Source organism: Curtobacterium sp. 260, from assembly GCF_030803485.1.
In the GTDB taxonomy this organism is placed as follows: Bacteria; Actinomycetota; Actinomycetes; order Actinomycetales; family Microbacteriaceae; genus Curtobacterium.
On sequence record NZ_JAURUY010000004.1, the window covers coordinates 113,332 to 171,002 of the forward strand.

Genomic DNA, 57,671 nt, shown 5'->3' on the forward strand with positions numbered 1-57,671 from the left:
GCACCATCAGCAGCGCACCGACCGTCATGAGCAGGACCGCCCAGACCGTCCGCGCCCGGCCCGACCGGACGTCGGCGTGGCTCGGCTCGACGGTCGAGGACAGCGCCTGCAGCGGCGTGACCGTCAGCACCCGGCGAGACCCGGCCGCGAACGCGCCCCAGGTCGCCAGGACCACGGCGACGAGCGGCAGCACGAGTTCCCACGGGACGAGCGTGTAGCTGGTCTCCGGGAGGAAGCCGGTGCTCCGCAGGACCGCGACGAAGCACGCGGACAGCCCGGTGCCGACGACGATGCCCACCGCGCCGCCCACGGCACCGACGACGAGGCCGGTGCGGGTCGTCCGGGCACGCAGGGTGGCGCCCGTCGCCCCGATCAACCGCTGGAGGGCGATCGTGCGGGTCTGCCCCGCGATGATCGTGGCGCAGGTGTTCGCCGTCACGATCGCACCGACGTAGAGGGCGATGCCGAGGAAGAGCCACCCGACGACGGACAGGATCGCCCGGACGGGTGCGAGGTCGTCGAGACCCGCGGCCGCCATCGCCTGGGTCACGATGCCGGGGGCGATCACGAGGGCGGACCCGAACGTCGTGCCGAGGGCTGCGACGAGGACCGTCGGGGCGAACGTGCGCAGGCCGGTCACGCGGCTGCCTCCATCCCGAGCATCGCCGCCGAGATCTCGGCGGCGGTCATCGACGGGCGGTCGTCCACGATCCGCCCGTCGGCCAGGAAGAGGATGCGGTCCGCGTTCGCGGCGGCCGTCGGGTCGTGCGTGACCATGACGACGCTCTGCCCCCACTCCTGCACGGCGCCGCGGAGGATCGCGAGGACGTCACGCCCGGTGCGCGAGTCGAGGGCGCCCGTCGGCTCGTCCGCGACCACCACGGCGGGACGCGACGCGAGCGCACGCGCGATCGCGACGCGCTGCTGCTGTCCGCCGGAGAGTTGGTGCGGCCGGTGGGTCAGACGGTCACCCAGGCCGAGCAGGTCGACGAGCCGGTCGATCCACGCCGACTCGTCCTGGCTCGGCTGGTGCCCACCGAGCAGGAACGGCAGCCGGATGTTCTCCCGCACGTCGAGCGTCGGGACGAGGTTGAAGGACTGGAACACGAAACCGAGCCGGCGACGGCGCAGTTCGGTGAGCTCGCGGTCCCCGAGGCGGGTGATGTCGACCCCGTCGATCGTGATCCGCCCGGTGCTCACCGCGTCGAGCCCCGCGGCGACGTGCATGAGCGTCGACTTGCCGGAGCCCGACGGCCCCATCACGGCGGTGAACTCCCCCGCCCCGATGTCGACGCTGACGTCGTCGAGCGCGGTGACGCGGCGGGCGGCGTCGCCGTGGTGCTTGGACACGTGGTCGAGCCGGATGATCGGGGTCTGGTTGGTGGTCATGCTCCGAGCCTGGCGGCCGGGAGGCACGTCCCGCGTCCGTCGCGCGGCTCCTGTGGATGGTCCGCTCGGCTCGACGTGCCGTGGAGGGGTCATCCTGTCGGATGACGGCGGGTCGCTCCGCCGGTCGACGCCGGGGTCAGTCGGCCCTGGGCACCAGCCCGTGCTCGTGCGCGAACACGACGAGCCGGACGCGGTCCCGCAGGTCGAGCTTGCTGAGCACGCGCGAGATGTGCGTCTTCACCGTCGCCTCGCTGACGTACTCGTGCTGGGCGATCTCGCTGTTGCTGTACCCGCGCGCCGCGAGGTCGAAGATCTCCCGCTCCCGGGGCGTCAGCTCGGCGAAGGCGGCGGGCACCGCGGCGGCCTGGGCCGCGCCGTCGTCGTACCGGCGGAGGAGTTCGCGGGTGGCCGAGGCGGCGAACACGGCGGTGCCGGCGTGCACGGTCCGGACCGCGGCGAGCAGGAACTCCGGGTCGGCGTCCTTGAGCACGAAGCCGCTCGCGCCCGCCCGGATCGCCTTCGCGGCGGCCTCGTCGAAGTCGAAGGTGGTGAGCACCAGCACCTTCGCGGCGTCTGCCCCGCCCTGCTCGACGATCCGTGCGGTCGCGGTGATCCCGTCCATCACGGGCATCCGGACGTCCATGAGCACCACGTCCGCCCCGGTGCGCCGCACGAGCTCGGCGCCCTCGGCCCCGTCGCCGGCCTCACCGACGAACTGCAGGTCGGGCTGTGAGTCGATGAGCATCCGGATCCCGGTGCGGAAGAGCGCCTGGTCGTCGACGAGGGCGACCCGGATCGGGCCACCGGTCGGCTGGGACGTGGTCATCTGGTGCGCTCCTGCTCCATCTGGGTGATGCGGCCGCGGGGGAACTGGCCGCTCGCGGGGACCGCGGGCATGCGCACGGCCACCACGAAGTCGTCACCGCGGTGCCCGGCCGTCATCGACCCCCCGGTCATCGTGACACGCTCGCGCATGCCGACCAGTCCGTGACCGGTGCCGGGGCCGCTGGAGCCGTCGTCGGCGCGGCGGTTCACCACGGTGATCTCGACGGTGTCGGGACGGTAGGTCAGCGCGGTGTGGACCGGTGTCCCGCTCTCCCCGTGCTTCCACGCGTTCGTCAGGCTCTCCTGGACGATCCGGTACACGGCGAGCTGGGTCGTCGTGGGCAGACCGGTCGGGTCGCCCTCCCGGTCGACACGGACGTCCAGGCCGACCGCGCGCATCTCGGCCACGAGCACCTCGAGGTCGGCTGCCTCGGGCGTCGGGGCGGTCCCCTGCTCGTGCCGCAGGGCGCCGAGCAGCTCGCGGACGTCACCGAGAGCACTGCGAGCGGTGCTCGAGATGGTCTCGAGCGCCTGGTCCGCGATCGCGGGGTCGGTCTTGGCGGCGTAGCGTGCCCCGTCCGCCTGGGCGATGACGACGGCCAGCGAGTGCGCGACGATGTCGTGCATGTCGCGGGCGATCCGCACCCGCTCCTGCTCGACCGCGACCGCGCGGTCGGCGCGTGCGGCATCCCGTTCGGCGACCAGCTGGGCCTCCCGGCTCATGCTCGCGGACCGGCGAGCGCGGCGGACGAGTCCGGCGAGCCACGGCAGCAGGAGCAGCAGCAGGACGCCGGCGAACGTCGCGAGCACGACCTGCAGGGTCTCGAGCGTGGGCGACGAGGCGGTCTCGATGCCGGAGCGGCGCTGGTGGTCGTACAGCCCGACGTACGCCGCCGCGACCGCGGATCCGCCGATGGCCGAGACCAGGCCGGCGATGCGGACGCGCTTGCTGCCGTAGGCGCTCGTGGTGAAGAGCACGCCGGCGAGCAGTGCGTTCGAGTAGTCCGGCACCTGCATGGTCACCATCTCGAAGACGGCGATCACCCACGACAGTGCGAGTGACAGCCCCGGCGACAGGCGACGGATCGCGAGGGCGATGCTCAGTCCGACCACCGTCACCACCCAGAGCGACGGCAGGTCGGCGGACGCACGCAGGAGCGTCAGCAGCCCGCCGAGCAGCACCGCGGTGGTGATGTCGGTGACGAGCTGCGCGCGCAGCAGGGGGCGGAACACCACCCCACGGTACGACCCGGCCGGAGGACGCGCGTCCGACCAGGGGATGACCCGGGTCAGAACCCGAGGCGGCCGAGCTGCTTCGGGTCGCGCTGCCACTCCTTGGCGACCTTGACGCGGATGTTCAGGTAGACGTGGCGACCGCCGAGCAGCGACTCGATCTCCGCGCGCGCACGCGAACCGACGTCCTTCAGCCGTTCCCCGCCGCGGCCGATGACGATCGCCTTCTGGCTGTCACGCTCGACGAACAGGTTCGCGAAGATCCGCAGCGGTCCGTCGGGGTCGTCCTCGTCGTCGGGCTCGACGACGTCCTCGATGACGACCGCGAGCGAGTGCGGGAGCTCGTCGCGCACACCCTCGAGCGCGGCCTCGCGGACGAGCTCGGCGATGCGGTCCTCGTCGGTCTCCTCGGTCACCGTGGACGCGTCGTAGAGCTGCGGCGACTCGGGCAGCAGCTTGGTGACCTCGCCGAGCAGGACCTCGAGCTGGATCCCCTTCGTCCCCGAGGTGGGTACGATGGCGTCCCAGTCGCGCAGCTGCGACACGGCGAGGAGCTGCTCCCCGACGCGGTCCTTCGGGGTGCCGTCGATCTTCGTGACGATCGCGATCTTCCGCGCCCGCGGGTACTGGTCGAGCGACTCGTTGATGAACCTGTCGCCCGGCCCGATCGGTTCGTCGGCCGGCACGCAGAACCCGATCACGTCGACGTCACCGAGCGTCGACTGCACGAGGTCGTTGAGCCGTTCGCCGAGCAGGGTGCGGGGGCGGTGCACGCCCGGGGTGTCGACGATGATGACCTGGCCGTCGGGGCGGTGCACGATGCCCCGGATGGCACGTCGCGTGGTCTGGGGCTTCGACGAGGTGATCGCCACCTTCTCGCCGACCAGGGCGTTCGTCAGCGTCGACTTGCCGACGTTCGGACGCCCGACGAAGGAGACGAAGCCGGCGCGGTACGGCTGGCCCGGTGTGTCGGTGCCCGTGGTCGCGTCGGTGTCGGTGTCCGTCTCGGTGCCGTGGTCGGGTTCGTGATCGGTCATGCGTTCGGGGTTCCCGTCGTGCTCGGAGTGGTCTCGTCGAGGGCGTCCTCGGCGTCCTGCAGGGCGGCGCTCCGCTCGGCCAGGACGGTGATCAGGTGGCGGCGCTTGCCCTCGACACGGTCGGCGGTCAGCGCGACCCCGGAGACGGTGACCTGCTCGCCGCGGACCGGCAGTCGGCCGAGCTCCTTCGTCAGCAGGCCACCGGCGGTGTCGACGTCGTCGTCCTCGAGCTCGACGCCGAAGAGGTCGCCGAGCTCGTCGATCGGCATGCGGGCGGAGATGCGCCAGACGCCCGGGCCGACCTCGGTGCGGTCGACCACGGTGCGGTCGTACTCGTCGGAGATGTCGCCGACGAGTTCCTCGATGAGGTCCTCCATCGTCACGAGCCCGGCGACGCCGCCGTACTCGTCGACCACGAGCACCAGGTGGTTCTTGGCGACCTGCATGTGCCGGAGGGTGTCGTCCGCGGGCTTCGACTCGGGGACGAACTCGGCCGGTCGCAGTAGCGCCGTCACCGGGTCCCGCTCGCTGCCGGGCTGCTCGTACAGGGCGCGGGAGACGTCGCGCAGGTAGAGCACGCCGAGCACGTCGTCGCTGTCCTTGCCGGTGACCGGCATGCGCGAGACGCCGGCGACCAGGAACCGTTCCATCCCCGCGGCCAGGGTGGCCTCGCCGTCGACCGTGAGCATGTCGGTCCGGGGCACCATGACCTCGCGCACCAGGGTGTCGCTGAACTCGAAGACCGAGTGGATGAGCTCGCGGTCGTCCTGTGCGAGCACGTTGCTCTCGGTCGCCTCGTCGACGAGCGAGAGCAGCTGCTCCTCGCTCGACACCGTCGATGCGCTGCGACCACGGCCGGGGGTCACCCGGTCCCCGATCGCGACGAGGAGCCCGGCGAGCGGACCGAGCACGATCCGGACGGCGCGCACGAGTCCTCCGGTCGCGCCGATGAGGCGCTCGGCGTGTGCGCGTCCGACGCTGCGCGGGCTCGACCCGACGAGCACGAACGACACGGCCGTCATGATCGCGGCGGACACGACCAGGGCCACCCACCAGGTGTCGAACACCGTGACGAGGGCGATCGTGACGAGCACCGCGGCGGCGGTCTCGGCGAGCACGCGGACGAAGTTCAGGGCGTTGACGTGCGCGCCGACGTCGTCGGCCACGGCCTCGATCGCACGACGGTTGCGGCTGCCCCGGGCGATCTCGTCGAGGTCGGCGCGGGACAGCACGGTGAGCGCGGCGTCGGACGCGGCGAGCAGACCACCGACGACGACCAGGACGAACGCCGCCGCGAACAGGACGGCGACGAGCACCATCAGGTCACCGCCCGCGTCGCTGTGCCGCGAAGGCCGAGAGGATCTCGCCCTGCAGCCCGAACATCTCGGCCTTCTCCTCCGGCTCGGCGTGGTCGAATCCGAGCAGGTGGAGGATGCCGTGGCACGTGAGCAGCAGCATCTCCTCGGTGGTGGTGTGCCCCGCGGTCTTCGCCTGCTCGGCGGCGACCTGCGGGCACACGACGATGTCGCCGAGCAGCCCGGCCGGTGTCGGCTCGTCCTCGGTCCCCGGGCGGAGCTCGTCCATCGGGAAGCTCAGGACGTCCGTCGGACCCGGCTCGTCCATCCACCGGACGTGCAGCTGCTCCATCGCGCCCTCGTCGACCAGGACGATCGCGAGCTCCGCGTCCGCGTGGACGTGCAGCGCGTCGAGCGCGAAGGCGGCGAGGCGCTGGACGGCCTGTTCGTCGACCTCGACACCCGACTCGTTGTTGAGCTCGATGCTCACCGGTTGCCTCCTCGGGCGTCGTTCTGGGGGTACGGGGACTGCTGGCGGTCCTGCGGCGGCCGCCCGCGACGCTCGGCGCGGTTCGCTCCGGCTGGGTTGCCCGTCGGCGCGGTCCCCCGGCCGGCGGGGCGGTGCCCGGCCTGTTCCGCCAGACGTTCCTCGTCGTACACGGTGTAGGCGTCGACGATCCGTCCGACCAGGGTGTGGCGGACGACGTCCTCGCTGCCGAGCCGGGCGAAGTGGATGTCGTCGACGTCGCCGAGGATCCGCGTGACGAGCCGGAGACCGGACAGGTTGCCGGGCAGGTCGACCTGCGTGATGTCACCGGTGACGACCATCTTCGAGCCGAAGCCGAGGCGCGTCAGGAACATCTTCATCTGCTCGGGCGTGGTGTTCTGCGCCTCGTCGAGGATCACGAACGAGTCGTTCAGCGTCCGCCCGCGCATGTACGCCAGCGGTGCGACCTCGACGGTGCCGGCCGCCAGCAGCTTCGGGACCAGCTCGGGGTCCATCATCTCGTTGAGGGCGTCGTACAGCGGGCGCAGGTACGGATCGATCTTGTCGGTCAGCGTGCCCGGCAGGAACCCGAGCCGCTCGCCCGCCTCGACCGCGGGACGGGTCAGGATGATGCGGGTGACCTCGCGCCGCTGCAGTGCCTGGACGGCCTTCGCCATCGCCAGGTAGGTCTTGCCGGTGCCCGCGGGGCCGATGCCGAAGGTGATGGTGTGCTGGTCGATGGCGTCGACGTAGGCGCGCTGCCCGTCGGTCTTCGGCCGCACCGACTTGCCGCGGCTCGCCACGATCGGGGTGCCGAACGTGTCCGAGGGCTTGCGGTCCTCGTCGAGGATCCGCGCCGACGTCGGGATGTCCGCGGGACCGATGTCCTGCCCGCGCTTCACCATGCCGACGAGCTCGTCGACGAGCGCGTGGGCACGGGCGACGTCGCGTTCGGCTCCGGTGAGGGAGACCTCGTTGCCGCGGACGAGCACCCGGACGCCCGGGTACTGCCGCTCGACCGTCTTGAGCAGGCGGTCCTGCGGGCCGAGGAGCTGGACCATCGCGATGCCGTCGACCCGGATGTCGACGACGACGTCGGACGGGTCGGACACGGGTCGGGTCGTGGGTCGGTCCGGTGCGGGCGCGTCGGACGCGGGGTGGACGGAGTCGTCAACCGGCAAGGAGATTCCCTTCGTGCAGATCACCTGCGAGGACGTGCGCGTGCACGTGGAACACGGTCTGACCGGCGGCTTCGCCGGTGTTGAAGACGAGACGGAACTGGCCGCCGGCCCGCTCGTCCGCGATGCGGCGGGCGGTCGCGACGACGTGCGCCAGCAGCTCGGGGTCACCGGCGGCGAGCTCGGTGACGTCGCGGTACTCCTCGGTCTTGGGCACCACGAGCACGTGGACGGGTGCCTTCGGAGCGATGTCCTCGAACGCGATCACCCGGTCGTCCTCGGCCACGATGGTCGCCGGGACCTCGCGCGCGACGATCCTCGAGAAGATGCTCGGCTCGCTGCTGCTCATGGAGACCATCGTAGGACCCGCCTCCGACGCCGCTACCAGCGCCCGAGCCTGGTCTGCAGGACGGCCAGGGCGGACGGTCCGGCGGTCGAGGTGCGGAGCACGGTGTCCCCGAGCCGCACGCGGACGGCGCCGGCGGCCTCGAGCCGGTCGAACTCGGGACCGTCGATCCCGCCCTCGGGTCCGACGACCAGGACGATCTCGTCGACGTCGGCCGGCGGCTCCCACGCCGAGAGCCGCACCGCGCCGACCGGGTCCAGCACGACCAGCGCACGCCGCGCCTCCCGGCCGACCGCGGCCAGCTGCGCCGTCGTCACCGGTGCGTCCACCGTCGGGACGCGCGACCGGACCGCCTGCTTCGCGGCCTCCTGCGCGATCGCGACCCACCGGGCGCGTCCCTTCTCGACCTTCGCGCCGTCCCACCGCGACACGCTGCGCGCTGCAGCCCAGGGGACGATGCGGTCGACGCCGATCTCGGTGGCTGCCTGCACCGCCATCTCGTCACGCCCGCCCTTCGCGAGCGCCTGCACGAGCACCAGCGCCGGACGCGGTTCCGCCTCGACGGCGACGTCGGCGACCGTCAGGGTCAGCGTGTCCTTGCCGGTCGACGCGACCGCGCCCGTGACGACCGTGCCCCGGCCGTCGGAGAGGCGCAGCGTCTCGCCGACGCGGACCCGCGCGACCGAGACGGCGTGTCGGCCCTCCGCGCCGTCGAGCGACACCGCGTCACCGGCGCCGAGGTCGTCGAGGGTCCCCGGACCGACGAGGTAGAGCGATGCCATCAGAAGTTGAAGAAGCGGTCGCGGAGCTTGCCGAACATGCCCTGCTGGAAGCGGGCGAGCTGCGGTCCCGGTGCCTTGTGCGTCTTCGCGAGCTGCTCGACGAACCCACGTTCCTTGTGCGAGAGCTTGGTCGGGGTCACGACCTGCACGCCGACGCGGAGGTCGCCCCGGCCGGTGCCGCGCAGCTTCGTCACGCCGCGGTCCTTGATGACCAGGACGTCGGCGCTCTGCACGCCCGGACGGATCTCGAGCTCGACCGGCCCGTCGAGCCCGTCGATCGTCGTGTGCGCGCCGAGGATCGCATCGGTCATCTGGACCTCGAGCGTCGCGAGCAGGTCGTCGCCGTCGCGGCTGTAGACGTCGTGGTGGCGCACCTTGACCTCGAGGTACAGGTCGCCGGACGGGCCGCCCGCGGGTCCGACCTCGCCCTGGCCCGGCATCTGCAGGCGCAGCCCGGTCTCGACGCCGGCGGGGACGTCGACGGGGATGGTCCGGCGGGCGCGGACGCGCCCCTGGCCCTGGCACGTCGGGCAGGGACTCGGGATGACGGTACCGTAGCCGCGGCACGTCCCGCAGGGCGCGCTGGTCACGACGTTGCCGAGGAGCGAGCGGACCTGGCGCTGGATGTGCCCGGAGCCACCGCAGATGTCGCAGGTGCGGGGGCTGGTCCCCGGCGCGCAGCACGAGCCGTGGCACGTGTCGCAGACGACGGCCGTGTCGACCTCGACGTCCTTGTGGGTGCCGAAGACGACCTCGTCGAGGTCGACCTCGATGCGCAGCAGGGCGTCCTGCCCGCGCTCGGCACGGCTGCGCGGACCGTTGCCGCGTCCGCCGCCGCCACCCCCGCCGAAGAAGGCGTCGAAGATGTCGCTGAAGCCACCGGCGGCACCGCCGCCGAAGGGGCTCTCCTGCGGGCCGGCGTCGTAGCGTCGGCGCTGCTCCGGGTCGCTCAACACGTCGTACGCGTGCGTCACGTCCTTGAAGCGCTCGGCCGCGTCCGGGCTCGGGTTGACGTCCGGGTGGAGCTCGCGCGCCAGCCGTCGGTAGGCCTTCTTGATGTCGGCATCGGAGGCGTCCGGCTGGACGCCGAGGACGTCGTAGTGGTCTGCCACGGTTCCCTCAGTCGGTTTCGGTTCGGTCGGTGGGTCGCGGCGGTCGCCGCGGTCCGGTCTGGAGGCGCGGAGCCGGTCCGCTGGACACCGCGCGTCGGGCGCAGGGTCCGGTCAATGTTCGCCCAGCAGCTTGGACAGGTACCGTGCGACCGCACGAACGGCGGCCATGTTCGTGCCGTAGTCCATGCGGGTGGGGCCGAGGACCCCGAGTCGGGCGACCGCTCCGCCGCCGGCGAGGTAGCCACCAGCGACGATGCTCGTCGCGTCGAGGCCGTACTCGGCGTTCTCGACGCCGATGCTCGCGGCCACGGCCACGTCGTCCACCTGCATCTCGCCGAACAGGCGGAGCAGGGTCACCTGTTCCTCGATCGCCTCGAGCACGGAGAACAGTCCGCCGGAGAAGTCGCGTTCGCTCTTCGCCAGGTTCGCCGCGCCGGCCATGACCAGGCGGTCCTGCCGGTTCGCCGCGACCTGCTCGATGAGCGTCGCGACGACGACGCCGCCGAGGGTCTGCGCGTCCGGACGGAGCTGCTGCGGCACCTCGCGCAGGGCACGCGGGACGTCCTGCAGCAGGAGCCCGACGCTCGCCCCGTTCACGACGGTGCGGAGCTCGGTGAGCGACCCCTCGTCGAGGGGGACGTCCGTCTCGACCACGCGCTGCTCGACCCGGGCGGTGTCGGTGATGAGCACGACCATCAGGCGGGTGTCACCGAGCCGGACGAGCTCGACGTGCTGCACGCGTGCGCGCACCATCGACGGGTACTGCACCAGCGCGACCTGGTTGGTGAGCTGGCTGAGCAGGCGGACCGTGCGACCGAGGACCTCGTCGAGGTCGTTCGGCGTGCCGAGGAAGGTCTCGATGGCGTGGCGCTGCGCGCTCGACAGCGGCCGGGCTGCGGCCAGGTGGTCGACGAAGAGTCGGTACCCCTTGTCGGTCGGCACCCGCCCCGACGAGGTGTGCGGCGCCACGATCAGCTGTTCGTCCTCGAGCTGCGCCATGTCGTTGCGGATCGTCGCGGCGCTGACCCCGAAGGCGTGGCGCTCGACGATCGTCTTCGAGCCGACGGGCTCGCGCGAGGCGACGTAGTCCCGCACGATCGCCTTGAGGACCTCGAGGGAGCGTTCGCTGACCATCCGGACCCCTTCCGTTCGATGCTGGCACTCGGACGTGTCGACTGCTGATCCTACGCCCGACCGCCGACCGACCGGGACCGCCGGGGCCCACGCCGGTACGCTCACGGCATGAGCTACGGACAGCAACCGGGCGGCCCGCAGGACGGCCGCTACGGCCAGCAGCAGGGCGGACCCCAGAACCCGCAGGGACCGCAGTACCCGGCCGGCTTCACGCCGCCCCAGCCGATGTCGCCGGAGGACCAGCGACTCTGGGCGACGCTGACGCACGTCGGCGGCATCTTCTTCAGCCTGGTCGTGCCGATCATCGCCTACCTGGTGCTGCGCGACCGCGGGCAGTTCGTGAAGGAGCACACCCGTCAGGCACTGAACTTCCACATCACGATGGCGATCGCCGGGTTCGTGTGCAGCCTGTTGGCGTTCGTCGTCATCGGACTCGTGCTGCTGCCGATCCTGTACGTGATCGTGATCGTCTTCGCGATCTTGGCCGCCCTCGCGGCGAACCGCGGTGACTTCTACCGCTACCCGCTCACCATCGAGTTCATCAAGCAGTAGCGCGCGAGCGACCGCCGGCGCGTCAGTCGAGCAGCTCGCGGACGACCGCGTCCGCGAGCAGCCGGCCCTGCAGGGTGAGCTCGATGCGTCCCCGCACCGCGGCCGTGCCGTCCACGAGGCCACGCGCGATGAGACCGGCGACCCGGCCACGTGCCTCCCGGCCGAGCTCCGCGGTGGTGAGCTCGCCGCGGACGCGCGCGGCGAGCAGCACCCGTTCGACGTACCGGGTGTCGGCGTCGAGCGTCTCGCGCCCCGCCGCGGGCGACTCGCCGGCCAGCACCCGGTTCGCGTACGCGGCCGGGTGCTTCACGTTCCACCAGCGGGTGCCGGCGACCGCGGAGTGCGCACCCGGGCCGACGCCCCACCAGTCGTGGCCCTTCCAGTAGGACAGGTTGTGTCGGCTCGCGTGGCGCTCCGGACCACCGGCCTCGTCGGTGCGCGCCCAGTTCGAGACCTCGTACCAGGAGTACCCGGCGTCGGCGAGGGTCCGGTCGGCGAGCTCGTACATGTCGGCGGCGAGGTCGTCGTCCGGGGCCGGCAGGTCGCCGCGGGCCACCATGCGCCCCATCGCCGTGCCGTCCTCGACGATGAGCGAGTACGCCGACACGTGGTCGGGCGCGCAGGCCAGCGCGGCCTCGAGCGAGGTGCGCCAGTCGTCGAGCGACTCCCCCGGGGTCGAGTAGATGAGGTCGAGGCTGACGTCGAGGCCCTGCTGCTTCGCGAGGTCCACCACGACCGGCACCCGCTCGGGGTCGTGGGTCCGGTCGAGCGTCGCGAGGACGTGCGGGACGGCCGACTGCATGCCGTAGCTCATCCGGGTGAACCCGCCGCGCTGCAGGGTCGCGATCGCGTCCGCGTCCACGGAGTCCGGGTTCGCCTCGGTGGTGACCTCCGCCCCCGGCAGGATGCCCCACGTGTCGTCGATCGCCCGGAGGATCATCACCAGGTCGTCCGCCGGCAGCATCGTCGGCGTGCCACCGCCGAAGAACACCGTCGAGACCGGGCGTCGCGGCACCCCGGAGCGGTCGAGGACCTCGGCCGCCCACCGGATCTCCTGCACCGCGTGGCCGGCGTAGTCGTCACGGCGCACCCCGCGCAGCTCGGACGCCGTGTAGGTGTTGAAGTCGCAGTAGCCGCACCGCACCCGGCAGAACGGCACGTGGACGTAGACGCCGAAGGGGACGTCGCCGGCGCCGGGGCCAGGGGTGAGCAGGCCGTCCGCGGGAGCGGGATCGGCGATCGGGAGCGCACTCGGCATGGACTCCATTCTCGGCCATGATGGAGCCATGGAGCACCACACCGTCCCCACCACGGTGCTGTGGGACATCGACGGCACCCTCGTGCTGAACGCGGCGTCGCCCGGCAACCTGTACCACCTGGCCGTCGAGCGCGCGGTCGGCCGCGACCTCGTGCTGAAGGTCGGGCACCAGCACGGCCGGACCGACGCCGGGCTCATCGCGGACCACGTCCGGGCACACGACCTCGACGACGCGCTCATCCCCACGGTCAGCCGGCACCTGCGCGACCTGACCGACGAGCGCTACGGCCGGGGCGAACGCCGCTCCCCCGCCCCGGGAGCCGCCGCGCTCGTCCGCCGGTTCGCCGGACTCGGCTGGCGGAACGGCCTGCTGACCGGCAACTCCGAGCACCGGGCCCGCGTGAAGCTGGGCGGGGCGGGTTTCGACCTCGGCGCCTTCGACTGGGAGCACTCCTACTTCGGGGACGCGGAGGTCGAGCGCACCGGCGTCACCGGACGCGCCGCCGCCGCCCTGTCCGGGGAGCGAGCCGTCATCGTCGGCGACACCCCGCGGGACGGCGAGGCGGCCGACGCGGTGGGGATCCCGTTCGTCGCGGTCGCGACCGGGGTCTACGAGGTCGACGCCCTGCGTGGGACGAGCGCGGTGTGCGTCGCGCGGGACTGCGTGCAGGACGCCCGACTGCTCGAGGAGGCGATCGCCGCGCTGCCGCCGCTGCGCTGAGCGGCGGCGGCGGCGGCGGCGGTGGCGGTCGGTCGGTGCGCCGTGCCGAGCAGGCGGTCGGACGCCTCGTGTCGACCGGTCAGTCGCCGCGCAGTGCGCTGAGGTACTTCGCTGCCATGACCCGCTGCTGTCGACGGAGCAGCGGCGCCACGAACGCCCACTTCCGGCTCGACGGCTGCGAGAACTGGCGGACCTGCAGCCACACCGAACCGTCGCTCGTGCGCTCGACCACGAAGGACTCCTCGCCGGACAGCGGGTGCCCCTCGAGCGTGCCGTAGGCGAAGCCCTTGCGGTCGGTCTCGTCGATGATCGACACGACGCGGACCGGCGCGTGCACGGTCTGCCCGAACGCGTGCATCTCGAGCGTCGCCGTCGTGCCCGCCGTCAGCAGCGGGGTGCCGTCGGCGGCGAACTTCTCCACCCGGGGCGTGCCGATCGAGGCCGGTGCGATCGGGACACCGTGCTCGTCGAACGTCACCGGGTTGTAGCGGACCTCGTCGTCGTCGGGATGGTCCTCGACCTGCACCCGGATGCCGCTGCGCTCCTGGATCTGCCAGGTCAACGCCTGCGTCACCGCGGTCTCGAACCGGGCGTCGCCGTGGCCGATGCGCGCCCGCGACTCCGCCGGGGTGAAGCCCTCCGGCGGGTAGGTCATGAGGTCCGCCGCCTGCGTGGCACCGACGGCACCGTAGGTCAGGGCGGTCCGGTAGCTGCCGCGGGAACTCATGGACCCATCGTACCGGGGCCGCTCGGCCCGACCTGTGTCAGCGTGGCGTGACGGCGAGGTTCCGCCACTCAGCCTCGGTGCCCTGCTCGCGGATCCCGACCGCGCCGCTCGTCGACGAGCAGGCACCGAAGGACACGCGACCCTGGACGGGTGTCCCGCCGTCGGCCGGCGACGCGGTGGCCGTGATCGTGCAGCCGACCGCCTCGACGGTGAGGTGCCACCACTCCTCGGCCTGCACCGTCCGACCGAAGGACACGAACGACCCGACGAACCCGGGCGACCGGTGCTCGCCGATGGTCATCCCGGTCGCGGTGATGCCGACGGAGTAGGCGCGCATCGAGTCGATCCCCGTGGACGGGTCGTTCACCCGGACGACGAGACCCGCGTCGACGCCCGACCTCGGGGTGCGCATCAGGCGCACGTCGCCCGTCAGGGTCATGTCGCCCCAGACCCGGTTCAGGACCTGCTTGTCCCCGGTGTTCGCGTAGGCCGTGCTGCGGATCCGTTCCTCCTGCTGGTCGATCGCCCACGTGCCCCCGAACACCCGCGCGGGCGCGCCGTCCTCGAACCGACCGGTGGCGAGGGTCGAGTTGTACGGGTCCGCCGCGAGCGAGGGTGCGAGGGCACCCGCTGTGGCCGTCACGAAGCGGTAGCCGGCTGCGCTGCCGTTGCCGCGCAGCCCGATCGCGCCCGTCGTCAAGCAGTCGGCCGACGACTCCGAGACACTCGCCCTCGTCCAGTCGTTCGCGCCGACGGTGGTCGACCAGGCGGTGATGCCGCACCCGGCGGCCTGCACGACCACGTGGTAGAACTGTCCGTTCGCGAGCCTGCCGGGGATCGTCGAGGACGCCAGTCGGGTCGTCGCACCGTGCTTCGTCCGGCTGATCGACAGCGTGTTGTCCGTCCGGTCCAGACCGATCGAGTACCCCGTGAACGCATCGGCACCCGGAGCGGGATCCGTGACGCGGACCAGGAGCCCGGCGTTCGTCCCGCTGTTCACCTGGACGTCCGCCTGCATCGTGTAGTCCGTCCACGACGGGTCACCCGTGACGGCCTTGGGCCCGTCGGAGGAGCCGGCCGTCTCGGTGAACGTGCCGTAGCCGAACTGCGTCCGGGTCGTCCAGGAGCCGCCGTAGGTCCTCCACGCCCCCTGCCCTCCGGCGAAGGAGTCACGGAACGGCAGGCCCGTCAGGGCGTAGTCACCGACCGTGCTCGCGGTGCTCCGGTTCGACGACGCCGCCGTGTAGACGGCGAGGGTGGGATCGGCCGTCGTGGTGACACCGGTCGCCACGGTGAGTGCCACGACGAGCGCCCCGGTGAGCACGCCCGCCGTCCTGGCACTCACGACGACACCGCCGGGAGGTCCGTCGCAGGGCCCTCCGTGTGCCCGGGATCGGCGACACGGAGGCTCTGCGACCGGGCCAGGAGGACCCCGACGACGAGGGGTGCGGCACAGAGCACGGCGAGCACCGCCCAACCGAGCGGGGAGAGGTCGAGTCGAGCGGCGAGCGCGACCGCGCCGTCCGACCCCGGAGGCAGGGGCACCTGACCGACCGCACCGCTGACGAGCCGGTCGGACGCACCGGACGGTCCGACCACCCGGATCGGCAGCAGACCGGTCGAGACCACGTGCGCCACCGGCCGCGTCCCCGGGTCGACGCCGGTCACGACGAGGGCGGCGAACGGTCGGAAGACCGTCACCACGCCGGCCAGCACCGCGGCCGAGCCGAGCAGGCGAGCGGCGGTCCGCGGAGCGCCCGCGCCGAGGAGCCCGGTCAGGAGCCAGACGAGACCGACCCCGCCGACGGACCACGGCAGCATGCGGAGCGCCCACCCCGCACCGGGCAGGACTGCGACGACCCTGCCGACGACGTCAGCGCGGCTGACGGTCCAGCCGTCGGCAGCACCGTTCGCGTCGCCCTTGGTGGTGAACGCGCCCTCCTCCACCGCGCTGATGCGGTGCGTGTAGGGCAGTCGAGGCGCCGTCCCCCCGCCCTCGGCGACCGGTGGGACGAAGGTGATGACGTCGCCGACGGCCAGCCGGTCCGGTCCGGGCGGCAGGGTGACGACGAGCGAGCCGACGGGTGCCGTGCGGCCCATCGACGGCGTCCGGACGTCGAACGTCCGGACGCCCGCGGCCGTCGCGGCCCCGACACCGAGCAGCACGAGCAGGACGACGGCGACGGTGACGACGAGCCGCACCCGCACCGCGCGGCCGGGAGCACGCCGGCGACCAGCCGCGGGGACGCCGATCGCGTCGCCGGTCTCCGCCACCGTCATGCGGTGAACGTCCACACGAGCGACTGGCTCATGCTCTGCGCCTGCGAGTCGTTCGGAGCCGCCGGGTCGAGGGCGACCGACACGACGGCGGTACCGCCCTGACCGGCCGCAGGCGCCGGGCTGATGGGGAAGGTCCGCCCGCCGACCGTCGCGGCGCTCTCCCCCGAGACCACGGTCGTGGTCCCCGTCGGCGTCGTCCACGTCACGGTGACGCGCAACCAGGAGCAGATGCTGTTCGACGTCGAGACGGTGCCGATGCAGGTGCCGGGGGTGAGCGAGAAGGCGGACGCGGTGACCCCTCCGGTGTTCCTGATCACCGTGGAGGTGCCGCGCGTCGTGTCCCCCGGCCGGAGGTCCTTGCCCGCGTAGAGGTCGGTCGAGCAGGTCGTGGTGGCCGTGGCGGTGCTCCTGCACGCCACGGTCGAGGCGTCAGGGCCCTGCGTCATCTCGATCGAGACGGTGTTGGCGGTGTTCGTGGTGTTCGAGATCGACGCCGTGTACGCCGACGTCGTGCCGGTCGCCGTCAGTGCGAGGGCGACCGAGGCGACGAGACCCGCCGCCGTGAGGAGCCAGCCCGTGCGCACCGAAGCCCGCGGGACGATCGTCGAGTGCCTTCCCACGACGGCACCGTCAGGCCGAGAACGTGAACGTGAGGGCCTGTGAGAGGGTCACACCCGACGTCGGCGCGGTCGCCCCGTCCGGGAGCGAGACCTGCACGGCCAGCGGGTAGCGCTCGCCTGCGGCGGGTGGGTAGGGCAGCGTGATCGCGTTCGCCGCGAGGTACGCGGGCGTCGTGGACGCGGGCAGCACGTCGGCGCCGCGCCAGGTCATCTTCACGACGAGCTGGCGGCACAGGTCCGACCCGCTCTCGGGCGTGGTCGCGCACGGTCCGCCGGTCAGCCGGAAGCCGGTGGGCGTCGCCGTCCCGGTGTTCTCGAAGAAGATCGTCTGGGGTTCCGACCGGCCCCCCGGTCGCAGGGACTGGCCGCCGTAGAGGTCCGGGTCGGTGCAGCTCGCCGTGCCGTCGGCCGCGGTCGTGCAGGCACCCGGCGAACCGTCCGCCGTCGTCTCCACGATCTGGACGGTCGAGGTCGCGACCGTGTTGGTGCCGTGCAGGAAGGCCTGCGTGAAGACCGACAGCGTGCCGCTGAAGCTCATGGCGAGCACCACCGCAGCAGCGACGCCGGCGGCGACCAGGACGAGTTCGGACCGTCGGCGCCGTGCGCGGGGGACGGTCGTTTCGTGACGGGACATCGTGGTTCGCACCTCCGTGTGCACCCCGGTCCTCGAGCGCCGTGGCGCAGGAGCACGCACGGTCCGGGCGGCCGGGTCCACCCTGAACTGAGGGGTCTTCAGTCGCCCTCGGTACAGATGTGACCGTACAGATCGGGTGACCTGCCCGGTCCCCCAGAGTGCGGGCAGACTGCTCGGTCCACCCACGGCATCCGCGGAGGACCAGGCCGGACGCTGCCGAACCCCCGGCGGACTGCGCCCCGATCTCGTCCGCTTACCGCACCGGGACGAGCGGGTCCGGGAACGACGGAGCCCCGCTCGTGGCGGGGCTCCGTCGTGCTGCTCGTGCTCGCTGCGGCTACTTCTTCTTCTCTTCGACGTCGCCCGAGAGCGCTGCGATGAAGGCTTCCTGCGGGACCTCGACGCGACCCACCATCTTCATGCGCTTCTTGCCCTCCTTCTGCTTCTCGAGGAGCTTGCGCTTGCGGGTGATGTCACCGCCGTAGCACTTCGCCAGGACGTCCTTGCGCATCGCACGGATGCTCTCGCGGGCGATGATCCGCGCACCGATCGCGGCCTGGATCGGCACTTCGAACTGCTGCCGCGGGATGAGCTTGCGGAGACGCTCCGTCATCAGCGTGCCGTACGCGTACGCCTTGTCGCGGTGGACGATCGCGCTGAACGCGTCGACCTGCTCGCCCTGCAGCAGGATGTCGACCTTGACGAGGTCGGCGGCCTGGTCGCCGGTCGGCTCGTAGTCGAGCGAGGCGTAGCCCTGCGTCTTGCTCTTCAGCTGGTCGAAGAAGTCGAACACGATCTCGCCGAGGGGCATCTCGTACCGGATCTCGACGCGGTCCTCGCCCAGGTACTCCATGCCGAGCAGGGATCCGCGGCGCGACTGGCAGAGCTCCATGATCGCGCCGACGTAGTCCTTCGGCGCGAGGATCGCCGCGCGGACCATCGGCTCGCGGACCTCGACGATGCGACCACCCGGGAACTCGGAGGGGTTCGTGACCTCGGTCACGGTCGTGTCCTCGTTCGTGACCTCGTAGATCACGCTCGGGGCCGTCGTGATGAGGTCGAGGCCGAACTCCCGCGACAGGCGCTCGGTGATGATCTCGAGGTGCAGCAGGCCGAGGAAGCCGCAGCGGAAGCCGAAGCCGAGCGCCACCGAGGTCTCGGGCTCGTACACGAGGGCTGCGTCCGACAGCTTGAGCTTGTCGAGCGCCTCGCGCAGGTCCGGGTAGTCGGAACCGTCGATCGGGTACAGGCCCGAGAACACCATCGGCTTCGGGTCCGTGTACCCGGGCAGCGCCTCGGTCGCCGGCTTCTGCGCCGTCGTGACCGTGTCACCGACCTTCGACTGCCGGACGTCCTTCACACCGGTGATCAGGTAGCCGACCTCGCCGACCGACAGTCCCTTCGTCGGCTTCGGCTCGGGCGACGACACACCGATCTCGAGGATCTCGTGCGTCGACCGGGTCGACATCATCTGGACCTTCTCGCGCGGGTGGATCGTGCCGTCGATCATCCGGACGTACGTCACGACGCCGCGGTAGCTGTCGTAGACCGAGTCGAAGATCATCGCGCGGGGGGCCGCTTCGACGTCGCCGACCGGCGCCGGCACGGTCCGGACCACGCGGTCGAGGAGCTCGGCGACACCGACACCGGTCTTGCCCGAGACGCGGAGGACGTCCTCCGGCTTGCCACCGATGAGCTGCGCGAGCTCGGCGGCGTACTTGTCGGGGTCGGCCGCCGGCAGGTCGATCTTGTTGAGGACCGGGATGATCTCGAGGTCGTTCTCGAGCGCCAGGTACAGGTTGGCGAGCGTCTGGGCCTCGATGCCCTGCGCCGCGTCGACGAGCAGGATCGCGCCCTCGCACGCCGCGAGCGAGCGCGAGACCTCGTACGAGAAGTCGACGTGCCCGGGGGTGTCGATCATGTTCAGGGCGAAGGTCTGACCGTCGAGCTCCCACGGCATGCGGACGGCCTGCGACTTGATCGTGATGCCGCGCTCGCGCTCGATGTCCATGCGGTCGAGGTACTGCGCACGCATCGCCCGCTCCTCGACGATGCCGGTGATCTGCAGCATGCGGTCGGCCAGCGTGGACTTGCCGTGGTCGATGTGCGCGATGATGCAGAAGTTGCGGATCGCCTCGGCCGGGGTCGCGGCGGGCTCGAGCGGCGCGGATGCTTGTGGGCTCACGGTTCCTCAGGGGGTCGGTGCGGTCGAACGATTGTCCCACGGTTGCACACGGGCAGCGCGCACCGCAGGCCGACCTGTGGAGGCGCGCCACGGCCCCGGACGGTCTGCAGGACGGACCAGAGGCGCGTGGTCGCGCCCGCCACGGGCCTCCCGTCCGTCAGACGGTCGCCCTGGCGGGCGCCGGCAGCGCTCCCAGGCCGCGACGGAGGTCGTCGACGGTCGCCGCCAGGCAGACCCGGATCCACCCCTCACCGGACCGACCGAAGGCGCTGCCCGGGGCGACCGCGACGTGCTCGCGGTGCAGGAACGCCAGCGCCCACTCGGCGACGTCGCCCTGCGACGCGTGCGAGACGTCGATCCACAGGTAGAAGGCGCCGCGCGGGTCGAGGTAGCGGATGCCCGCTGCGTCGAGGACCTCCTTCGCGACGGCGAGGTTCGCTCGGTAGTGCTCGCGTGCGTCCTGCACCGCCTGGTGGTCGCCCACGATCGCCGCCAGCGCGGCCCACTGGTCCGGCTCCGCGACGCAGCTGATCATCGCCTCCTGCGTCGTGCGCATCGTGGGCCCCATGCCCTTCGGCGTCACCAGGTAGCCGACCCGGACACCGGTCATCGCGTACGTCTTGCTCAACGAGAAGGCGGTGAAGACCCGGTCGTCGTCGTCGAGGGCCGCGATGCTCACGTGACGCGTGCCGTGGGTGAAGTACTCGTAGACCTCGTCGCTGATCACCCACAGGTCGTGCCGCTTCGCCAGGGCCAGGAGCGCGCGCAGGGTGTCCTCGCCGAACACCGAGCCGAGCGGGTTCGACGGCGAGTTCACCACGATCGCACGGGTGTGCTCGGTGACGCTCGCCTCGAGTGCCGCGAGGTCGGGTTCGAAGTCGTGCTGCGGCTCGAGCCGGTACGGCACGGGGGTGGCACCGATGATGTGCGCGTTCATCGTGAAGGTCGTGTAGCCGGGGTCGGGCACCAGGACCTCGTCCCCGGGGCTCAGCACGAGGGTCATCGCCTGGAACAGCGCCTGGGTCGCGCCGATCGTCGTCCAGACCTGCTCGACGTCGACCTCGATGCGGTTCTCGCGACGCAGCTTGTCGCGGATCGCCGCACGGAGCGGTGCGATGCCGCCGTTCGGCGTGTAGTCCGTGCGGTCCTCGGTCCACGCGCGGCGCGCGGCCTCGCCGATGTGCGGCGCGACCGGGACGTCGGGCTCACCGATCACGAGCATCGCGACGTCGGTGTCGTCCGCTCGCAGCAGGGCCGCCTGCTCGTAGACGCGACGGATGCCGGAGGCGGGGACGGAGTCGATGCGTGGAGCGAGGGATGGCACCTCGTCACGGTAACCCGTCCGTGTTGCGGGGGCGTTTCCGCCGTGCGGCCCTGGCACGGAGCACGGCGCGTCGGGGCTTTGGCGGTCCGTGGGTCTGCTGGTAGGGTTGGTGGCTGGCTTCCGCGTTCCCCGCCCACGGGTGGAACGCGATGCGACAGAGGGCCCCTCTACCCGACGTCGCGACCACCCGTAGCAGACGAACAAGGAGCAACACGCATGGCGAACATCAAGTCGCAGATGAAGCGCATCAAGACCAACCTCAAGGCCCAGGAGCGCAACAAGGCCTACCGTTCGGAGCTCAAGACGGTCATCCGCCACACGAACGAGGCCGTCGTCGCCGGCGACAAGGACAAGGCCGTCGCAGCGCTGGCCCTCGCGTCGAAGAAGCTCGACAAGGCCGTGAGCAAGGGCGTCATCCACAAGAACCAGGCGGCGAACCGCAAGTCGGCCATCGCCAAGAAGGTCTCCGCGCTCTGAGCGTCTGACACCTGCACGAGAGCCCCGCACCGATGGTGCGGGGCTCTCGTCGTTGCGGCGTGTGCCCGGGCGGGGCGGCGCGGCGGCAGCGCGGCGGCAGCGCCACGAGCGCGGCGGCGGCGGCGCCGCTGCGGCAGCGCGTGGTCGGCCGCGGCGCGACTCGCTCGAGAACAACCGGAAGCACCTCGCGCCACGGAGATCCGTGGCGCGAGGTGCTGCTCGTCGTGCTGCGGCCTCGTCGCGGGGCGGGCCGCGCCTCAGCGCTCCTCGCCGCGACGGGCGATGGTGCGGACCATGACCTCGAGCGCGTAGTGCGCGTCGCGAGAGCCGCCCTTCACCGCCGTGTCCGCCGCCGCGATGCTCGTGATCGCGTTCGCCAACCCGGCCTCGCTCCACCCGGCGACGTCGCGCTGCGCGCGCTGCACCTGCCACGGCGCCATGCCGAGCGCGGACGCCGCCTGGCCGCTCGGCCCGCGGAAGGCGCTGACCTTGGCCATCGTGCGGATCTTGCTCGCGAACGCCGCGACGATCGGCACCGGCGCCTCCCCCGTCGCGAGGGCGTGCCGCAGCTCGACGATCGCCGGAGCCGAGCGTCCTGCGAGCGCGATGTCCGCGACCTTGAACGCGTTGGTCTCGACGCGACCGCCGTAGTACTTGTCGACGGTGCGGTCGGTGATCTCCTCGGCCTCGTCGGCCAGCAGCTGCCGGCACGCCGCCGCGAGCTCCGCGAGGTCGTCGGAGAACGCCGCGACGAGCGTGCGGACTGCCGAGGGCGCGATCTTCCGCCGGGCGGCCCGGAACTCGGCGTTGACGAAGTCGATCTTGTCGGTGTCGCGCTTGAGCTCGTCGCACTGGACCTCGACGCCGCCGCCGACCCCGCTGCGGATGGTGTCGAGCAGCTTCTTGCCGCGCATGCCCCCACCGTGTCGCAGGACCAGCGTGACGTCGTCAGCGGGCGCCTGCAGGTAGGAGATCGTCTCGGTGATGAAGGCGTCGGTGCACTTCTCGACGTTCGTCACCCGCACGAGCCGCGGTTCGCCGAAGAGCGACGGGCTCGCGAGCGTCGCCAGGAGGCCGGGGGCGTACTGGTCTGCCTCGAGGTCGTGCACCTCGAGCGCCGGGTCCTCGCCGACGAGCAGGTCCCGGAGGACGCTGCTCGCCCGCTCCGCCAGGAACTGCTCGGGACCGGTGACGAGCACGACGGGCGCCGGTCGGACGCCGGACCACGGCACCTGGTCGATCTTCGCGGCGGCGCGCGTGGGCTTCTTGGCGGGCATGCGTTCCTTCCGTCGGCTCCGGAGCGAGCTGGTCGGGGCCTGCTCCGATCCTACGGGCCGCCGAAGACGGACCTCCCGCCGGACGGCCCCCCGTCGTCGCGGCCGGCGCCGTCAGGACCGACGCCCGTGGAGTCGGTGAGGGTGCCTCCGGCGTCGGCGCCGTCCGCTCGGTCCAGACCTGCAACGACCCGTCGGCCGATCGCGAGACCACGACGGTGCCCTGCTCGTCGGTGCGGAATGCGGTCGTCCCCGCGGCGCGGAGGGCGTCGAGCGCCGACGCCGTCGGGTGCCCGTAGGTGTTGTCGGCGCCGACGCCGATGAGTCCGATCGGCGCCGCGAGCTGTCGGTACAACGCCGGGTCCTGGTCGGCCGATCCGTGGTGGGCGACCTTGACGACGTCCGGGTGCGCCTCGACCAACGGTCGGAGCCGGCGCTGGGCCTGTTCCCCGAGGTCGCCGAGGAACACCCCGGACACACAGGTCGGGCAGGGTCCGTCGGCGGTGGTCTCGAGGACGACACTCGCGTCGTTGCCCGATGCCGACGATCCCGCGCGCGGCCACACCACCCGCCAGCGCAACGCGCCGAGGGTGCCCGACGTGCCGTCGTCCGCGGTCCGGACCTCGACCCCGGCCCGCTCGAGCGTCCCGACGACCCGCTCGTCCTCGGGCCGTCCGACGGGACCGACGAGCGCCCGCGCGACCCGGTCCGCCACCGCCCCCACCGCGCCGACGTGGTCACGGTCGAAGTGGGTCAGCACGAGCAGGTCGACCCGGTCGACCCCGACCAGGTCGAGGCACCGCAGCAGCAGCTCCTCGTCGTCCCCGGTGTCGACGAGGGCGACCGGACCGGTGCCGTCGCGCACCAGGACGGCGTCACCCTGCCCGACGTCGCACGCCACCACCGCCCAGTCCCCCGGCACGGTCGAGCGCACCACGAGCCGCGGGACGGCCACGAGTCCGATCCCGATCGCGACGACGGTCCCCGCTGCGACCAGCACCCACGTCCGTCGCGGAGCATCCACGAGGACGGCACCGGCGACCGCCAGGCTGACCACCCCCGCCGTCGCGGCTCCGACCGGTCCGGCGGGCCAGTCGAGCGTCGCCGCCGGCAGTGCGGCCGCCCCGTGTGCGACGGCACCGATGACCGCCGCGGGAGCCCAGGCCACGTGCGCGACGACCGCGGCGCCCCAGGGCCAGACGGGAGCGAGCACGCACGCGGCGAGCCCGCCGACGGTGACGACGGGCGCGAGGGGCTCCGTCAGCAGGTTCGCCGGGACCGCGTAGGTCGGGAGGGTCGGGACGAGCACGACCGTCACGGGCCAGCAGGCGAGCTGTGCGGCGACGGGGATCGCGACCGCCGCAGCGACGGGCTGCCACCACCGCCGCGCGAGCAGGGCGGTCAGGCGCGGTGCCAGCACGATGATGCCACCGGTGGCCAGGACCGACAGCGCGAACGCGGGCGCCCGGGCGTACCAGGGGTCCACCACGAGCATGCCGAGGACGGTGAGCGCCAGGAGCGGCACCCCGCGGAGCGGTCGGCCCGACAGCCGGACCGCCAGGACCACCACCGCCATCACCGCGGCACGCACGATCGACGGGTCCGGTCGCACGAGCACCACGAAGGCCACCAGGAACCCGACGGCCGCGACCGCCCGGAGGACTCGAGGGAGCCCGAGCGCCCGGCACCCGGACACGACGAGCGCGACGACGACGGCGCAGTTCGAGCCGGAGACCGCCGTGAGGTGGGTCAGCGCTGTCGTCTCCATGGCGGACTCCGTCGCCGGGTCGAGTCCGCTGCGGTCCCCGATCGCCAGCCCGCGCAGCAGCGCGCCGCCGGGTTCGGGCAGGTCACGCGTCACCGCCGTGAAGGCCTGCCGCACGCGCTCCGACGCTGCCAGCAGACCGGTCGGCGGCAGGCTCGTCGGACGTCCGCGCAGGAACACCACCGCCGCGGTCGGTGCGCCGCCGTCGTCGGTCTGCACCGTCGCCCGGGCGTGCAGCACCGCTCCGGCCGACGCACGGAGACGCCCGGCCGGGACCACGCGCACGGGGACCTCGAGCCCGCCCACGTCACCGATCGTCCGCAGCGTGCCCGTGGTCGACCGGTCGGAGGCGGCGAGGTCCCGGGTCAGCACGACCTCGACGGCCACGGTCCGTCCGGCACGGTCGGCGAGCGCCTGCGGCGACCGCGCCGCCGCGCCCACCCCGACCGCCACCGCGACGAGCAGGCAGCACGCTGCCGCGACGAGCACGCCGCCCAGTACGCCGCCCGGCACGCCACCCGGCACGCCGCCCAGCAGACCACCGCGACCGCCGGACAGCGCTGGACGCCCACGCCGGCCCCGCTCCACGAGCGCCAGGACGACCACGGTGCCGGCGGTCGCCGCGGTCGTCGCGCACCACCACGCGAGCCCCGGCGCCCCGACGAGCAGTGCCGCCTCGACCCACGCGACGGCCACCGGTCCCGCCAGGCGCAGGTCGACGAGGCTCGGCTGCACGTCCACGACTCAGACCCGGACCCGGTCCCGCAGCTCGGCGAGGCGGGTGTCGCCGATGCCGCTGACCTCGAGCAGGTCGTCCACCGACGTGAACCCGCCGTGCTCCTCGCGCCACGCCAGGATGCGGGCCGCCAGTGCCGGGCCGATGCCGGGCAGGGTCTCGAGTGTCGGCTGGTCGGCGGTGTTGAGGTCGACGACGGCCGCGCCCGTGTCGTCCGCGCCGCCGGCACCACCCCCGACGGCGGCACTCCCGCCCCCGGCACCCGGCGCGTCCGGCCGGAGCGCCTCGGGCACCTCGGTCTCCCCGACCCGCGGCACGTACAGGCGTTCTCCGTCCACCACCGGACGAGCGAGGTTGAGCCGGGCGAGGTCGGCGTCGGCCGTGGCTCCCCCCGCTCGCTGCAGCGCGCCGTCCACGCGGGTCCCGGCGGGGACCTCGACGACCCCGGCCCGGACCACCGCGCCGAGCACGTACACGGTGACCGCCGCGGCACTCGCCGATCCCGAGCGCGATCCGGACCCGGGAGCGCCGCCCGTGGCGTCCGTGCTCGGACCCGGATCCGGTCGGCCGGGCGCCGTCGAGGGCGCGCTCGTCACCGTCACCTCGGCCGTCGATCGCGTCCCGAGGGTCCCGATCGCGATCACCACGAGCGCGAGCCCGACCACCACGGCGGCCAGCACCACGGCCGCCCGGGGCGAGAGCGCGAACCGGGACGCCCACGACCCGTCGGCACCGGGTCCTCCAGGAGACGAAGCAGTCATGCCCGGCACGGTAGGTCCCACCACGGGGACGACGACGGCCCGGCGGCCCCTCCTGTGGAGGGACCGGCCGGGCCGGTCAGGTGGGGAGGACTCCGGGAGCCGTCAGCCCTTGATCGCGATGTTCACGAGCTTCGGCGCCCGCACGATGACCTTGACGATCTCGCGGTCACCGATGTACCGCTGCACGTTCGCCGAGGCCCGCGCGAGCTGCTCGAGCTCGTCCGCCTCGATCGACTTCGACACCTCGAACGAGTCGCGCACCTTGCCGTTGACCTGCACGACCGCGGTGAGCGTCTCCTGCACGAGCAGCGTCGGGTCCGCCTTCCGCCAGCCGTACGTGGCGACCGTGGCCTCGTAGCCCAGCTTCTCCCACATCTCCTCGCCGGTGTACGGGGCGAAGACGGCGAGGGCGAGGGCGATCGTCTCGACGGCCTCGCGCACGGCGGGGTCACCGGCGCCGGGGCCGCTGTCGATCGCCTTGCGGGTGACGTTCACCAGGTCCATCAGTCGCGCGATCACGACGTTGAACTTGAAGGCCTCCATCATCCCCGGCGCGTCGGCCAGGAAGCGGTGCGTCACCTGGCGCAGGGCACGGTCACCGTCGGCCCAGACGGCGTCCGGTGCCGAGGTGACGTCGAGCGCCAGGCGGTAGGCGCGGGCGAGGAAGCGTGCGGACGCCGACGGCGACACGTCCTCCCAGTTGATGTCGTCCTCCGGCGGCCCGGCGAAGCCCATCACGAGGCGGATCGCGTCGACGCCGTTCGCGTCGAGCTCGTCGCCGAGCGAGACGCCGCCCTTCGACTTCGACATCTTCGAGCCGCCGGAGAGCACCATGCCCTGGTTGAGCAGCGCCGAGAACGGCTCGGTGAAGTCGAGGTAGCCGAGGTCGAACAGGACCTTCGTGACGAAGCGCGCGTAGAGCAGGTGCAGGATCGCGTGCTCGATGCCACCGATGTACTGGTCGACCGGCGCCCACTTCCGAGCGGCCTCGGGGTCGAACGCCTGCGTGTCGTCCTGGGCCGACAGGAAGCGCAGGAAGTACCACGACGAGTCGACGAAGGTGTCCATCGTGTCCGTGTCGCGGAGCGCCGGGGTGCCGTCCACCGGGTTCGGCACGTTCACCCAGTCGGTCGCTCCACCGAGCGGCGAGGTGCCCTTCGGCTTGAGGTCGAGGCCCTCGGTCGACGGCAGGCGCACCGGCAGCTGGTCCATCGGGACCGGGTGCTCGGTGCCGTCGGCGCCGTGGATGATCGGGATCGGGGTGCCCCAGAAGCGCTGACGGGAGATGAGCCAGTCGCGCAGGCGGTAGGTCTTCGCAGCCCGACCCGTCCCACGCTCCTCGAGCAGGGAGATCGCCGCAGTGATGGCGTGCTGCTTCGACATGCCGTCGAGCGGCCCGGAGTTGATCATCCGGCCCTGGCCGGTGAGCGCCTCGCCGGTCGAGACGGGGTCGAGCGCGGGCAGGTCCTCGAGCGTCGCGCCCTCGGGGATGACCGGGATGGCACCGGTGACGGGCTGGTTCGTGTCGACGACGACCTTGACGGGCAGGTCGAAGGCCCGGGCGAAGTCGAGGTCGCGCTGGTCGTGCGCCGGGACCGCCATCACGGCGCCGTGGCCGTAGTCGGCGAGCACGTAGTCGGCGGCCCAGATCGGCAGGCGCTCCCCCGTGAGCGGGTGGATCGCGGAGCGGCCGAGCGGCACGCCGGTCTTCGGCCGGTCGGCGTTCTGCCGGTCGATCTCCGAGGTCTTCTGCGTCGCGGTCAGGTACGCGTCGAAGTCGGCACGCACGTCGTCAGGGGCGGCGGAGACCAGCGACGCCGCCAGGTCCGAGTCCGGCGCCACCACGAGGAACGTCACCCCGTGGATGGTGTCCGGACGTGTGGTGAACACGGTGACGGGCTCGTCGTGCCCCTCGATGACGAAGTCGACGTCGGCGCCGACCGAACGGCCGATCCAGTTGCGCTGCTGCGCGATCACCTTCGCCGGCCAGCGACCCTCGAGCTGGTTGAGGTCGTCGAGCAGCCGGTCCGCGTACTTCGTGATCGCGAAGTACCACTGCGTCAGCTTCTTCTTGACGACGACGGCGCCGGAACGGTCCGAGGTGCCGTCGGGCAGCACCTGCTCGTTCGCGAGCACGGTCTGGTCCACCGGGTCCCAGTTGACCCAGCTGTCCTTCCGGTAGGCCAGGCCCTTCTCGTACATCTTGAGGAACAGCCACTGGTTCCACTTGTAGTACTCGGGGTCCGACGTGTGGATCTCCGTCGTCCAGTCGAACGACGGCGCGTAGCGCTTGAACGAGGCCTTCTGCTGCTCGATGTTCGCGTAGGTCCACTGCGCCGGGTCGACCCCGCGCTTGATCGCCGCGTTCTCGGCGGGCAGGCCGAAGGAGTCCCAGCCGATGGGGTGCAGGACGTTGAAGCCCTGCTGCCGCCAGTAGCGGGCCACGAAGTCGCCGAGTGCCCAGTTCTCGGCGTGCCCCATGTGCAGGTCGCCGGACGGGTACGGGAACATCTCGAGGATGTACTTGCGCGGGCGCGAGTCGTCGAGGTCGGTCGTGAAGAGGCCGAGCTCCTCCCAGCGGGGCTGCCACTTCTCCTGGATGCGGCGGAAGTCGTAGGCGTCGGGATCGACGGCTGCGGGCCCGGCGGGGTGCTCGGTTGCGTTCGCAGTGGAGTGCTCGGTGGTCACGATCACCAAGGGTACAAGGCCTGGAGGCCCGCCCCGGTCCCGCCGACGCATCCTCCGTCCGGCAGGCGGTCACCCCTCGACGAGGCGTCCGTCACGCATAAGCAGGGTCCGGTCCACCAGGTCGGCCGGGACCGGCACGTGGGACACGACCAGCACGGTGCGTCCGGCCCGCCGCGCCGCACCGACGAGGTCGCGGAGCACCGCTTCGCCGAGGTCGGGGTCGACGTCCGCGGTCGGCTCGTCGAGCACCAGCACCGGGAACGCGTGCAGCAGCGCCCGGGCGAGCGCGAGGCGGTGCGCCTGCCCGCCGGAGAGCAGTCCGCCGCGCTCCCCCACCAGGGCGTCGAGCCCACCGCGCCCCGCGACCCACGGGCCGAGCCCGACCCGGTCGAGCACGTCGCTGAGCTCGGCGTCCGTCGCGGTGTCCCGCGCGAAGAGCAGGTTCTGCCGCACCGACTGGTCGAACACGAACGGGTCCTGCTCCACGAGCCCGACCCGTGCGCGCACCGCGTCCGGGTGCATCGACCGCGTCTCGACCCCGTCGAGCGTGTACGACCCCTCGTGGTCGACGAACCGCACCAGGGCGTCCACGAGGGTGGACTTCCCGGCACCGCTCGGCCCCTCGAGCACGACGACCTCACCCGGGTACAGGTCGAACGACACCCGGTCCACCGCGGGCGCCGACGCGCCGGGCCACCGCACGGTCAGGTCCCGCACCGTCACCCGCACCGGCCCGTCGACGACGAGGTCCGACGGGTCGGCCGGCACGTCGGGCTCCGGCACGATGCCGGCCGGGAGCTCCGCGGGGACGACCTCCTCGACCCGTTCCGCGGCGGCGCGGACCCGGCGCAGCGTCAGGACGGCGAGCGGGACCCCGCCGACGACCTCGAAGAGTGCGAGCGGCACGAAGACGGCGAGCGCCCAGAGCGGTCCGACGAGCGCGCCCGAGACGACCGCGGGAGCACCGACCGCGAGCACCCCGACGACGGCGCCGCCACCGACCAGGCCGACGAGGGCCCCGACGAGCGACTCGACGGTCGCACGACGCCGCACGGCGCGGGTCACGCGGGCGTCGAGCGCGGCGATGCCGGCCAGGCGGTCGGGCAGCGTGCCGTACGCGGCGAACACGTCGAGGGTCCGGACGGTGTCGAGCACCAGGTCCGCGACCCGTCCGCGTTCGGCCGCCGTCTCGCGGTCCGATCGCCGCGCGACGGACAGGGTCGTGACCGTCCCGAGCAGCGCGGCGACGGCGAGGGCGACGACGAGCACCACCGCCGCGGGCCACCAGACCACCGCGACCGCGACGACGGAGAGCAGGGCGACGACCCCGGCCGACACGAGCGGGCCGACGACGCGGATCGGCAGGTCCTGCAGCCGGTCGGTGTCCGTGACGAGCCGGGTGAGCAGGTCACCGCGCCCGGTCGCCCCGAGCCCGGCCGGCGCGACCGAGGCGAGCCGTCGGTACATCTCGGTCCGGACGACGGCGAGCTGCCGGAACGACGCGTCGTGCCCGGCGAGCCGGTCGACGTAGCGCAGCGCGGCCCGGCCGAGGGCGAACGCACGCACCCCGACCATGACGAGCGTCAGGTAGAGGATCGGCGGCTGCTCGGCCGCGCGGGTGATGAGGTAGCCGCTCGCCGCCAGGAGCGCCACCGCACAGACGGCGCTGAGCGTGCCGGCGGCGACCGCCTTCGCCCAGCCGGCCCCGTGCGGGAGCGCCAGCCGCAGGACGGGGGTGGGACGGGCCTCCCGGCTCACGAGCGTGCCTCCTGTCGGTGCGTCACGGTCACCGCTCCGCCGGGGCGGAGGTCGACGCGGACGTCGGCGGCGGCCAGCACGGCGGGGCGGTGGCTCGCCACGACGACGACCGCGCCGTCGGCGGCGAGCGACCGGACGGCGTCGACGACGATCTGCTCCGCGTCGGCGTCGAGGGCCGACGTCGGCTCGTCGAGCAGGACGAGCGGGGTGCGGGCGCGACGCGCCCGGTACAGGGCCCGGGCGACCGCGACGCGCTGCGCCTGACCGCCCGAGAGACCGGCTCCCCCGGGTCCGACCGGGAGGCTCGGCTCGACCCCCAGCCCCGCCTCGCCCAGGGCGCGGCGCACGTCGTGGTCGTCGGGTCGCGTGTGCAGGGCGACGTTCTCGGCGACCGTGCCGCGCACCAGGCGCGGACGCTGGTCACCCCAGGTCGTGCGGTCGGCGCGGGTGGCGTCGGCCGGACCGGGCACCGTCACCGTGCCGTCGTGGGCGAGGACACCCCGGATCGCCGCGATGAGACTGGACTTGCCGGACCCGCTGGGCCCGGCGAGGGCGACGACGGTGCCGGGCGCGACGCGCAGGTCGAGCGGTCCGACGACGACGTCGGAGCGACGGACCACCAGGCCCTCGAGCACCAGGTCGGTGGCCGCGGCGGCCGGGGTGCCGGGCGCGGGTGCGCTGGTCGACGTGTCGCGTCCCCGGTCGTCGAGGACGTCGAGCACGGCGCCGGACGCCTCGACGCCGTCCTGGGCGGCGTGGAAGTCGGCGCCGACCTGGCGGAGGGGTGCGAACGCCTCCGGGGCGAGCACCAGGACGAACATCGCGGCGCCGAGGCCGAGCGAGCCGTCGACGAGTCGGACGCCGATCGACACCGCGACGAGGGCGACGGACAGGCTCGCGGCGAGTTCGAGGGCGAAGCCGCTGACGAAGGACAGACGCAGGACACCGATGGTGCCGCGCCGGTACTCGTCGGTGACGGTGCCGATGCGATCGACCTGGCGGCGGGCACGTCCGAAGACCTTGAGGGTGGCGAGGCCCTCGACCGCCTCGGTGAAGGCGCCGCCGAGGCGGGTGAGCGCGTCGGCTTGCCGCCGCTGCAGCGCCTGGGTCGCCAGACCGATGAGCACCATGAACACGGGGATCACCGGCATCGCGAGCACGATGACGACCGCGCTCGTCAGGTCACCGAGCCCGATCGCGACGAGGAGCACCGGGGTCGCGACCGCCGTGAGCGCGAGCTGTGGGACGTACCGCCCGAAGTAGGCGTCGAGGGCGTCGAGCCCGGGGCCGAGCGCGGTGGCGAAGCCGGCGCTCGACCGGGCGGCGAGCCAGGACGGTCCGCGCTCGGCCACTCGGGAGAGGACGGTCGCACGGAGCTCGCTCTTCACCGTCGCCCCGGCCCGCGCCGCCAGGTCGTCCGTCGCCCAGGCGGCGACGGCACGGACGACGAACGCACCGACCAGCAGTGTCAGCGTCGGGACGAACGTCTCCGGGAGCCGCCCGTCGCGCACCGCGTCGACGCCGAGGGTGACGGCCGCCGCGATCCCCCAGGCGACACCGATCGTCGCGAGTGTGCGGACCAGGCCCGTCCCCGCGGACGCGACGACGGACCAGCGCGCCGCACGCGACAGGCGCAGCAGACGAGGATCGAGCGGCTTCACCGGGAGCCCCTAGTGCGCGGCCTGGTCGATGTGGGCCCGCGAGACGCGCTTGCGGAACACCCAGTAGGTCCAGGCCTGGTAGGCCAGCACGAGCGGGACGAAGATCAGCGCGACCCAGCTCATCACGGTCAGCGTGTACTGCCCGCTCGACGCGTTGACCACGGTCAGGCTGTTCGCCGGGTCGTTCGACGCCGGCATGACGTCGGGGAAGATCGCGGTGAACATCGCCAGGACCACGGCGGCGATCGTGACCGCCATCAGCGTGAACGCCCGCCCCTCCTTGCCCCACGCGGTGCAGAGCACGGCGAGGACGAGCGCGAGTGCCGCGACGACCGAGAGCACCAGGCTCGCCGGCGTCGCCCGCACGAACGCCATCGCCACCAGGAACGCGGCACCGACGACGATCGTCAGCACGCCCGCCCGGACCGCCAGGCGCTTCGCCCGCACGCGGATCTCACCCTCGGTCTTCAGTGCGACGAACACGACGCCGTGCGTGAAGAACACCATCAGGGTCGCGAGGCCGGTCAGCAGCGCGAACGGGTTCAGCAGGTCGAGGAACGTGCCCGTGAAGTTGTGCCCGGCGTCCATCGGGATCCCGCGGACGACGTTGCCGAACGCGACGCCCCACAGGAAGGACGGCACGGCGCTGCCGACGATGATCATCAGGTCGAACCGGCGCTTCCACTCCGGGTGCTTCCGCTGGTGCCGGTACTCGAACGAGACCCCACGGGCGATGAGCGCCACGAGGATGAGCAGCAGGGCGAGGTAGAAGCCGGAGAACATCGTCGCGTACCACTCGGGGAACGCCGCGAACAGGCAGGCCCCGGCGACGATGACCCAGGTCTCGTTGAGGTCCCACACCGGGCCGATCGTGTTGATCAACACGCGTCGGTCGGTGTCGTCCTTGCCGAGGAACGGCAGGGACATCCCGACACCGAAGTCGAACCCGTCGAGGACGAAGTACCCGACGAAGAACAGTCCGACGATCGCGAACCACAGGACTGGCAGATCCATCTCAGTACACCGTCACTTCGTGCTCGACCTCGCCGGTGACCTCGTCGACCTTCGCAGGGGCGGCGGGGCCCTCCTGCGCGACCTTCTTGATGAGCCGGAACTCGACGACCGCGAGCGCGCCGTAGATCAGCGTGAACACGACCAGGGAGATGAGGACCTCGACCCCGGTGACGTTCGGCGAGACGCCGTCCGCCGTGCGGAGCAGCCCGAACACGAGCCACGGCTGGCGGCCCATCTCGGTGAAGACCCAGCCCATGATCATCGCGGCCATCGGCAGGGGGACCGACCAGGTGGCGATGCGCCAGACCCAGCGCTGCGACGGGAACCGGCCCTTGCGGGTCAGCCACAGGCCGACGACCGACACGAGCACCGCGCCGACACCCAGGGCGATCATCCAGCGGAACGACCAGTAGGTCACCCAGATGATCGGCTTGTAGTCGCCGGGGCCGTACACCTGCGTGTACTGCGCCTGCAGGTCGTTGATGCCCTCGACCGTGCCGGTGAAGGTGTGCGTCGACAGGAACGAGAGCAGGTACGGGATGCGGATCGAGAACAGTTCGTGCACACCGTCGGGGGTGCCGAGCGTGAAGATCGAGAACGAGGCGTCCTTGCCCGTCGAGGTGTTGTAGAGCGCCTCGGCCGCGGCCATCTTCATCGGCTGGGTGTCGACCATCGTGAGCCCGAGCTGGTCGCCGGACAGCACGGTCAGCGCGCCGGACGCCAGCATCGTCCACATGCCGAACTTGAGCGCCGGCATCATCGTCTCGAGGTTCTGGTTGCGTGCGAGGTGCCACGCGGCGACCGCGATGATCACCGAGGCGGCGACCATGAAGGCCCCGAAGAGCGTGTGCGGGAAGGCGGCCAGCGCGACCTTGTTGGTCAGGACGGCCCAGATGTCGGTGAGCTCGGCGCGGCCCTTGGTCTCGTTGATCGCGAAGCCGACGGGGTGCTGCATGAAGGCGTTCGCCGCCAGGATGAAGTACGCCGACATCATCGTGCCGACGCTGACGCACCAGATGCTCGCCAGGTGCAGTGCCCGCGGCAGGCGGTCCCACCCGAAGATCCAGATGCCGATGAACGCTGCCTCGAAGAAGAACGCGAGGATGCCCTCGAGCGCGAGCGGGGCACCGAAGACGTCGCCCACGAACCGCGAGTAGTTCGACCAGTTCATGCCGAACTGGAACTCCTGGACGATGCCGGTGACGACGCCCATCGCGAAGTTGATGAGGAAGATGCGCCCGAAGAAGCGGGTCAGCTGGAGGTAGTGAGCGCGCCCGGTCCGCACCCACGCCGACTGGAAGACGGCGACGACGAGCGCCATGCCGATCGTCAGCGGGACGAAGAGGAAGTGGTAGATCGTCGTCAGACCGAACTGCCACCGCGACAGGATCAGGGGATCGAGGATGTCGTTCATGCGGCGTGTCCGAGCCGGTCCGCCGCGCGCTGTTCGTGCACGAGAGATGCCTCTTCCGGGAGGAGGAACTGGTACTTGTCACCCCGTCGGGACACCTCCACGCTACCGCCGGGACACCTGCTTCGACAAGTTGTAGAGTGGCACTCTGCACGAATGTGCACAAGCACTGGTCGGCACGATCGTGCGGAACGACGGTGCCCGGGTACCCTCCGCGTGAACGACGACAGGTGCCGGGCCGCAGCCCGACACCTGTCGTTCAGTGCTGATCGGCGCCGAGCGCCGACCGACTAGAGCAGACCCTCGTCCTGGAGGAACTGCTTCGCGATCTGCGAGGCCTTCTCCTTGTCCGTGACGCTCTTCTCGTTGAGCTCGATGAGCTTGTCGGTGGTGAGCTTCTCGTTCACCTCGTCGATGGCGTCCGCAGCCTTCTCGTCGACCTTGTCGGAGACCACGGGGATGACGTTCTGCGGCAGGATCAGGTTCTCCGGGTCCTTGAGCGAGACGAAGTCGTTCGCCTTGATGCTCGGGTCCGCGCTGTAGATGTCGGCGAGCTGGACGGTGCCGTCCTTGAGCGCCTTCACCGTCAGGGCGCCGCCGGAGTCCTCGACCGCCTTGAAGTCGACGTCCACGCCGTAGACCGACTTCAGGCCCTCGGGGCCGTACGGGCGGGTCTGGAACTCGGAGTTCGCGCCGACGGTCAGCTTCTCCTTGACGTCCTTCAGGTCCGCCAGGCTCGTGACGTCGTTCTCCTCGGAGAACTGCTTCGTCACGGTGTAGCTGTCCTGGTCGGTGGCGTCGGCCTCGTCGAGGACCCGCAGACCCTTCGGCAGGGCCTGCTCGAGCGCCTCGTCGATCTGGTCCGCGCTCTTGGCCGTCGACTCCTTGTCGAAGTACTGCAGCAGGTTGCCGCTGTACTCGGGCATGACGTCGATGGCACCCTTCTCGAGCTGCGGGATGTACACCTCGCGCTGCCCGATGTTGAAGTTGCGCTCGACGGTGAAGCCGTCCTTCTCGAGCACCTGCGCGTAGAGCTCGGCGATGATCTCGTTCGAGTAGTACTGCTGCGAGCCGATGACGATCGTCTTCGAGTCGGACGACGCGCTGGAGCCGCTGCTGAGCGGGTCACCAGAGGAGCAGCCGGTCAGGGCTGCGGCGACGCCGAGTGCCGTTGCGGCGGCGAGGGCGACGCGGATCCGTGCTGTGGTCACGATGGGTTTCCTTCCGGGATGGGATTGCGGGCTCGCTCGCGCGATCCCTGGCGCTGCCGCGCGGACGGGTCGAGGGTGCCCTTCGGCACCGACGCCCGCTGCAGCGCGGCGAACACGATCTCGAACGCGATCGCGAGCGCGATCACGAGGACGGACGCGCCGAGCATCTCGGCGTAGTCCTGGGTCTTGAGGCCGAGGAAGAAGTAGCCGCCCAGTCCCCCGGCGCCGACGTAGGCGGCCAGGGTGGCGGTTGCGACGACCTGGAGCACGGCCGACCGGATGCCACCGATGAGCAGTGGCAGCCCGAGCGGGATCTCGACCTTCCAGAGCACCTGCCACCCGGTCATGCCCTGGGCCTTCGCTGCGTCGATCGTGACCGGGTCGACGGACTCGATCCCCGCGTACGCACCGGCGAGCACCGACGGGACGGCCAGGACCACGAGCGCCAGCAGCGGTGCCTCGAGCCCGATGCCGAGCAGCAGGCCGAAGAGGGACAGCACGCCGAGCGTCGGGAGGGCCCTGATCCCGCCGGACAGCGCGATGGAGAACCCGCGTGCCCGGCCCGTGTGCCCGATCGCGTACCCGATCGGGACCGCGATCACGGCCGCGATCACCACGGCGAGCAGGGTGATCCAGACGTGTTCCCACAGCCGTTCGGGGATCGCGTTGACGCCGGTGTAGTTGGCCGGGTCGAACACCCAGCCGAACGCCTGTCCGATGATCACGAGGCGACCTCCGCTCGCTGCAGGACCCGACGCGCGGCGCGACGGCTCCGGGGAGCCCGCCGTGTCCACGGCATGACGAGCCGTCCGAGCAGCACGAGCAGGCCGTCGAGGGCGAAGGCGAGCACGAGCACCATGACGATGCCCGAGAGGATCTCCTCGTAGATGCCGCGCGCGAGTCCGTCGGTGAACAGCGAGCCGAGGCTCTGGATGCCGAGCACCGCGCCGACGGTCGTGAGCGAGATCGTCGACACCGCGATCACCCGCAGGCCGGCGAGCAGCACGGGTCCGGCGAGCGGGAGCTCGACGCGGAAGAAGCGCTGCACGCCCGAGTACCCCATGGCGGTCGAGGCCGCCTTCGTGCCGGCGTCGACCGAGGAGAGGCCGTCCACCGTCGACCGGACCATGAGCGCGAGACCGTAGATCGTCAGGCTGATGATCACGTTGACCGGGCTCTGCAGGCTCGTCCCGATGATGCCGGGCAGGGCGACGAACAGCGCCAGGGACGGGATCGCGTACAGGAGACCCGCGAAGGTCACGATGCCGCTGCCCAGACCGGCGGCGAAGCGGGATCCGCCCGCTCGCTGCAGTCGGACCACCACCCAGCCGATCGGGATGGAGAGCAGGAAGCTGATGATGATCGGTGGGATCGCGATCGCGAGGTGCGCGATCGTGGCGTCACTGATCGTGTCGAGGTTCGACAGGATCCAGTTCACCGCGGTCCCCCACCCTGCGCCGGAGCACCCGGGGCGGTGTCACGCGCCCCGGCCTCTGCTGCCTGTGGCACCGCGGCTGCGGCGTCGACCACCTGGACCGGACCGGTGAGCACACCGGCTGCCCGGCCGTCGCCGTCGACCACGATCGGGCCGGTCGGCGTCTGCTCGACGCGCAGGGCACGCCGACCGCGGCCGGCACCGATGAAGTTCGCGACGAAGTCGTCCGCCGGTTCGGCGAGGATCTCGGCGGGGGTCCCGAGCTGCGCGATCTCGCCGCCCTTCTTGAGGATGACGACCTGGTCGCCGAGCTTGAACGCCTCGTCGATGTCGTGGGTCACGAAGACGACGGTCTTTCCGAGCTCGCGCTGCAACCGGATGAGCTCGTCCTGCAGGTCGTTGCGGACGAGCGGGTCGACGGCGCCGAACGGCTCGTCCATGAGCAGGACGTTCGGGTCGACGGCGAGGCCGCGGGCCACGCCGACGCGCTGCTGCTGTCCGCCGGAGAGCTGCGAGGGGTACCGGTCCGCGAACGCCCGGTCGAGACCGACGGTGTCCATCAGTTCGAGCGCCCGGGCACGGGCCTCGCCCTTCGGGACACCCGTCAGGAGCGGCACGGTCGCGATGTTGTCGGCGACCTTGCGGTGCGGCAGCAGGCCGGCGTTCTGCATGACGTAGCCGATGCGGCGACGGAGCTGCACGGGGTCGACCCCGGCGACGTCCTCACCGTCGATCTCGACGGTCCCCGACGACGGGTCGACCATCCGGTTGATCATGCGGAGCAGGGTGGTCTTGCCGCAGCCGCTGGAGCCGACGAAGACCGTGGTGGTCCGCGACGGGATGACGAGGCTGAAGTCGTCGACCGCGTTGGTGCCGTCCGGGTACGTCTTGCGCACCGAGCGGAACTCGATCATGTGGGTGCCCTTCTGTTCGGAGGTAGCCCGACTCCGCACGAGCGTACCCGCGCATCGAGGACAGCGTTCCACCGTGACCGGTCATGACGGCTCGCGGACAACGACGCCCGCACTCCCTGTTCGGGAGCACGGGCGTCGGTGGATGGTCCGGTGCGCCGGTCGGGCGCGTCGCGCGTCCGGCCGATCGCGGTTCAGGCGGCTGCGGCGACCGCCTCGAGGTGCGCCCGGCTCATCGTGCGGTACTCCTCGATGAGCGCGGTGTCGGGAGCGGTCCGGTCGCGGAGCGCCCGGGCGATCACGGCGTGCGCGGACTCGGCCAGGACGACCCAGGCGCGCTCAGCACGCTCGCCCAGCGGGTAGCCGAAGCGGTCGTGAAGGACCTGCGCGACGGCTGCCCCCAGCGCAGCCATGCGGTCCTCGGCGTCACCGGTGCCGGTGTCCGCGGGGTCACCGAAGCGGATCGCGCGGAAGCCCGGCTCCGCGCGGTACATCTCGACGGTCGCGTCGATGAGCGCGTCGTGCGCGTCCTGCCAGGTCGTGGCGTCGCTCTCGTCGAGGGCGGTGAGGAAGCGCTCGGCGAGCCGCTGGGTGCTCCGGATCGCCAGCGCCTCGACCACGGCGATGCGGTCCGGGAAGTACCGGTAGACCGTGCCGATCGACGCCCCCGCGCGCTCGGCCACCATCGCGGTGGTCAGTCGCTCGAACCCGATCTCGTCGATCACGGCAGCCGCGGCGTCGAGGAGTCCCGCGAGGCGCGCCGAACTGCGGGCTTGGACCGGCTCGTTCCTGAGCAGTGATGATCCCCCCGGCAGTGCGTTCGATACCTCGGTGACGAGCACGTGTTCTCCTCTTGCGCTCCCGGCGGAGCGCGGTCATGTGGGATGTGACGGGAAGGACTCTCGCACAGACCGGCTGGATCATCGCTGCGACTCACCCCGTCGTGGTCGTCCACCGCCCGCCGCCGGGGTCCCGCGCGTGGGAGGATGGAGCCATGCCCGACCCGACGCCCCACGAGCCGTCGTTGGCCGAACCGATCCTCCACCGGGCCGCTCGGATCGAGGACGCCGTCCAGGAGTTCCGCGAGCACCGGGCCCGGCGTCGCGGGCTCGTGCCGACCGTGATCCCCTACACGGGCTACGGCGCACCGGGCTGGATCCGCGTGCTCTGCCGTGTCCTGCTGACGCGACGCGGCCTGGCGTCCGACGCCTCCTACTACGGCGTGCGCGGCTGGCGGAGCTTCACGAGTGTCGCCGTCGACGACGCCGAGGTCACCGTGACGGCCGGTGGCACGACCCACGTGGTGCAGTCCGACCGTGGCGGCGTGGTCGACGTGAAGGTCCCGATCGACCTCGAACCCGGATGGCAGACGGTGCGCCTTTCGGCCGGTGGGATGCGCGACGTCGAGGCCGACGTCTTCATCGTGGACCCGGACACGCGCTTCGGTCTGCTGTCCGACATCGACGACACGGTGATGGTGACGTCGCTCCCCCGCCCGATGCTCGCAGCGTGGAACTCCTTCGTCCTGACCGAGCACGCCCGACGCCCGGTCCCGGGCATGTCCGTGCTGTACGAACGCGTGCTCGCGCAGCACCCCGGCGCTCCGACCGTGTACCTCTCGACCGGGGCGTGGAACGTGGCGCCGACGCTGCAACGCTTCCTGACCCGGAACATGTACCCGACCGGCACGCTCCTGCTGACGGACTGGGGGCCGACCCACGACCGCTTCTTCCGGAGCGGCCAGTTGCACAAGCAGCAGAACCTGCGGCGACTCGCGAGCGACTTCCCGGACGTGCAGTGGCTCCTGGTCGGTGACGACGGGCAGCACGACGAGACGCTCTACGGCGAGTTCGCCCGGGAGCACCCCGAGAACGTCGCCGGTGTCGCCGTCCGGCAGCTGTCCACGAGCGAGGCGGTCCTGGCCGGTGGTCGGTCGCGCGCGCAGGAACGGACGCGCGCCGGGTCCGCACCGTGGGTGTACGCCCCGGACGGTGCCGGCATGTGGTCGGAGCTCGCTCGCGTGGGCCTCGTCGACGCCGACCCGTCAGCCCCGCTCTGATCCCTGCACCGGCAGCTCCGTCGGCTCCGCTGTGCACACCTTCAGCGCTGCCGGGCCGCACGGCGGCCGCCGGTGCCAGGATCGAGCCATGAGCACCGTCACCCCGCCGAACCGCATCGAGGACCACGCCCTCATCGGGGACACCCACACGGCCGCACTCGTCGGCCGCGACGGGACGATCGACTGGGCGTGCCTGCCGCGCTTCGACAGCCCGTCGACCTTCGCCTCACTGCTCGGGACCGAGGACCACGGGCACTGGTCGCTCCGCCCGACGGACCCGGACGCCACGAGCACACGGCACCACCACCCGGACACGCTCGTGCTCTCCACCGTGTGGACGACGTCGACCGGCGTCGTCGAGGTCACCGACCTCATGCCGATCGGCGCCCACCGCGCGGCGATCATCCGACGGGTCCGCGGCCTGCAGGGCTCGGTCGAGGTCGAGCAGACGCTCCGCATCCGGTTCGACTACGCCCGAGCGCTCCCCTGGGTCCGGCAGATCGGCGGTGACGAGGACCCGGCGCTCCTCGCGACCGCCGGCCCGGGCTCGGTGGTGGTCCGTGGCGTGCGCTTCCGGGCCGACGACCACCGGCACACGCACACCGTCACGGTGCACGACGGCGACGTCGTCGACACCGTGCTCACCTGGTACCCGTCGCACCGCGAGCCACCGGAGCCGCTCGACGTCGACGCCGCACTGCAGGCGACGGAGCGCTGGTGGCGCGACTGGATGGCGACCGCGCACACCGAGGGCCCCTACGCCGAGGCGAGCCGACGGTCCCTGCTGCTGCTCCGTGCGATGACCCACGGCCAGACCGGCGGCGTCGTGGCGGCCGCGACCACGAGCCTCCCGGAGGACCCGGGTGGCGAACGCAACTGGGACTACCGGTACGTCTGGCTCCGCGACGCGTCCCTGGCGCTCGCGTCGCTCATCGCCCACGGCTACCGGGACGAGGCGATGCACTGGCGCGGGTGGCTGCTCCGTGCGATCGCGGGTGACCCTGCCGACGTGCAGATCATGTACGGCATCGCCGGCGAACGCGAACTGCCCGAGCGCACGCTCGACGAGCTCCCCGGCTACCTCGACTCGACGCCGGTCCGGCTCGGCAACGGCGCGTCGACCCAGTACCAGGGGGACGTCTTCGGCGAGGTGCTGGCCGCCCTGCACGACGCGCGCGAGCTCGGTGTCGAGGAGAACGCGGACTCGTGGGCCCTGCAGCGTGCCCTGCTCGGCTACGTCGAGGAGCACTGGCAGCAGCCGGACAACGGCATCTGGGAGATGCGCGGACCGCGGCGGCACTTCACGCACTCCCGGGCGATGATCTGGGCCGCCTTCGACCGCGGGGTGGCGGCCGTCGAGGAGTTCGGCCTCGAGGGCCCCGTCGACCGGTGGCGCAGCCTGCGCGACGAGGTCCGCGCGGAGATCGAGGAGCACGGCTGGAACGCCGAACGCGGCAGCTACCGGCAGCACTACGACACCGACGAGGTCGACGCGAGCCTGCTCGTCCTGCCGCAGATCGGGTACCTGCACGCCGACGACCCGCGCATGACGGGGACGGTCGCGGCGATCGAGCAGGACCTCCGCGTCGGCGAGCACGGCCTGGTCCTGCGGTACCGGACCACCGCGGGCTTCGACGGGCTGTCCGGCTCCGAGCACCCGTTCCTGGCGTGCTCGTTCTGGCTCGTCGAGCAGTACGCCGCCTCCGGGCGCCTCGCCGACGCCGAACGGCTGATGGACGTCCTGGTCGGTTACGCGAACGACGTCGGCATGCTCTCCGAGGAGATCGACGTGGCGACCGGTCACCACATCGGCAACACGCCGCAGGTGCTGTCGCACCTGACGCTCGTGTCCGCGGCCGACGCGATCGCCCGCGCACGCGGTACCTCGTCGGGGCACCGGACGCGGCTCGCCGTGCACGACGGTGGGACCCGGTCGTCGACCGGCGGTGGGCGGCGGGCCGGCGCCCCGTCCTGACCGGCAGGCGGCACGTCACTCCGCGTCGCGCCGCGTCGCGTCGCGTCGCGTACCCGGTCCTTCCGCGTCCCCAGTCGTTTCGGGCGTCGCTGCTCGTTCCGGGCGTACCTGGTCCTCCTGATCCGGCAGGTACGCCCGGTTCCGCACGGCACGTCACGCGTTCCGGGAAGGAACGGGCAGACGAGCGGACGGGAGGCGCGGTGCCAGCCGGCACCGCGCCTCCCGTCCGTCAGGTGGCTCCGTCAGGAGACGGCGTCGGTCAGGACGACGACTCCCAGTCCGCCGGACCGCGCGACCCCGCGCGGTACTGCTCGAGCGGCACGTCGCCCGACTTCCAAGCGTCCACGACCGGCTCGACGATCTCCCAGCACCGCTCCGCGACGTCGCCGCGGATCGAGAGCAGCGGGTCGTCGTGGAAGATGCCGTTGAGCACCTCGCCGTACGGGGTGAGCTCGCCGTCGTCGAACGACGAGGACAGGGTGACCTGCCCCATCTCGAACGGGTTGCCGCCGCCGTTCGCCGACACGCTCAGCTCGATCTCGTCCGGGTTGAGGACGATGCGCAGCGTGTCCGCCTTCGGCCGACCGGACAGGCCGGAGGGCAGGCGCGTCACGGGCTTGAAGGTGATGAGGACCTCCTTGCGGCTGGCGCCGAGCGCCTTGCCGGAGCGGAGGGTGAAGGGGACGCCCTTCCAGCGCGCGGTGTCGACCTCGACCTGGATCTCGGCGAGGGTCTCGGTACCGCGCGACTTGTCCACGCCGTCCTCGTCCTGGTACGACGGCAGCTCCTTGCCGTCGATGGTGCCGGCCGTGTAGACGGCGCGGCGCGAGGCGATCTTCGCGTCGTCGCCCTTGAGGCGGGTCGACCGGAGGACACGCGCGAGCGACGACCGGAACTCGACCGCGTCGATCGCGGACGGGGCGTCCATCGTCACGAGGCCGAGGATCTGCAGCAGGTGCGACTGGATCATGTCGACCAGGGCGCCGGCCTCGTCGTAGTACTGCGCCCGGTTCTCGAGCCCGAGGGTCTCGTCGTAGAAGACGTCGACCTTCTCGATGTTGTCCGCGTTCCAGATCGGCTCGAACAGGCGGTTCGCGAAGCGCAGACCGATGATGTTGAGGACCGTGGTGCGACCGAGGAAGTGGTCCGTGCGGTGCACGCGCTCCTCGGGGACGAGCTCGAGCACGGTCTTGTTGAGGGCCTCGGCGCTGGCGACGTCGGTGCCGAAGGGCTTCTCGAACGCGAGGGTCGTGCCCTCGGGGAGCTCGACGCCCTGCAGCGCCTCGCAGATGTCGGAGGCGATCTGCGGCGGGAGCGCGAAGTACAGGATGGGCTCGGCCTCGGCCGCGTCGAGCAGCGCCGTGAGGTGCTCGGGGTCGGTCGGGTCGCCCTGGATGAAGGTCGTGGACTCGAGGGTCGCGTCGACCTCGGGACCCTTGACGTCCTGCGACGCGAAGGACTTCGTGACGACGTCCTTCCACTGCTCCGCGCTGCGGGCGCTGCGGCCCGTGCCGATCAGCTGGACGGGGACCGCTCGACCGCTCTGCAGGAACGTGCCGAGTCCCGGGAGCAGCAGGCGGGAGGCGAGGTCGCCCGTCGCGCCGAAGATGATGAGGGTGCGCTTGTCGGTCACCGGAGGTGAGTCCTTTCGCTGTGGTTACGGGGTCCGCACGGGTCAAGCCGCGCGCGGGCCGGTTGATTCCCTGTGACTTCCGGGATACCCGTTCCGGGCCGAGAGCTCGGGCCGGGTGGGGTACGGGCCCCGGACGCACCACGGGCGGCACCGGATGTGGTGCCGCCCGAGGTGTCAGGTGGATCGGATCAGTGTCCGAAGTTGCCGCGGTAGTACTCGTAGACCCAGCCCACGAGGGTGACCGTCACGAGCGCGAGCCCGATCGGCACGATCCAGAGGCCGGCCGCGAGACCGAGGAAGCAGATCGCGGTCGAACCGGCGAGCAGGATCGGCCACCACGACCACGGGCTGAAGTGCCCGAGTTCGGCGTCGCCGTCCTCGATGTTCGCGTCGGGGCGGTCCTCGGGGAGGACACCGCCCTGCGAGGACATGACCTTGCCGAGGTAGAACGCGATGAACGCGGACATGATCCCGGTGAGGCCGATCGCCACGGTGCCGACCCACTCGGGCCGCCCGTAGTAGATGAGCGCCCAGATGGTGTACGCCGCGTCCGCGAGGACGAAGAAGACGAACAGGATCCAGAACAGGTTGGTGTTGGCGCGCATGGCGTTACTTCACCTCGCCCTTCGCGGCGTCGTAGGTCGGGGCGTCCGGGGCGTCCTTCGCCGGACCCACACCGATCGGCACACCGGCCTCCGGGTGGTTCAGGTCGAACGCCGGGGACTCGGAACGGATCCGCGGGATCGACGTGAAGTTGTGGCGCGGCGGCGGGCAGCTGGTCGCCCACTCGAGCGAGCGGCCGTAGCCCCACGGGTCGTTCACGGCCACCTTCGGGGCGTTCCGTGCGGTCACGTAGACGTTGAAGATGAACGGCAGGAACGAGATCGCGAGGATCATCGAGCCGATCGTCGACAGCTGGTTCATCCAGGTGAACCCGTCGTTCGGCAGGTAGGTCGCGTAACGACGCGGCATGCCGATGACGCCCAGCCAGTGCTGGATGAGGAACGTCGTGTGGAAGCCGATGAACAGCAGCCAGAAGTGGATCTTGCCGAGGCGCTCGTTGAGCATGCGACCCGTCCACTTCGGCCACCAGAAGTAGAAGCCGGAGAACATCGCGAACACGACGGTGCCGAAGACCACGTAGTGGAAGTGCGCGACGACGAAGTACGAGTCGGACACGTGGAAGTCGAGCGGCGGCGACGCCAGGATCACACCGGTGAGACCACCGAACGTGAAGGTGATGAGGAAGCCGACGGCCCACAGCAGGGGGGTCTCGAACGTGACCGAACCGCGCCACATCGTGCCGACCCAGTTGAAGATCTTCACGCCGGTCGGGACCGCGATGAGCATCGTCATGAGCGAGAACCACGGGAGCAGGACGCCACCGGTGACGTACATGTGGTGCGCCCACACCGTGACCGAGAGGGCCGCGATGGAGATGGTCGCGTAGACGAGGGTCTTGTAGCCGAAGATCGGCTTGCGGCTGAAGACCGGGAAGACCTCGGAGACGATGCCGAAGAACGGCAGCGCGATGATGTACACCTCGGGGTGGCCGAAGAACCAGAAGAGGTGCTGCCAGAGCAGGGCACCGCCGTTGGCCGGGTTGTAGATCTGCGCGTCGAACACGCGGTCGAGACCGAGGCCGAACAGCGCGGCGGCGAGCACCGGGAAGGCCATCAGCACGAGCAGCGAGGTCACGAGGGTGTTCCACGTGAAGATCGACATGCGGAACATCGTCATGCCCGGGGCGCGCATCGTGATGATCGTCGTGATGAAGTTCACCGCGCCGAGGATCGTCGAGAAGCCGGTCATCCCGAGGCCGAAGACCCAGAGCGTCCCACCGAGACCCGGTGTGAACGTCGTGTCACTCAGTGGCGCGTAGGCGAACCAGCCGAAGGACGCGGCACCCTGCGGGGTGAGGAAGCCGCCGACCGCGATGAGCGAGCCGAAGAGGTAGAGCCAGAAGGCGAACCCGTTCAGACGCGGGAACGCGACGTCCGGCGCACCGATCTGCAGCGGCATGATCGCGTTCGCGAAGCCCGAGAAGAGCGGCGTCGCGAACATCAGCAGCATGATCGTGCCGTGCATCGTGAAGAGCTGGTTGTACTGTTCCTTCGTCTCGACCACGTGCAGGCCGGGCTCGAAGAGCTGCGCACGGATCACGAGCGCCATGACGCCCGCGAGCAGGAAGAAGACGAACGAGGCGATCAGGTACATGTACCCGATGGTCTTGTGGTCGGTGGAGGTGATCCACCGGACGATGATGTTGCCCTTCCGACCGACCTTGGACGCCTGGAAGTCCGGCGTCGTCGGCGCTGTCGGCTGGCCGACGAGTGACGTTGTCATCTGACGGACCCCTACTTGTTCTCGCTCGACGCCTCGACCGGCGCCTGGTTGTTCGGTTCGTTCGTGTTGGTGTCGTACTCGTTGCCGAGCAGACCGACCTTGCCCTGCTCGCGCAGCGTGTCGAGGTACTGCTGGTACTCGGAGTCGGAGACGACCTTCACCTGGAAGAGCATCAGGGAGTGGTACTCACCGCAGAGCTCGGCGCACTTGCCCTGGTACGTGCCTTCCTTCTGCGGGATGAAGTACTCGTAGTTCGTCTTGCCCGGGAGCATGTCCTTCTTGTACAGGAAGTCGATGACCCAGAAGGAGTGGTCGACGTCGCGCGAGGAGAGCTCGATCTCGACCTTCTTGCCGACCGGCAGGTACAGCGTCGGGAGCTGCGACTCGTCGATCGCGCCATCGCCGTTCTCCTCTTCCTGGGCCTGGATGCCCTGGTAGTAGACGCTGTCCTTCGGGTTGTCCTTGTCGATGTAGTTGAAGTCCCAGGCCCAGCGCTTGCCGTACACGTGGATCGTGGCGTCCGGGTCGTCGAAGGGCTTCTCGATCGCGGACTGGTCCTTCGCGGTGAACGCGAAGAAGCCGAGCACGAGGATGAGCGGCACGATCGTGTAGAAGATCTCGAGCGGCATGTTGTACCGCATCTGCACCGGCAGGCCGGTCTGGCCCTTGCGACGGCGGTAGACGATCGCCGCCCAGATGATCAGGCCCCACACGATGAGACCCACCGCGAGCAGGACGATCCAGCTGGTGGTCCACAGGCCGACGATGCGGCTCGTGTGGTTCGTGACGTCCTTCGTCTCCTCCGTGCCGGGGAGCCATCCGTTCATCTGCTGCTGCGTGCAGCCAGCCAGTGCGATGACCAGACCGACGGCCACCGGGACGGCCGCCCAACGTATACGGCGATTCGAACGCACTGTTACCTCTCGGAAGACGTTGCTGAGGCACCGGCGGTGCGACCGTGCCGAGCACGGAGGCCGCTCATTGCTGGTTCCCAGCTTGATTGGAACACTCCTAGCTTACTCGCAGCCGGTGACGTCTCGCGCACACCGGGCGCGGTCCGGCGCGGCATCGTCGACCCCGGCGCACCGCTTTCCCCCGGTCGGGCGGGCTCGGGCAGCGCGGGGGACGACGAACGGGGAGCGACCAGATCGGTCACTCCCCGCTCGCGTGTCGGTTCGGTCGGCGGACAACCGCACGCCGTGGCGTCAGTGGAAGCTGTCGCCGCACGCGCAGCTGCCCTGCGCGTTGGGGTTGTCGATGGTGAAGCCCTGCTTCTGGATGGTGTCCTCGAAGTCGATGGTGGCGCCGTCGAGGTACGGGACGCTCATCTTGTCGACGACGACCTCGACACCGCTGCCGAACTCGGTCGTGGCGTCCCCGTCGAGCAGGCGCTCGTCGAAGTACAGCTGGTAGATCAGGCCCGAGCAGCCACCGGGCTGGACCGCGAGACGCAGGCGGAGGTCGTCGCGCCCCTCCTGCTCCAGCAGGTTCGCCACCTTCGCCGCCGCAGCGTCGCTGAGCGCGACCCCGTGGGCACGTGCGTCCGTCGCCGGTGCGTTGTCGGTGATGGTGTCGCTCATCCGCGCGTCTCCCTCCGGGCGGTGTCGGTCACCGCGCCTGAGGTCGATTGTAAGCACGCGAGCCGACAGGACGGGCCGTCCGTCCACAGGGCGGGACCGGAGGACGGACGGGAGGCCCGTGGCGGCGTCGCCACGGGCCTCCCGTCCGGCACTCCCCCGGTCCCCACCAGCGGTGGGGACGCGTCAGGCGCGCGTCGCCAGGCGCGCCAGCAGGATCGTCTCCGATGCGATCGCGCGGTGCAGGACCCCGAGGTGCTGCGACTCGTTCGGGCTGTGCGCCCGGGTGTCGGGGTCCTCGACACCCGTCACCAGGATCTGCGCCTCCGGGAACTCGGCGGCCAGGTCGGAGACGAACGGGATGGATCCGCCGATGCCCTGCTCGACGGCGGGCGCGCCCCAGCCCTCGTGCATGGCCGTGCGGGCCTCCTGCACCGCCCAGCCGGCGGTGTCCACGAGGAAGCCGTCTCCGGTGTCCACCTCGGTGACGTCGAGCTTGGCGCCGAACGGCACGTGGGCGCGGAGGTGACGTTCGACGGCCGCGTACGCGTCGGTCGCCGACTGTCCGGGGGCCACGCGGACCGAGACGCGGGCGGCGACGGTCGGGAGCAGGGTGTTCGACGCGTTCGCCACGCTCGGCACGTCCATGCCCGTCACGGTGATCGACGGCTGGAACCACATCCGGGACAGCACCGGACCCGTCCCCACCGGCCGGACGCCCTCGAGCAGGGCCGCGTCGGTGGCGAGCTCGGCCTCGGAGCGCTCGGGCACGTCGGCGTCGTACGCGGTGAGCCCCTCGACGGCGACCGAGCCGTCGTCGTCGTGCAGCGAGGCGAGCAGCCGGACCATGGGGATCATCGCGTCCGGGGCCGCACCGCCGAACATGCCGCTGTGGCTCGCGTGCTCGAGGGTCGTCAGCGTCGCGCGGAACGTCACGTTGCCGCGGAGCGAGACGGTGATCGACGGGACGTCGACCGACCAGTTGTCGCTGTCGGCCACGACGATGACGTCGGCCGCCAGGTGCTCCTTCTGCTCGCGGAGGAAGGTGCGGAACGAGCGGGAGCCGAACTCCTCCTCGCCCTCGACGAAGAGCACGACACCGAGGTCGAGGTCGTCGCCGAACTGCGCGTGCAGCGCGCGGAGCGAGGCGACGTGGGTCATCACGCCGGCCTTGTCGTCCGAGGCGCCGCGACCGTACAGGCGGTCGCCGCGGAGGGTCGGCTCGAAGGGCGGGGTCTCCCACAGGGCGTCGTCGCCCTGTGGCTGGACGTCGTGGTGCGCGTAGAGCATGACGGTCGGCTTCCCGTTCCGCGCAGGACGCACCGCCAGGACGGCGGGCTGCCCGAGCTCGCGGCCGGCCTCCTCCGCGCCCGCGGTCTCCCCCTCGACCGCGGAACGGACGATGCGGACGGCGTCGTCGGCGAAGACCCCCGTCGACCGGGCCAGGTCCGCGACCGCCTCAGCACTCGCCTGCACGTGCGCCGGGTCGAACGCCGACCAGGACACCGACGGCAACCGGACCAGCGCGGACAGGTCGGCGATCGTCGTCGGCAGGCCTCCCTGCACGTGTTCGCGGAGGGCGTCGAGGAGCGCGGGGTCGGTCGCGGGGCTGTGCTGGTCGGTGTCGGTCATGTCCCGTAATCTAGAGGAGATCCAGCACGCAACCGCAGTCAGGAACGCACCGTGGCGAAGGCAGCCCCCAAGACCAACACGACCGTCAACCCGTCGGAGGAAGAACTCCTCGAGTCCGGCAAGGGTCGTCCGACGCCGTCGCGTCGTGAGCGCGAGGCAGCCAACCGACGCCCGCTCGTCGGCAACAGCCCGCAGGACAAGAAGGCCGCTCGCGCGCGGCTCAACACGGAGCGCGAGAAGGCCCGTGTCGGCATGGCGAACGGCGAGGAACGCTACCTCCCGGTGAAGGACAAGGGCGAGCAGCGCAAGTTCGTCCGCGACTGGATCGACGCGCGCTGGAACGTGGGCGAGGTCATGATGCCCGTGCTCGTGCTGTTCCTCATCGTCGGGTTCGCCGCAGCGCGGACCGTCTTGGCGTCGTACTCGCTCCTGCTGGTGTGGGCGTTCGTCGCGCTGTTCGTCCTCGACTGCATCGTGCTGTGGCTCTCGCTGCGCAAGAAGATCACCGCGAAGTTCGGCGACATGCAGCGCGGGACGTTCTTCTACATCCTGACGCGGGCGTGGCAGCTCCGCTTCCTGCGCCTGCCGAAGCCGCAGGTGCGCCGCGGGGAGTACCCCACGCTGTAGGCGCAGTGCCACGAGCGCCGTCCGGCCGAGCCGGGCGGCGCTTCGTCGTAGGGGGTGCTCCGGGGTTGGGCGGTGCCTGCCAGTGCTCGTCGACCGGGCCAGATCCGTCTCGGTCGGCGTCGCGCGCCGACGGATCACGCCCGATCGCCGGACGTGAGCGGCATGTCCTGCTCGGTCGGCTCGGTGCCCTCCGAACGGCTGGCCTTCCGGTGCTCCGGGGTCGTGGTCCCGCGTTGCTCCGGTCGCTCCGACGCTCGGCGGTCCCGGTCCTGCGGTCTCCCGGTCGCTCCGGCGCTCGGCGGTCCCGGTCCTGCGGTCTCCCGGTCCTGCGGTCTTCCAGTCGCAGGACATGCCGCACCGAGCGAACATGAGCGGCAGGTCGTGCGACGAGAGCGGTAGCGAGCGGTGGGTCCTGCGACGAAAGTGGGCGAACCGGCGAACCGGCGCACCGGCGAACAGCCCGACGGGCAGTGGGCCGTGTGCGGAGCACCGACACCACGGTCGGCGCAGAGCGAGTGCCGCCTGCCGCTACCGCGCTGTGCGCCGCAGCCGCCGACGACGCAGCCGGTTGATGCGCATCGCCCAGGTCGGCCCCTCGTAGAGGAACGCCGTGTAGCCCTGCACGAGCGTGGCGCCCGCGTCGATGCGGTCCTGCACGTCCTGCTCGCTCGTGACTCCCCCGACGGCGACGACGCAGAAGTCCTGCGGCACCGCGGCGCGGACCCGACGCAGCACCTCGAGCGACCGGGCGGCGATCGGGGCACCCGACAGGCCGCCGGCACCCATGGCCTCGACCTCGGCGTCCGGCGTGGTCAGCCCGGTGCGGGCGATCGTCGTGTTGTTGGCGATGATGCCGGCGAGTCCGAGGTCCACCGCGAGCCCGGCGATCGCGTCGATCTGCTCGTCGGTCAGGTCCGGGGCGATCTTCACGAGCACCGGGGTCCGCCCCGCAGCGTCGCGGACGGCCGTCAGCAGGGGTCGGAGCTGGTCGGCCTCCTGCAGCCCGCGGAGACCGGGCGTGTTCGGCGAGCTGACGTTGACCGCGAGGTAGTCCGCGAACGGGGCGAGCAGCCGGGTCGACTCGAGGTAGTCGTCGACCGCGTCCTCGACCGCGACGACCCGGCTCTTGCCGATGTTGACACCGATGACCGGGCGACCCGGGTGCCGTCGTGCCCGTTCGAGCCGCCGTGCAGCCCTGGCGGCACCGTGGTTGTTGAACCCCATCCGGTTGACGAGCGCCCTGTCGCGGATGAGCCGGAAGAGCCGGGGCTTGTCGTTGCCGGGCTGCGCCTTCGCGGTGATCGTGCCGACCTCGACGTGCCCGAACCCGAGCAGCCCGAGTCCGGCGATGCCCTTGGCGTCCTTGTCGAACCCGGCCGCGAGACCGAAGCGCGAGGGGAAGTGGATCCCCATCGTCGTGATCCCGTCGGCAGCTGCTGGCCTGGCGTAGCGCTCCACCGTGCCGTTCAGGAACGGCACCCGCGGCAGTGCGCGGATCACGGCGAACGCGACGTGGTGTGCGCGCTCCGGGTCCATGTTGGCGAACACCGTCCGGAAGACGACCGCGTACCCGTTCCGGACGAGGCGCTCCGCGACCCCGCTCACGCGCTGCTGCCCGAGCCGGCACCGCCGGACGCTGCGGCCCCGGCTGCGTGATGGTCGCGGCGCAGCTGTGCGATCGCGTCCTCGAAGTCCTCGAGCGTGTCGAAGGCCTGGTAGACGCTCGCGAACCGCAGGAACGCCACCTCGTCGAGCTCGCGCAGCGGCGGCAGGATGGCGAGACCGATGTCGTTCGCGTCGATCTGGCTGGACCCCGACGAGCGCACGGTCTCCTCGACGCGCTGTGCGAGCACGGCCAGGTCACCGTCGGTCACCGGGCGTCCCTGGCACGCCTTGCGCACACCGGAGACGATCTTGTCGCGGCTGAACGGCTCGGTCACGCCGTTGCGCTTCACGACGTTCAACGACGCGGTCTCCGTCGTCGAGAACCGGCGCCCGCAGTTCGGGCACTGGCGTCGGCGACGGATCGAGGTGCCGTCGTCGCTCGTGCGGGAGTCGACGACGCGGGAGTCCGGGTGGCGGCAGAAGGGGCAGAACATGTCGTGTCCCAGGCTATCGGCTCGACGACGCCCACAGGGCGCGGTGACGACCCTGTGGACGATCGGCGGCGCTCAGGACCGCCCGGTGCGTTCCGTCACCGCGGCACCGTGACCGGGCAGCTGTTCCTCGGTCGCGAGCGCCACGATGTGCGGCGCGACCTCGGCCAGCGCGGCGGGCGTGTAGCGGATGACCTGCTGCGGTCGGAGGAACGTCGAGGCCGACAGTCCGGACCCGAACCGTGCCTGTCCGCCGGTCGGCAGCACGTGGTTCGACCCGGCGAGGTAGTCGCCGAGGCTCACCGGGGTGCTCGGCCCGACGAAGACGGCTCCGGCAGCGTCGATGTCCGCCAGCACGGCGTCGTCGTCCGCCGTCTGGATCTCCAGGTGCTCGGGCCCGTACGCGTTGCTGACGGTCGCCGCGTCGGCCAGCGAGTCGACGAGCACGATCGCGGACTGCGGGCCGTCGAGTGCGGTCTGGAGGCGCGCAGCCGTCCCCAGCGCCGCCACCCGTTCCGGGATCGCGGCCTCGACCGCGTCGGCGAACGCGGCCGAGGTGGTCACCAGGACGCTGCCGGCCTGCTCGTCGTGCTCGGCCTGGCTCACCAGGTCGGCGGCGACGTAGCCGGGGTCCGCGGTGTCGTCGGCGATGACGAGGATCTCGGTCGCGCCGGCCTCGGAGTCGATGCCCACGACCCCGCGCACCAGGCGCTTGGCCGCTGCGACGAAGTTGTTGCCCGGACCGGTGACCAGGTCGACCGGCTCGAGGCCGATCTCGGCGACGCCGTACGCCAGCGCACCGACCGCACCGGCCCCGCCCATCGCGTAGACCTCGTCGATGCCGAGCAGTCCGGCCGCGGCGAGGATCGTCGGGTGCACGCGCCCGCCGTGGTCGCGCTGCGGCGGCGAGACGAGGGCGATCGACCCGACGCCCGCGACCTGCGCGGGGACCACGTTCATCACGACGCTCGAGGGGTAGACGGCCTTGCCGCCCGGCACGTAGAGCCCGACGCGACGCATCGGCTGCCAGCGCTGGTGGACCTCGGCGCCGTCGGCCAGGCGCGTGACCGACGCAGCCGGGACCTGGGCAGCGCTCGCAGCACGGACGCGGCGGATGGCCTCGTCCAGGGCCTCGCGCAGCTCCGGCGTCAGGCCGGTGACGGCCGCGGCGATCTCGGCGGCGGGGACCCGGACGTGCTCGGGGGCTCCTCCGTCGAACCGCTCCGCCTGCTCGCGGAGCGCGGCTGCCCCGTCCTGCCGGACCGCGTCCACGAGGGCGCGGGCGGCGTCGACGGCGTGCGAGACGTCACCGACGGCGCGGGGCATCAGGCGGAGGAGGTCGGCACGGGCGGGCAGTCCGCCGCGGAGGTCGATTCGCTGCATCATCAGGCGTCAAGCGTACCGGCGGCACCCGACAGGAGCGCCGTCGCGAGGGGGCGGTGCCGCTCGGCGTGGTCGTCGTCCCACGCCCCGAGCACGTGCAGGACGAGGACGCGGAACGCCAGCGCCCGGACGAGCAGCTGTGGCCAGTCGGACACCGCGGCGAGCTGCCCGAGCGCCGGCAGCCGCTCGACGGGGACCCCGTGCCAGCAGACCGCGTCGACGACGGCGATCGCAGAGGAGTACCCGGCCGGGCGCCACGAGGGTGCCCAGTCGAAGACGGCCGGTGGCTCCCCCGCGGCGAAGAGCACGTTGCCGAGCAGATCACGGTGCACGACCTGCGACGGCGCTCGGACCGGCCGGAACGCCGCTGCGAGCCGGTCGAGCAGCGGCCCCGACGGCCGCGGCGCCCCGCCCCAGACCATCCGGTCCGCCCGACTCCACGGGTCGTCGACGAGGTCGAGGAACGCCGGGCGGGGCAGGTGGGCGACCGCTCGGTGGAAGGCATCGCCGGCGGCGAGGACCTCGTCGACGCGGCTCGGTTCGGTCGCGCCCGGCAGCCACTCCCATGCCTCCCACCCGTCGACGAGCCAGGACCCGTCGGCCGACGCCACGGGACGCGGCGCGCGGAAGCGGTCGGCGTGCGCGAGGCGGGCCAGCGTGGCGGACCGCCACCGAGCCTCCCGGGCGTCCCCGTGCGGCCGCAGGACGATCCCGCCCGCGCGCCACGTCGTGCCCTGCCCGCCGGGCAGCAGCAGCGGGCGCCGCTCCCCCGCTCCGAACGCCCGGAGCACCACGGCCGACGGCCGCGGTGCTCCGGGAACGATCACGTCGACCGCCTCAGACCAGGCAGCGCGGCCCGAGCAGGCTCTTCAGCTCGCCGAACAGGTCGGGTGTCAGGCTGACCGGGAACGGCAGCTCGAAGGTCCGCGCGACGTCGTCCTTGAGCAGCTTGAGGCGGACCTCGGTCTCCCCCTGGTGCCGGCCGAGCACCGCGGCCAGCTCGGTCACCGTCGAGGTCGTCGCCCGGCGTTCCGGCAGGGACAGGGTCAACGGGCCGGACCCCATCGCGTCGCCGACGTTCGGCTGGAACATGCTCACGGCGTGCAGCGCCTTGCCGTCGTCACGCACGTTGACCCGGCCGCGCAGGACGACGATCGAGTCCGCCACCAGGGACGGACCGAACTCCTGGTACGTCTTGCCGAGGAACATGACGCCGATCTCGCCGCCGAAGTCCTCGATCTGGACGATGCCGTACGGGTTGCCGCTCGACTTCGCGACCCGGTGCTGCACGCTCGTCAGGAGCCCGGCGACCGTGACCGTCTCGCCCTCGATGCCGTCGTCGGCGGCGATGAGGTCGGCGATGGTGATCGACTGGTGCTTCGCGAGCTCGATCTCGAGACCGGCGAGCGGGTGGTCCGACACGTACAGCCCGAGCATGTCCCGCTCGAAGGCGAGCTTGTCACGCTTCGCCCACTCCGGGCGGTCCGGTACCTGGGACACCGGCGCTGCAGCGGGGGTCTCCTCGGCCACCTCGGCGAAGAGCGAGTCGAAGTCGAAGCCGATGTTGCCGTTGGCCTCGTCGCGCTTGACCTTCACCGCGCCCTCGACCGCGCCCTCGTGGATCTCGACGAGCGCACGCCTGGTGTCACCGAACTCGTCGAAGGCACCCGCCTTGATGAGCGACTCGACCGTCCGCTTGTTGGCCGACGAGATCGGGATCTTCCGGAGGAAGTCGTGGAACGACTCGAACGCGCCCTTCTCGGTGCGCGCCTTCACGATGTCGTCGACCACGTTGAAGCCGACGTTGCGGATGGCGCCCATGCCGAAGCGGATGTCGTCACCGACGGCGGCGAAGAAGCCGATCGACTCGTTGACGTCCGGCGGCATCACCCGGATGCCCATGCGGCGGCACTCGTTCAGGTACAGCGCGAGCTTGTCGCGGGCGTCGCCGACGCTGGTCAGCAGCGCCGCCATGTACTCCGCCGGGTAGTGCGCCTTGAGGTAGGCGGTCCAGAACGACACCACGCCGTACGCCGCCGAGTGCGCCTTGTTGAACGCGTAGTCGGAGAACGGCAGCAGGATGTCCCACAGCGTCTTGATCGCCGCGGCCGAGTAGCCGTTGTCCTGCATGCCCTTCTCGAAGCCGGCGTACTGCTTGTCCAGCTCGGACTTCTTCTTCTTGCCCATCGCGCGGCGGAGGATGTCCGCCTGTCCGAGCGAGAAGCCCGCGACCTTCTGCGCGATGGCCATGACCTGCTCCTGGTAGATGATCAGGCCGTAGGTCGTGCCGATGATGTCCTGCAGGGGCTCCTCGAGCTCCGGGTGGATCGGCGTGATCGGTTGCTCGCCGTTCTTGCGGAGCGCGTAGTTCGTGTGCGAGTTCGCACCCATGGGGCCCGGGCGGTACAAGGCGATGAGCGCGGAGATGTCCTCGAAGTTGTCCGGCTTCATGAGCCGGAGCAGACCGCGCATCGGGCCGCCGTCGAGCTGGAAGACGCCGAGGGTGTCGCCGCGCTGCAGGAGCTGGTAGGCGGCGTCGTCCTCGAGGCCCATGGTCTCGAGGTCGAGCTCGATCCCTCGGTTCGTCTTGATGTTGTCGAGGGCGTCGCTGATGATCGTCAGGTTCCGGAGGCCCAGGAAGTCCATCTTGATCAGGCCGAGCGACTCCGCTGCCGGGTAGTCGAACTGCGTGACGATCTGGCCGTCCTGCTCGCGCTTCATCACCGGGATGATGTCGATGAGCGGTTCGCTCGACATGATCACACCGGCGGCGTGCACGCCCCACTGCCGCTTCAGGCCCTCGAGACCGAGCGCCGTGTCGAAGACGGTCTTCGCCTCGGGATCGGTCTCGACGACCGTCCGGACGTCGACCGCTTCCTTGTACCGCGGGTGGTCCTTGTCGAAGATCCCGGTGAGCGGGATGTCCTTGCCCATCACGGGCGGCGGCATCGCCTTGGTGAGCTTCTCGCCCATGCCGAACGGGAAGCCGAGGACCCGCGATGAGTCCTTGAGCGCCTGCTTCGCCTTGATCGTGCCGTAGGTGACGATCTGCGCGACGCGCTCGGACCCGTACTTCTCGGTGACGTACTTGATCGCCTCACCGCGGCGCCGGTCGTCGAAGTCGACGTCGAAGTCGGGCATGGAGACGCGGTCCGGGTTGAGGAAGCGTTCGAAGATCAGGCCGTGCCGGATCGGGTCGAGGTCGGTGATGCGCATCGCGTACGCCACCATCGAGCCGGCACCGGAGCCACGGCCCGGACCGACGCGGATGCCGTTGTTCTTCGACCAGTTGATGAAGTCCGCGACCACCAGGAAGTAGCCCGGGAAGCCCATCTGGTTGATGATCCCGACCTCGTAGTCGGCACGGTCCTGGACTTCCTTCGAGATGCCGCCCGGGTACCGGTACTGCAGCCCCTTCGCGACCTCCTTCTCGAACCAGGAGTGCTCGGTCTCACCCTCGGGCACCGGGAACTTCGGCATGTAGTTCGCGGCGGTGTCGAACTCGACGTTGCACCGCTCGGCGATGAGGAGGGTGTTGTCGCAGGCCTCGGGGTGGTCGCGGAAGACGTGGCGCATCTGCTGCGGCGTCTTGAGGTAGAACTCGTCGGCGTCGAACTTGAAGCGGTTCGGGTCGTTGAGCGTCGACCCGGACTGCACGCAGAGCAACGCTGCGTGCGACTTCGCGTCGTGGGAGTGCGTGTAGTGCAGGTCGTTCGTGCCGACCAGCGGGATGCCGAGGTCCTTCGAGATGCGGACGACGTCCTCGATGACCCGGCGTTCGATCTCGAGGCCGTGGTCCATGATCTCGGCGAAGTAGTTGTCCTTGCCGAAGATGTCGCGGTAGTCCGCCGCCGCCTTGAGCGCCTCGTCGTACTGCCCGAGGCGCAGGCGCGTCTGGATCTCGCCCGAGGGGCAGCCCGTCGTCGCGATGATCCCATCGTGGTACTGGTCGAGGAGCTCGATGTCCATGCGGGGCTTGAAGTAGTACCCCTCGATCGATGCCCGGCTCGACAGGCGGAACAGGTTGTGCATGCCCGTCGTGTTCTCGGCGAACATCGTCATGTGGGTGTACGCACCCGAACCGGACACGTCGTCACCGCCGCCGTCACCCCAGCGGATGCG

The 57,671-nt window shown here is 71.4% G+C and carries 49 protein-coding genes and 1 pseudogene (2 of these 50 only partly in view); 6 read left to right on the top strand and 44 right to left on the bottom strand.

What is annotated here, in order from left to right:
* The 12 genes from J2X59_RS06940 to hrcA form a co-directional block, all read right to left on the bottom strand.
* Window positions 1-640, bottom strand: partial view of an ABC transporter permease gene (locus J2X59_RS06940; RefSeq protein WP_326496163.1) — the beginning only. The gene continues 761 nt to the left of window position 1, outside the view; the window shows 640 of its 1,401 coding nt (coding positions 1-640); the start codon lies at window positions 638-640; its stop codon lies beyond the left edge, outside the window.
* The gene (locus J2X59_RS06945) at window positions 637-1,389 is read right to left on the bottom strand and encodes an ABC transporter ATP-binding protein (protein WP_326496164.1); all 753 of its coding nucleotides are present in this window, start codon (window positions 1,387-1,389) and stop codon (window positions 637-639) included. Before J2X59_RS06945 ends, J2X59_RS06940 begins: the two co-directional genes overlap by 4 nt.
* 136 nt (window positions 1,390-1,525) lie before the next feature.
* Window positions 1,526-2,215, bottom strand: a complete 690-nt coding sequence (locus J2X59_RS06950) for a response regulator transcription factor (protein ID WP_066653881.1) — start codon at window positions 2,213-2,215, stop codon at window positions 1,526-1,528.
* On the bottom strand, window positions 2,212-3,447 hold the full coding sequence (locus J2X59_RS06955; protein WP_326496165.1) for a sensor histidine kinase: 1,236 nt from the start codon (window positions 3,445-3,447) through the stop codon (window positions 2,212-2,214). Before J2X59_RS06955 ends, J2X59_RS06950 begins: the two co-directional genes overlap by 4 nt.
* A 56-nt stretch (window positions 3,448-3,503) precedes the next feature.
* Complete coding sequence (era, locus tag J2X59_RS06960) at window positions 3,504-4,484, bottom strand: GTPase Era (RefSeq protein ID WP_326496166.1); 981 nt, start codon at window positions 4,482-4,484, stop codon at window positions 3,504-3,506.
* On the bottom strand, window positions 4,481-5,803 hold the full coding sequence (locus J2X59_RS06965; protein ID WP_326496167.1) for a hemolysin family protein: 1,323 nt from the start codon (window positions 5,801-5,803) through the stop codon (window positions 4,481-4,483). Before J2X59_RS06965 ends, era begins: the two co-directional genes overlap by 4 nt.
* Before the next feature lie 4 nt (window positions 5,804-5,807).
* Entirely contained in the window at window positions 5,808-6,269 is a 462-nt protein-coding gene (gene ybeY, locus J2X59_RS06970) for an rRNA maturation RNase YbeY (RefSeq protein WP_326496168.1), read from the bottom strand.
* Window positions 6,266-7,327, bottom strand: a complete 1,062-nt coding sequence (locus J2X59_RS06975) for a PhoH family protein (RefSeq protein WP_326496289.1) — start codon at window positions 7,325-7,327, stop codon at window positions 6,266-6,268. Before J2X59_RS06975 ends, ybeY begins: the two co-directional genes overlap by 4 nt.
* 109 nt (window positions 7,328-7,436) lie before the next feature.
* Entirely contained in the window at window positions 7,437-7,793 is a 357-nt protein-coding gene (locus J2X59_RS06980; protein ID WP_066653863.1) for a histidine triad nucleotide-binding protein, read from the bottom strand.
* Window positions 7,794-7,825: 32 nt separating this feature from the next.
* Window positions 7,826-8,572, bottom strand: a complete 747-nt coding sequence (locus tag J2X59_RS06985) for a 16S rRNA (uracil(1498)-N(3))-methyltransferase (protein WP_326496169.1) — start codon at window positions 8,570-8,572, stop codon at window positions 7,826-7,828.
* Window positions 8,572-9,684, bottom strand: a complete 1,113-nt coding sequence (gene dnaJ, locus J2X59_RS06990) for a molecular chaperone DnaJ (protein ID WP_326496170.1) — start codon at window positions 9,682-9,684, stop codon at window positions 8,572-8,574. Before dnaJ ends, J2X59_RS06985 begins: the two co-directional genes overlap by 1 nt.
* A gap of 111 nt (window positions 9,685-9,795) precedes the next feature.
* Window positions 9,796-10,818, bottom strand: coding sequence for a heat-inducible transcriptional repressor HrcA (hrcA, locus tag J2X59_RS06995; RefSeq protein ID WP_209683023.1), 1,023 nt, complete (start codon window positions 10,816-10,818; stop codon window positions 9,796-9,798).
* A 108-nt stretch (window positions 10,819-10,926) separates the two neighbouring features.
* Between hrcA and J2X59_RS07000 the strand changes: the two genes are divergently transcribed.
* On the top strand, window positions 10,927-11,370 hold the full coding sequence (locus tag J2X59_RS07000; protein WP_326496171.1) for a DUF4870 domain-containing protein: 444 nt from the start codon (window positions 10,927-10,929) through the stop codon (window positions 11,368-11,370).
* 22 nt (window positions 11,371-11,392) lie between these two features.
* Here J2X59_RS07000 and hemW read toward each other — a convergent pair whose 3' ends face one another.
* Entirely contained in the window at window positions 11,393-12,628 is a 1,236-nt protein-coding gene (hemW, locus tag J2X59_RS07005; RefSeq protein ID WP_066658103.1) for a radical SAM family heme chaperone HemW, read from the bottom strand.
* 28 nt (window positions 12,629-12,656) lie between these two features.
* Here hemW and J2X59_RS07010 point away from each other — a divergent pair, with 28 nt between their 5' ends.
* Window positions 12,657-13,349, top strand: coding sequence for an HAD family hydrolase (locus J2X59_RS07010; protein WP_326496172.1), 693 nt, complete (start codon window positions 12,657-12,659; stop codon window positions 13,347-13,349).
* A 79-nt stretch (window positions 13,350-13,428) separates the two neighbouring features.
* Here the strand turns inward: J2X59_RS07010 and J2X59_RS07015 are convergent, their stop codons facing one another.
* From J2X59_RS07015 to J2X59_RS07045, 7 genes are all read right to left on the bottom strand, one after another.
* Complete coding sequence (locus J2X59_RS07015) at window positions 13,429-14,076, bottom strand: DUF1990 family protein (protein WP_066653852.1); 648 nt, start codon at window positions 14,074-14,076, stop codon at window positions 13,429-13,431.
* Window positions 14,077-14,113: 37 nt separating this feature from the next.
* Complete coding sequence (locus J2X59_RS07020; protein ID WP_326496173.1) at window positions 14,114-15,421, bottom strand: family 16 glycoside hydrolase; 1,308 nt, start codon at window positions 15,419-15,421, stop codon at window positions 14,114-14,116.
* On the bottom strand, window positions 15,418-16,356 hold the full coding sequence (locus tag J2X59_RS07025; protein WP_326496174.1) for a hypothetical protein: 939 nt from the start codon (window positions 16,354-16,356) through the stop codon (window positions 15,418-15,420). The genes J2X59_RS07020 and J2X59_RS07025 overlap by 4 nt, the downstream gene beginning before the upstream one ends.
* Window positions 16,353-16,976: a hypothetical protein gene (locus tag J2X59_RS07030; protein WP_326496175.1), complete on the bottom strand. Its 624-nt coding sequence runs from the start codon at window positions 16,974-16,976 to the stop codon at window positions 16,353-16,355. Before J2X59_RS07030 ends, J2X59_RS07025 begins: the two co-directional genes overlap by 4 nt.
* A 10-nt stretch (window positions 16,977-16,986) precedes the next feature.
* Window positions 16,987-17,610, bottom strand: coding sequence for a hypothetical protein (locus J2X59_RS07035; RefSeq protein WP_326496176.1), 624 nt, complete (start codon window positions 17,608-17,610; stop codon window positions 16,987-16,989).
* 337 nt (window positions 17,611-17,947) lie between these two features.
* Window positions 17,948-19,795 (bottom strand): translation elongation factor 4, encoded by a 1,848-nt coding sequence (gene lepA / locus J2X59_RS07040; protein ID WP_066653837.1) that lies wholly within the window; start codon window positions 19,793-19,795, stop codon window positions 17,948-17,950.
* 157 nt (window positions 19,796-19,952) lie between these two features.
* A complete protein-coding gene (locus J2X59_RS07045; protein ID WP_326496177.1) occupies window positions 19,953-21,119 on the bottom strand; it encodes a pyridoxal phosphate-dependent aminotransferase in 1,167 nt (388 codons plus the stop codon).
* 216 nt (window positions 21,120-21,335) lie between these two features.
* On the opposite strand from J2X59_RS07045, the gene rpsT reads away from it, so the two are divergent.
* Window positions 21,336-21,596, top strand: a complete 261-nt coding sequence (gene rpsT / locus J2X59_RS07050; RefSeq protein WP_058729393.1) for a 30S ribosomal protein S20 — start codon at window positions 21,336-21,338, stop codon at window positions 21,594-21,596.
* A 257-nt stretch (window positions 21,597-21,853) separates the two neighbouring features.
* Here rpsT and holA read toward each other — a convergent pair whose 3' ends face one another.
* The 13 genes and pseudogenes from holA to J2X59_RS07115 form a co-directional block, all read right to left on the bottom strand.
* Complete coding sequence (gene holA / locus J2X59_RS07055) at window positions 21,854-22,873, bottom strand: DNA polymerase III subunit delta (protein ID WP_066653827.1); 1,020 nt, start codon at window positions 22,871-22,873, stop codon at window positions 21,854-21,856.
* Window positions 22,874-23,585: 712 nt separating this feature from the next.
* Window positions 23,586-25,376, bottom strand: a pseudogene (locus tag J2X59_RS07060) (ComEC/Rec2 family competence protein); the annotation flags it as partial.
* Between the two features lie 3 nt (window positions 25,377-25,379).
* The gene (locus J2X59_RS07065; protein ID WP_326496178.1) at window positions 25,380-26,132 is read right to left on the bottom strand and encodes a ComEA family DNA-binding protein; all 753 of its coding nucleotides are present in this window, start codon (window positions 26,130-26,132) and stop codon (window positions 25,380-25,382) included.
* A 102-nt stretch (window positions 26,133-26,234) separates the two neighbouring features.
* Window positions 26,235-28,826 carry a leucine--tRNA ligase gene (gene leuS / locus J2X59_RS07070; RefSeq protein WP_442781414.1) on the bottom strand — a complete coding sequence of 864 codons (2,592 nt, stop codon included), beginning with the start codon at window positions 28,824-28,826 and terminating at the stop codon, window positions 26,235-26,237.
* A gap of 63 nt (window positions 28,827-28,889) precedes the next feature.
* Window positions 28,890-30,578 (bottom strand): thiol reductant ABC exporter subunit CydC, encoded by a 1,689-nt coding sequence (gene cydC, locus J2X59_RS07075; RefSeq protein WP_326496179.1) that lies wholly within the window; start codon window positions 30,576-30,578, stop codon window positions 28,890-28,892.
* A complete protein-coding gene (cydD, locus tag J2X59_RS07080; RefSeq protein WP_326496180.1) occupies window positions 30,575-32,239 on the bottom strand; it encodes a thiol reductant ABC exporter subunit CydD in 1,665 nt (554 codons plus the stop codon). Before cydD ends, cydC begins: the two co-directional genes overlap by 4 nt.
* Before the next feature lie 9 nt (window positions 32,240-32,248).
* Window positions 32,249-33,253: a cytochrome d ubiquinol oxidase subunit II gene (gene cydB, locus J2X59_RS07085; RefSeq protein ID WP_326496181.1), complete on the bottom strand. Its 1,005-nt coding sequence runs from the start codon at window positions 33,251-33,253 to the stop codon at window positions 32,249-32,251.
* 1 nt (window position 33,254) lies between these two features.
* On the bottom strand, window positions 33,255-34,667 hold the full coding sequence (locus J2X59_RS07090; RefSeq protein WP_326496182.1) for a cytochrome ubiquinol oxidase subunit I: 1,413 nt from the start codon (window positions 34,665-34,667) through the stop codon (window positions 33,255-33,257).
* A 287-nt stretch (window positions 34,668-34,954) separates the two neighbouring features.
* Window positions 34,955-35,875, bottom strand: a complete 921-nt coding sequence (locus tag J2X59_RS07095; protein ID WP_326496183.1) for an ABC transporter substrate-binding protein — start codon at window positions 35,873-35,875, stop codon at window positions 34,955-34,957.
* Window positions 35,872-36,600: an ABC transporter permease gene (locus J2X59_RS07100; protein ID WP_326496184.1), complete on the bottom strand. Its 729-nt coding sequence runs from the start codon at window positions 36,598-36,600 to the stop codon at window positions 35,872-35,874. The genes J2X59_RS07095 and J2X59_RS07100 overlap by 4 nt, the downstream gene beginning before the upstream one ends.
* Window positions 36,597-37,313, bottom strand: coding sequence for an ABC transporter permease (locus J2X59_RS07105; protein WP_326496185.1), 717 nt, complete (start codon window positions 37,311-37,313; stop codon window positions 36,597-36,599). The genes J2X59_RS07100 and J2X59_RS07105 overlap by 4 nt, the downstream gene beginning before the upstream one ends.
* Window positions 37,310-38,224 (bottom strand): ABC transporter ATP-binding protein, encoded by a 915-nt coding sequence (locus J2X59_RS07110; protein WP_066653812.1) that lies wholly within the window; start codon window positions 38,222-38,224, stop codon window positions 37,310-37,312. The genes J2X59_RS07105 and J2X59_RS07110 overlap by 4 nt, the downstream gene beginning before the upstream one ends.
* Window positions 38,225-38,415: 191 nt before the next feature.
* Window positions 38,416-39,063, bottom strand: coding sequence for a TetR/AcrR family transcriptional regulator (locus J2X59_RS07115; RefSeq protein WP_066653809.1), 648 nt, complete (start codon window positions 39,061-39,063; stop codon window positions 38,416-38,418).
* A gap of 152 nt (window positions 39,064-39,215) precedes the next feature.
* Here J2X59_RS07115 and J2X59_RS07120 point away from each other — a divergent pair, with 152 nt between their 5' ends.
* The gene (locus tag J2X59_RS07120) at window positions 39,216-40,280 is read left to right on the top strand and encodes an App1 family protein (RefSeq protein WP_066653808.1); all 1,065 of its coding nucleotides are present in this window, start codon (window positions 39,216-39,218) and stop codon (window positions 40,278-40,280) included.
* 88 nt (window positions 40,281-40,368) lie between these two features.
* A complete protein-coding gene (locus tag J2X59_RS07125) occupies window positions 40,369-42,255 on the top strand; it encodes a glycoside hydrolase family 15 protein (protein ID WP_326496186.1) in 1,887 nt (628 codons plus the stop codon).
* A gap of 259 nt (window positions 42,256-42,514) precedes the next feature.
* On the opposite strand, the gene J2X59_RS07130 is transcribed toward J2X59_RS07125, so the two are convergent.
* From J2X59_RS07130 to J2X59_RS07155, 6 genes are all read right to left on the bottom strand, one after another.
* Complete coding sequence (locus tag J2X59_RS07130; protein ID WP_326496187.1) at window positions 42,515-43,888, bottom strand: glucose-6-phosphate dehydrogenase; 1,374 nt, start codon at window positions 43,886-43,888, stop codon at window positions 42,515-42,517.
* 188 nt (window positions 43,889-44,076) lie between these two features.
* On the bottom strand, window positions 44,077-44,493 hold the full coding sequence (locus J2X59_RS07135; RefSeq protein ID WP_066653799.1) for a cytochrome c oxidase subunit 4: 417 nt from the start codon (window positions 44,491-44,493) through the stop codon (window positions 44,077-44,079).
* A 4-nt stretch (window positions 44,494-44,497) separates the two neighbouring features.
* Window positions 44,498-46,234: an aa3-type cytochrome oxidase subunit I gene (ctaD, locus tag J2X59_RS07140; RefSeq protein ID WP_066653797.1), complete on the bottom strand. Its 1,737-nt coding sequence runs from the start codon at window positions 46,232-46,234 to the stop codon at window positions 44,498-44,500.
* An 11-nt stretch (window positions 46,235-46,245) separates the two neighbouring features.
* The gene (ctaC, locus tag J2X59_RS07145) at window positions 46,246-47,148 is read right to left on the bottom strand and encodes an aa3-type cytochrome oxidase subunit II (protein WP_066653795.1); all 903 of its coding nucleotides are present in this window, start codon (window positions 47,146-47,148) and stop codon (window positions 46,246-46,248) included.
* A gap of 291 nt (window positions 47,149-47,439) precedes the next feature.
* Window positions 47,440-47,814 carry a HesB/IscA family protein gene (locus J2X59_RS07150; protein ID WP_326496188.1) on the bottom strand — a complete coding sequence of 125 codons (375 nt, stop codon included), beginning with the start codon at window positions 47,812-47,814 and terminating at the stop codon, window positions 47,440-47,442.
* A 183-nt stretch (window positions 47,815-47,997) separates the two neighbouring features.
* Window positions 47,998-49,443: a dipeptidase gene (locus J2X59_RS07155; protein ID WP_271826918.1), complete on the bottom strand. Its 1,446-nt coding sequence runs from the start codon at window positions 49,441-49,443 to the stop codon at window positions 47,998-48,000.
* Window positions 49,444-49,494: 51 nt separating this feature from the next.
* Between J2X59_RS07155 and J2X59_RS07160 the strand changes: the two genes are divergently transcribed.
* Entirely contained in the window at window positions 49,495-50,070 is a 576-nt protein-coding gene (locus tag J2X59_RS07160; protein ID WP_326496189.1) for a DUF3043 domain-containing protein, read from the top strand.
* A gap of 528 nt (window positions 50,071-50,598) precedes the next feature.
* Here J2X59_RS07160 and J2X59_RS07165 read toward each other — a convergent pair.
* From J2X59_RS07165 to dnaE, 5 genes are all read right to left on the bottom strand, one after another.
* Window positions 50,599-51,606, bottom strand: a complete 1,008-nt coding sequence (locus J2X59_RS07165) for a quinone-dependent dihydroorotate dehydrogenase (protein ID WP_442781416.1) — start codon at window positions 51,604-51,606, stop codon at window positions 50,599-50,601.
* A gap of 65 nt (window positions 51,607-51,671) precedes the next feature.
* Window positions 51,672-52,169 carry a transcriptional regulator NrdR gene (nrdR, locus tag J2X59_RS07170; protein ID WP_066653777.1) on the bottom strand — a complete coding sequence of 166 codons (498 nt, stop codon included), beginning with the start codon at window positions 52,167-52,169 and terminating at the stop codon, window positions 51,672-51,674.
* Window positions 52,170-52,241: 72 nt separating this feature from the next.
* Window positions 52,242-53,552: a histidinol dehydrogenase gene (gene hisD / locus J2X59_RS07175; RefSeq protein ID WP_326496191.1), complete on the bottom strand. Its 1,311-nt coding sequence runs from the start codon at window positions 53,550-53,552 to the stop codon at window positions 52,242-52,244.
* Window positions 53,552-54,376 carry a hypothetical protein gene (locus J2X59_RS07180; RefSeq protein ID WP_326496192.1) on the bottom strand — a complete coding sequence of 275 codons (825 nt, stop codon included), beginning with the start codon at window positions 54,374-54,376 and terminating at the stop codon, window positions 53,552-53,554. Before J2X59_RS07180 ends, hisD begins: the two co-directional genes overlap by 1 nt.
* 10 nt (window positions 54,377-54,386) lie before the next feature.
* Window positions 54,387-57,671, bottom strand: the 3' portion of a protein-coding gene (dnaE, locus tag J2X59_RS07185; RefSeq protein ID WP_442781417.1) for a DNA polymerase III subunit alpha. The gene runs 198 nt beyond the window's last position; only the last 3,285 of its 3,483 coding nucleotides appear in the window; the start codon falls outside the window, past its right edge; its stop codon occupies window positions 54,387-54,389.

Coding starts and splice junctions, on each gene's coding strand:
- ctaD (WP_066653797.1), bottom strand. CDS start 46,234: ATGACAACGTCACTCGTCGGCCAGCCGACAGCGCCGACGACGCCGGAC.
- J2X59_RS07090 (WP_326496182.1), bottom strand. CDS start 34,667: ATGAACGACATCCTCGATCCCCTGATCCTGTCGCGGTGGCAGTTCGGT.
- J2X59_RS07120 (WP_066653808.1), top strand. CDS start 39,216: ATGCCCGACCCGACGCCCCACGAGCCGTCGTTGGCCGAACCGATCCTC.
- J2X59_RS06985 (WP_326496169.1), bottom strand. CDS start 8,572: ATGGCATCGCTCTACCTCGTCGGTCCGGGGACCCTCGACGACCTCGGC.
- J2X59_RS07000 (WP_326496171.1), top strand. CDS start 10,927: ATGAGCTACGGACAGCAACCGGGCGGCCCGCAGGACGGCCGCTACGGC.
- cydB (WP_326496181.1), bottom strand. CDS start 33,253: ATGGATCTGCCAGTCCTGTGGTTCGCGATCGTCGGACTGTTCTTCGTC.
- J2X59_RS07035 (WP_326496176.1), bottom strand. CDS start 17,610: ATGTCCCGTCACGAAACGACCGTCCCCCGCGCACGGCGCCGACGGTCC.
- J2X59_RS06950 (WP_066653881.1), bottom strand. CDS start 2,215: ATGACCACGTCCCAGCCGACCGGTGGCCCGATCCGGGTCGCCCTCGTC.
- J2X59_RS07110 (WP_066653812.1), bottom strand. CDS start 38,224: ATGATCGAGTTCCGCTCGGTGCGCAAGACGTACCCGGACGGCACCAAC.
- J2X59_RS06980 (WP_066653863.1), bottom strand. CDS start 7,793: ATGAGCAGCAGCGAGCCGAGCATCTTCTCGAGGATCGTCGCGCGCGAG.
- rpsT (WP_058729393.1), top strand. CDS start 21,336: ATGGCGAACATCAAGTCGCAGATGAAGCGCATCAAGACCAACCTCAAG.
- J2X59_RS07165 (WP_442781416.1), bottom strand. CDS start 51,606: ATGGACCCGGAGCGCGCACACCACGTCGCGTTCGCCGTGATCCGCGCA.
- J2X59_RS07065 (WP_326496178.1), bottom strand. CDS start 26,132: ATGACTGCTTCGTCTCCTGGAGGACCCGGTGCCGACGGGTCGTGGGCG.
- J2X59_RS07155 (WP_271826918.1), bottom strand. CDS start 49,443: ATGACCGACACCGACCAGCACAGCCCCGCGACCGACCCCGCGCTCCTC.
- era (WP_326496166.1), bottom strand. CDS start 4,484: ATGACCGATCACGAACCCGACCACGGCACCGAGACGGACACCGACACC.
- hrcA (WP_209683023.1), bottom strand. CDS start 10,818: ATGGTCAGCGAACGCTCCCTCGAGGTCCTCAAGGCGATCGTGCGGGAC.
- J2X59_RS07150 (WP_326496188.1), bottom strand. CDS start 47,814: ATGAGCGACACCATCACCGACAACGCACCGGCGACGGACGCACGTGCC.
- J2X59_RS07025 (WP_326496174.1), bottom strand. CDS start 16,356: ATGACGGTGGCGGAGACCGGCGACGCGATCGGCGTCCCCGCGGCTGGT.
- J2X59_RS06945 (WP_326496164.1), bottom strand. CDS start 1,389: ATGACCACCAACCAGACCCCGATCATCCGGCTCGACCACGTGTCCAAG.
- J2X59_RS07135 (WP_066653799.1), bottom strand. CDS start 44,493: ATGCGCGCCAACACCAACCTGTTCTGGATCCTGTTCGTCTTCTTCGTC.
- J2X59_RS07010 (WP_326496172.1), top strand. CDS start 12,657: ATGGAGCACCACACCGTCCCCACCACGGTGCTGTGGGACATCGACGGC.
- nrdR (WP_066653777.1), bottom strand. CDS start 52,169: ATGTTCTGCCCCTTCTGCCGCCACCCGGACTCCCGCGTCGTCGACTCC.
- hisD (WP_326496191.1), bottom strand. CDS start 53,552: ATGATGCAGCGAATCGACCTCCGCGGCGGACTGCCCGCCCGTGCCGAC.
- J2X59_RS06975 (WP_326496289.1), bottom strand. CDS start 7,327: ATGGTCCAGCTCCTCGGCCCGCAGGACCGCCTGCTCAAGACGGTCGAG.
- J2X59_RS07125 (WP_326496186.1), top strand. CDS start 40,369: ATGAGCACCGTCACCCCGCCGAACCGCATCGAGGACCACGCCCTCATC.
- holA (WP_066653827.1), bottom strand. CDS start 22,873: ATGCCCGCCAAGAAGCCCACGCGCGCCGCCGCGAAGATCGACCAGGTG.
- hemW (WP_066658103.1), bottom strand. CDS start 12,628: ATGCCGAGTGCGCTCCCGATCGCCGATCCCGCTCCCGCGGACGGCCTG.
- J2X59_RS06965 (WP_326496167.1), bottom strand. CDS start 5,803: ATGGTGCTCGTCGCCGTCCTGTTCGCGGCGGCGTTCGTCCTGGTCGTC.
- J2X59_RS07015 (WP_066653852.1), bottom strand. CDS start 14,076: ATGAGTTCCCGCGGCAGCTACCGGACCGCCCTGACCTACGGTGCCGTC.